The following is a 40,814-nucleotide window of genomic DNA, read 5'->3' as shown; positions in this document are numbered from 1 at the left end:
CGAGGCGATCACCACATCGCCGGAGCTGAGTGTGTAATCTTCGCCTTTGACGGGGATTTCCCTGTCCATAGGGCGTTTGAACGTTTCTTTCATCTCGCGGCGGAAGGCTGTTTTGGCTTCGGTGAGCGCCACGAGATCTTGCGGGCGTTTCGGACCAGAAATGGCGGGGACGACCTCACTCATGTCAAGGTGGAGCGTGTCTGTGTAGACGGGGGCATAATCTGCTCCGCGCCAGAAGCCGTTTTCCTTGGCGTAGCTTTCCACAAGATTGACACGGGTTTCATCGCGCCCTGTGCCACGCAGGTAGCGCAGGGTTTCGTCATCAATGGGGGAAAAGCCGCAGGTGGCGCCGTACTCAGGCGCCATGTTGGCGATTGTGGCGCGGTCCGCGAGCGGCAAGCGATCAAGCCCTTCGCAGTAAAACTCGACGAATTTGCCGACGACCCCTTTTTCACGCAGCATCGCGACGACTTTGAGCACAAGGTCTGTTGCGGTTGTGCCTTTGCTCATTTGGCCTGTGAGTTTGAAGCCGACGACCTCAGGGATGAGCATAGAGATCGGTTGGCCAAGCATAGCGGCCTCGATCCCGCCAACGCCCCAGCCAAGAACGGCGAGGCCGTTGACCATGGTGGTGTGGCTGTCGGTTCCCACGAGCGTATCAGGATAGGCGACTTCTGCGCCGTTTTGGTCTGTGTCGGTCCATACGGCTTGGGAGAGATACTCCAGATTGACCTGATGGCAGATGCCAGTTCCGGGGGGCACAACGCGAAAATTATTGAAGGCACTTTGGCCCCATTTGAGGAATTGGTAGCGCTCCATGTTGCGCTCGTATTCGCGGTCCACGTTCATCTGGAAGGCGCGCGGATTGCCGAATTCGTCAATCATCACGGAGTGATCAATCACGAGATCGACGGGGGCCAGTGGGTTGATCTGCTGAGCGTCACCGCCGAGCGCCTTGATGCCGTCGCGCATGGCCGCAAGATCAACCACTGCGGGGACACCTGTGAAATCTTGCATGAGGACGCGGGCTGGACGATAGGCTATTTCACGCGTGCTTTTGCCGCCATTTTGCACCCAGTCGCCAAAGGCTTTGATATCATCAAGCGTGACGGTCTTGACATCTTCAAAGCGCAACATGTTTTCGAGGACGACTTTCAGAGCGGCGGGCAGGCGGGAGAAAGCGCCCAAGCCCTGTGCCTCAGCCTCGTGTATCGAGTAGTATGCGAGGGATGTGCCCTTGACTGTGAGGGTCTTGCGGGCTCTTGCGCTGTCTTGGCCGACCGTGATGGGCATGGGAACCTCCAAAATTGTGACGCGGTGAACTGATGCTCGTGAAAGGCGCGGCGATGCGCGACGAGGTCTTCATTAAAAATGTAACGCTGATCTGAGAAAAAGGAAGGGGCGGGGCGCCAGAACCGTATCAAAGGGCTGTTATTCGCCTTTAATGGCGCGTGAAAACTCTCTAAATTGCCTTCAAATTATGCAGCAAACTCTTGCTCTTCTGACAGTATTGGTATACCGCCGCATACAAATAGCGCTTGTTGGGTTGGGAACTCTGTTTTCAAGCCTGCGAGTCCGTCCCGCCAAAATTTATCCACGAGGTTTAAGATGAGCTTGTACACTGACTACCTGACCGAGATTGAAGCGCGCAAAGAGCAAGGGCTGCACCCAAAGCCGATTGATGATGCGGCGCTTGTGAGCGAGCTGATTGCGCAGATTAAAGACACAGGCCATGCCGAGCGTGATAGCTCACTGAACTTTCTGATTTATAACACGCTGCCTGGCACAACGAGTGCGGCGGGCGTGAAGGCTGCCTTTCTGAAAGAGGTTATCCTTGGGCAGGTTGTGCTTGCAGAGATTACGCCGACTTTTGCATTTGAGCTGCTCTCCCACATGAAGGGTGGCCCTTCTATCGGAGTTTTGCTGGATATCGCACTTGGCGACGATGCGGCGCTCGCCACGCAGGCGGCAGATGTTTTGAAAACACAGGTCTTTCTCTATGAGGCCGACACCGCCCGTATTGAAGCAGCTTATAAGTCTGGGAATGCTGTCGCTGCGGACCTTCTGGAAAGCTACGCGAAAGCGGAGTTCTTCACCGAGCTGCCCGAAGTGCAAGAAGAGACCAAAGTGGTGACGTTCATCGCGGGCGAGGGTGATATCTCGACGGACCTGCTTTCACCGGGCAATCAGGCGCACTCGCGCGCGGACCGTGAGCTCCATGGCCAGTGCTTTATTTCAAAGGCGGCACAGGACGAGATCGAAGCGCTTAAAGCGGCGCACCCTGACAAGCAGGTCATGATCATTGCTGAAAAAGGTACGATGGGTGTTGGCTCCTCGCGTATGTCGGGCGTGAACAATGTCGCGCTTTGGGCGGGTAAGCCTGCGAGCCCCTATGTGCCTTTCGTGAACTATGCGCCGATTGTCGCGGGCACAAATGGTATCTCACCGATTTTCCTCACAACCGTTGGTGTGACGGGCGGCATTGGCCTTGATCTCAAAAACTGGGTCAAGAAAACGGGCCCTGACGGCAAGCCTATTTTGAACAACGATGGCGAGCCGATCCTTGAGCAAGTCTATTCTGTTGAGACTGGCACGGTCCTGACGATCAACAGCAAGACGAAAAAGCTCTATAATGATGCAGGCGACACAGAGCTTGTCTCACTTGAAAGCTCGTTTACGCCGCAAAAAATGGAATTCATGAGGGCGGGTGGCTCTTATGCGATTGTCTTTGGCAAAAAACTGCAAACCTTTGCTGCCGAAACGTTAGGCGTTGAGATGCCGCTTGTTTATGCGCCGTCAAAAGAGATTCACAACGAGGGCCAAGGCCTTACTGCTGTTGAAAAGATCTTCAACCGCAATGCTGTTGGTGTGAAAACAGACAAGCCGCTTCATGCGGGCTCTGATGTACGGGTGAAGGTGAATATCGTTGGATCTCAAGACACGACGGGCCTGATGACAAGCCAAGAGCTTGAAGCGATGGCGGCGACTGTTTTGTCTCCGTCCGTCGACGGTGCGTATCAGTCTGGTTGTCACACGGCCTCTGTTTGGGACTTGAAGGCGCAGGCGAACACGCCACGCTTGATGAAGTTTATGAACGACTTCGGCCTTGTTACGGCGCGCGATCCGAAAGATCAGTATCACGCGATGACAGACGTTATTCACAAGGTTCTCAATGATATCACTGTGGATGACCGCGCGATCATCATCGGCGGGGACAGCCACACGCGGATGTCCAAGGGCGTTGCCTTTGGAGCGGATTCGGGCACTGTGGCGCTGGCGCTGGCGACGGGTGAGGCGACTATGCCGATCCCTGAGTCTGTGAAAGTGACCTTCAAGGGCAAGATGCAGGACCATATGGACTTCCGCGATGTTGTGCACGCAACGCAGGCGCAGATGCTCCAGCAGCATGGCGACAACGTCTTCCAAGGCCGTATCATCGAGGTTCACATCGGCACGCTTCTGGCGGACCAGGCCTTTACCTTTACCGACTGGACAGCCGAGATGAAGGCGAAGGCTTCTATCTGTATCTCAAATGACGAGACGCTGGTGGAAAGCCTTGAGATTGCCAAGAGCCGCATCAAGATCATGATTGAAAAGGGTATGGAGCATGAAAACGGGATGCTTCAGAACCTTGTCGACATTGCGGACAAGCGTATTGCAGAAATCAAATCTGGTGAAGTCCCTGCGCTGACGCCTGACGACAACGCCAAGTATTTTGCGGAAGTTGTTGTCGATCTGAGTGTGATCGACGAGCCTATGATTGCAGACCCCGATGTAAACAACATCGATGTTTCAAAGCGCTACACGCATGATACGATCCGCCCGATCTCTTACTATAAGGCAGAGAAAAAGGTCGATCTCGGGTTTGTTGGCTCCTGCATGGTGCACAAGGGCGATATCAAGATTGTCGCTCAGATGCTGCGCAATCTGGAAGCGACGAATGGTAAGGTCGAGTTCAAGGCGCCGCTTGTTGTGGCGGCTCCGACTTACAATATCATCGACGAGCTGAAAGAAGAGGGCGACTGGGAAATCCTGCAGCGCTATTCTGACTTTGAGTTTGATGACTTTGCACCGAAGAGCAAAGCGCGCACCGAGTATGAGAACGTGCTCTATCTTGAGCGGCCAGGCTGTAACCTCTGCATGGGCAACCAAGAGAAGGCCGCCAAGGGCGACACCGTTCTGGCAACCTCGACACGCCTTTTCCAAGGCCGCGTTGTGGAAGACAGCAACGAGAAGAAGGGCGAGAGCCTTTTGGCGTCTACCCCTGTTGTGGTGCTTGCTGCCATTCTGGGCCGCACCCCGACGGTGGAAGAGTACAAAGCCGCTGTTGAAGGCATCGACCTTACGAAGTTTGCACCGCCCCAGCAGGTTCCGCTGGGGGCCAACTCGGCTCATTTCTAAAGACAGAACTCATTCAGCAAATAGCCCCTTCCTGCCAAACTGGCGGGGAGGGGTTTTGCTTTGGCGCGCGAATGCTATATGAGAGCCTAAGCCAAGCGGACAGGACCTATGACAAACGACACAACCATCACGCCAGACATGCTCACCGTACCGCGCAAAATACCTGAGTATGATGCGGGGCGGGTCAATATTGTTGGGCTTACGCGTGAGGCGCTCAAAGCCGAGCTTGCGCGTATTGGCACGCCTGAAAAGCAGCTCAAGATGCGCCTCAACCAAGTTTGGCAGTGGGTCTACCAATGGGGCAAGCGCGACTTTAACGTGATGACCAATCTCTCCAAAGCGTTTCGGGCCGAGCTTGAGGCGCATTTTGTGATTGAGGTGCCTGAAGTTGTCACGAAGCAAGTGTCCGATGATGGCACGCGCAAATACCTTGTCAAAATCGCGGGAGGCCATGAAGTCGAGGTGGTTTATATCCCTGAGACGAACCGTGGGACGCTGTGTATCAGCTCGCAAGTGGGCTGTACCCTGACTTGTACCTTCTGCCACACGGGCACACAGAAGCTCGTGCGCAATCTGACGGCGGGTGAAATCATCGGGCAGGTTATGGTTGCGCGGGACGATCTGGATGAATGGCCAGAGCCGGGTGCGAGTACGGCGAGCGCTCCGCCAAGACTGCTCTCCAACATCGTTCTGATGGGAATGGGCGAACCGCTTTATAACTTCAACAATGTGCGCGATGCGATGAAAATCGCTATGGACGGCGAGGGGATTGCTCTGTCGCGCCGTCGCATCACGCTTTCGACCTCCGGGGTTGTGCCTGAGATCGCCAAGACGGCGGAAGAGATAGGTTGTCTCTTGGCGGTGAGTTTTCATGCGACCACGGATGAGGTGCGCGATGTGCTAGTGCCGATCAACAAACGCTGGAACATCGAGACCTTGCTTCAAACGCTGCGCGAGTACCCCAAACTGTCCAATTCCGAGCGGATCACCTTTGAGTATGTGATGCTCAAAGGAGTGAACGACTCTGTGGAGGATGCGCGGCGTCTGGTGAAGTTGATCAAAGGCATTCCTGCGAAGATCAATCTCATTCCGTTTAACGAGTGGCCCGGCTCTGCCTATCAGCGCTCGGATCGCAAGCAGATCGAAGCCTTTGCAGAGATTGTTTACAAGGCGGGATATTCTTCTCCAATTCGTCGCCCGCGCGGTGAGGACATTATGGCGGCCTGTGGACAGCTTAAGTCTGCGACTGAGCGTGAACGCAAGTCTCGCCGCCAAATTGAGGCAGAAGCAGGGCTTGGCGGCTGATCTGCCTTAATATTACCTTCACATTCGTTAAAATTCCTCTTTTTGGCTAAACCTGCGCCACAGGCTCCTACAATGCTGATTTTGTAAACAGTGTGTTTTTACAAAAAAGGTAAAGGAGCAAGACAATGATGAATGATATCGAAACCATCCGTGATGTCGTGATGCGCGAGCGGAAAATGGCTGTGTCTGACCGTGAATGGAAGCACCGCCTGCGCGGATATGGCTATGCGATCCGTGATACTGACAAAGGCGCCTACGTTACATCTCTTTTGCGCGGAAATGATCTTTGCGCTTTGATGGGCTGAACCATGATACAGCGATGTGATCCTGTTGTGCTGAACCAGATCAAAGCGCTCGTGGCGCCGATCTTGTACAGCCCAGAAACGCTACAAACCCGTCAGAGGCGACTTGCGCGCCTCGGATATACTATCGCCGAGACAGGTGAGGGGGTTTACCTCGCCACATTGCCTCATGGCGTGCGCTTGATGGAGCTGCGTTAACGCGGCCAGATACCGCCTTTTGCAAGCAATTTGGCTTGCATCGGAGCCCAGTTGGCGGCGACTTCAAGTTCGGCTGCGAGGCTGACGAGCGCTGCGTCCTGACCTGCAGCCATGGCAAAATGAACGCCTATCGGCAGGTGATCGTCGCTCCAATAGAGAGGCAAAGACATACTTGGCTGTCCTGATGCGTTTGTGGCTGCCGTGAACGGCGAATAGTCAAAGACGCCGCCCTTATCGTTGCGATAGGCAACGAAATTCTCATTGTCAGGTTTCAGCCTGCCGATTTCGCAAGGCGGCTCTGCCAACGTGGTTGTGAGTAACACATCACAGGCGAGAAACTCTGCCGCCATACGCCGCCCGAAGGCGTGTATCTGATTTACGGCATTGAGGTAATCTGGGCCAGTTAGGGTATTGGCATAGGTGAGTGCGCCTCGTGTGACGCCTTCGAGCTGAGTTTGATCTACCTCTTCACCACGGGCCTTTGCTGCATTTTGGATCGCGAGGGCGGTCCCGCAAGCGACTGTAATCGTCCAGGCCGCCATCATCTGGGGCACATCGAGGCTTTTTGGTGGGATGTAAGCTTCAACATCATGCCCTAAACCTCTGAGAAGATGCGCTGTTTCTTGAACGGCTTTTAGGCACTCAGGGTGAATGTCGCGGCCGTCCAGAGTGGCTTCCACATAGCGGATTTTGAGTTTACGGGACGGAGTTTGGCGCGCGTCAGTAAAGCTTTGGGCCATATATGGAGCATGGTAAGGCGCTCCAAGATCGGGGCCTGTCACCGCGTCCATAAGCGTGCAGTTGTCACGCAGAGAGCGGGTGAGAAAGCCGTCGATGGCCATCCCCGCCCAGCCTTCGCCTGAGGCGGGGCCTGACGGAAAGCGTGCGCGCGTTGGTTTTATTCCGACAAGGCCGCAGGAGGCGGCAGGGATGCGGACAGAGCCGCCGCCATCAGAGCCATGCGCTGCGGGAACAATTCCAGCGGCGACTGCCGCGCCCGACCCGCCGGAAGAGCCGCCCGATGTGCGACCCAGATCCCAAGGGTTGCGTGTTGGTCCGCCATAGACTTGTGCTTCGGTGACGGGACCAACGCCCAGTTCGGGGGATGTGGTGCGCGCGAAGGGCACAACACCAGTGGCGGCAATGCGTGTGAACATGGAGGAATCGTAGGTCCACGTGTGGCCTTCGAAATACTTTGAACCATTATTTGTAGGGTAGGCGCGAGCCTCGCATTTGAGGTCTTTGAGCAGAAACGGCACACCTTTGAGGGGGCCGTCAGGCAAACCTTTTTCGATCGCGGCGCGTGCGGCACCCTCGGCGAGCATGGTAATGGCGTTGAGTGCCGGATTGAGCCGTGTGGTTTCGGCAAGGGCCATGTCCAGCAACTCATGGGCGGTGGTCTCGCCTTTTGCAACAAGCTCGGCGAGGCCAGTGGCGTCGTGACTGTGATAATCGGACATGGTGCGCTCCTTTATTTTAGCAAGGTTAGGAGCAAAGCGGAGCAGGGCGCAAAGAAAAACCCGCCTAAGGCGGGCCCATCTTGTCTTTCGTGCGGAGTTTTCGTCTTTAGCGGTGCAGTTTAGCCGCCCCAGGTGCGGACTGGCCCGCAATCCATATGGACAAAATTTGACCCCGAGTAGCGGCCAACGCCGCCAGCAGCGCAGGAGGCGGCCGCGCGGCCAATCTGGCTCACAGAGCGGGAACTGAGACGCAAATCGGCGGCCTGACCTTTGAGGTGCAAGGAGTTTTTGGCGACGCCGCTGGAGCGCGAGCGCAACATAGCGTTTGTTTTGGGGCTGCGGTAGCCAGAGAGCAGCATGTAGGGCTCACTCACATCCAGCAAATTAAGGGAGGCGGCCATGATATCGATGGTGCGCAAGTCCATGTTTTTCACATCACCCGTGCGCCAGTCACGCATGAAGTGGTTCACTTCCTGAACCGCGTCTTTGATGTAATCGCCTTCGACCCAATAAATCATGTCGATCTTTTCGCCTGTTCGCGCGGAGTACATCTTGATGCGGCGAATGTCGCCAGATCCACGCAGAAGACCTGCAGCTTTGGAGTATGTGGGGGCTGAAACGAGGGCTGTTGCGGCGAAAACGCCAAGCAATGCTCGTCTTGAGAAGCTCGTCGAGCTTGGTGTCTGTTTCATAGTCATAGCGCCGTCCCGTCGCTCTTACCTGTTTTCGCGGTGTTTCCCGCGTGTCCTGCCATCATCTCCCCAGATGTTCGCACCTTATGGCATATTTCGAATCATGGGCCAAGTTTAGTTTGCCCAATTTGTTGAATAGCCAGCGTTTTCGGCAGAAATTTGCTGAAAATCTGCGAAACTGCCCAAATTGGCCTTGTTCTGAGGCTTTGATGCAAATGTTCACCTTTCTGATGCGCTGATAATGCCATTGTGAGTGGACAGCGCGTATGACGTATATCAAAAGACTGTTGACGATATGTGTACAGTTATAAGAACGAGTGGGGGCTCTATGCAGATTTCTTTCAACCGAGTTCAGAACCTGATTGTGGTTTTTGTGATTGCCATGTTTGGTGCGGTAGCGCTTGCGGGCGCTGCTGAGGCGCAGGTGACAGCGTTCAAGCAGGCTGTTGCCGAAGCCGCAGCGCGGGACGCCGACATTGCGGCATTTTATAAAGCCAATGATTACAAGCCATTATGGACCGGGACCTTTGGAAAGGATACGCAGCGCCGAAAAGCATTGTTTCAGGCGATTGCCGAGGCGGACGTTCATGGTCTGCCAGGCAAGAGATATGATGCCGAAGGCCTGATGGCCAAGTTGAAGGCTGCCAACACTCCAAGGGCGCGCGGGCTTGTCGAAATCGAGATGAGCAAAACCTTTGTGGAGCTTGCGCAGAACATGCAGACAGGCGCACTTGTGCCCAGCAAAATTGATAGTGGGATTGTGCGCTCGATCCCGTACCGCGAGCGCAGCAGCTATCTGGCGAATTTTGCCAAATCAAACCCCAACAGCTTTTTCCGTGCTTTGCCGCCCAAGACGCCAGAGTATGCGCGATTGGTGAAAGCAAAGCTGCGTTTTGAGAAGTTGATTGCGTCGGGCGGCTTTGGAGAGACGGTGTCTGCGGCTTCGCTCAAACCTGGCCAATCGGGGAATGCAGTCATTGCGCTTCGAAATCGTTTGGGCGCGATGGGCTATCTTGGACGCTCAGTTTCGCCAAGCTATGACGCGGCGATGCAAAAGGCTGTACAAGAGTTTCAGCAAGACAACGGGCTTGTGGCAGATGGTGTTGCGGGTGCGGGCACTTTGAAAGAGATCAATACTTCGGCGGCTGATCGCCTGAAGTCTATTATCGTCGCGATGGAGCGCGAACGCTGGGTTAATCAGGAGCGCGGGCGTCGCCATGTTCTTGTGAACATCACCGATTTTTCAGCGCGGATCATCGACAATGGTAAAGTGACTTTTGAAACCCGTTCCGTTGTCGGGGCGAATGACAGTGAGCGCCGCACGCCCGAGTTTTCGGATGTCATGGAATACTTGGTCATCAACCCGACTTGGAATGTGCCACGCTCGATTGCCACCAAAGAGTATCTCCCGATGATGCAGCGCAATGCCAATGCGGTTGGGCATTTGCAGCTTTATGACAGCCGTGGGCGCAAAGTGGCGCGCAGCCAGATCAACTTTTCAAAGTATACCGAGCGCACTTTCCCTTACGCGATCAAGCAGCCGCCCTCCAAGCGCAATGCTCTCGGGCTGGTGAAGTTTATGTTCCCAAATAAATACAACATCTATTTGCATGATACGCCGGCAAAGAACCTTTTTAGCCGCGAAACACGGGCCTATAGCCACGGCTGTATCCGCCTCGGTGATCCGTTTGAATTTGCCTATGCTTTGCTGGCCAAGCAGAGCAATGATCCCAAAGGCGAGTTCCATCGGCATTTGAAAACAGGCGTTGAAACGGCTGTCCAGCTTGAGCAGCCCGTGCCTGTGCACTTGATTTACCGCACCGCCTTTACGGATGTGAAAGGTGGGACCCATTTCCGCCGCGACGTTTATGGCCGTGATGCGAAGATCTGGAACGCTTTGCAAAATGTAGGGGTGGTGCTTCGCGCGGTTCAGGGCTAATCAAAAGGCCCACAGCTGCGAATTGCTAGGAACGGGCCCATGACCTACACAATTGAAACCATTGCAAGATCGCTTGGAGCTCAGGCTTTTGGCGATCTTTCTCTTGAGATTGATGCTGTGGCTGAGCCGCAAGACGCTAGAACGCGTGACCTTGCTTTGGCGATGAAGCCAGCTTTTGCAGAGCGTTTGCCTGAGGGGCACGCTTTGGCAGCGGTGCTTTGGGAGGGTGCGGACTTTGAGACGCTCGGCCTGAAGGCGGCGATTGTACCTGCGCGGCCCCGCTATGCGCTTTCGGGACTGTCAAAGCAATTTGATCATGGTGAGAGCTTTCCCAAAGGCGTTCATCCTTCTGCCTTTGTGGATCCTGCAGCAGAGCTTGGCGCGGATGTGACTGTGGGGCCATTGGCGGTGGTGTCTGCAGGCGCACGCATTGGCGCTGGAAGTGTCGTTGGGCCACAGAGCTTCATTGGCGCCTGCGCGACCTTGGGAGAAGGTTGTTTTCTGCGCGAAGGTGTGCGGATCGGGGCGCGCACCACGCTTGGAGCGCGGGTTATTGTCCAGCCTGGCGCTGTGATCGGTGGTGATGGCTTTAGTTTTGTGACGCCTGAGCAGAGTGCTGTTGAGCGCACGCGCGCCTCACTTGGAGACCAAGGCGAGGGAGAAAGCCAACATTGGGAGCGGATCAACTCGCTGGGTGCAGTGCATATTGGTGATGATTGCGAGATCGGGGCAAACGCCTGTATTGACCGCGGCACAGTACGAGACACCAAAATCGGTGCGCGCACCAAACTCGATAACCTCGTACATATTGGGCATAATGTGGTGATTGGCACGGATTGTTTGATCTGTGGGCAGGTCGGCATGGCAGGCAGTTCGACCATTGGCAACAACTGCGTATTTGCAGGGCAAGTCGGGCTAAACGACAATATTTTTGTTGGCGACAATGTGATTGCAGGCGGCGCGACCAAGATATTCACCAATGTGCCTAAAGGGCGTGTTTTGCTCGGATATCCTGCTGTAAAAATGGAAACCCATGTCGAGAGTTACAAGGCGATCCGGCGTTTGCCACGGCTGTTTAAACAGGTGGCCGACTTGCAAAAAGCGGTTTTCAAAAACAGTGAGAACGACTAAACGGGCCTCAGGCAACCTTGGGGGGTGACATGAGTGTTCAGGACAAAGTGATCCGGATCATTGCAGAGCAAGCCGTGCTTGAGCCATCGGATGTCAGTGCGGATAGCACGCTGGAGAGCCTTGGTATTGACAGCCTCGGGCTGGTTGAAAGCATTTTTGCCATTGAAGAAGAATTCGATATTTCGATCCCGTTCAATGCCAACGAACCTGAAAAGTCAGAATTTGACATTACCAATGTGGCAAGCATCGTTGCGGGGATTGAAAAACTCGTCGCAGAGCAGCAGGGCTAAGCCGCGATGAAGCGCGTTGTCATCACGGGCGCTGGCACGATCAATGCGTTGGCTCATAATGTGCCTGACACACTCAAGGCGATGGCTGAGGGGCGCTGCGGCATTGGGCAACTTGTTATGCCGGATGTCGAGCGTCTTTCCGTGCAGATCGGCGCGCAGGTGCAGGGGTTTGAGCCCGAGAAACTATTCAACCGTCAGCAACTCTCGCTGTTTGACAGGTTCACGCAGTTTACACTTATTGCCGCGCGGGAGGCGATCGCGCAGTCTGGTCTTTCGTTTTCAGGTGAGCTTGCTGCGCGGTCTGGCGTTATCTTGGGCAATTCGGGCGGTGGAATGACCACACTCGATGAGAATTACCGGTCGGTCTATGAAGAGGGCAAGAACCGTGTGCATCCCTTTGTTGTGCCAAAGTTGATGAACAATGCCGCCGCGAGCCACGTCAGCATGGAGTTCAACCTCAAGGGGCCGAGCTTTACCGTTGCGAGCGCTTGCGCAAGTTCAAACCATGCGATGGCACAGGCGTTTCAGATGGTTCATGGCGGGCTTGCGCCAGTGATGGTGACCGGCGGTTCTGAATCTATGCTGTGCTTTGGTGGTGTGAAAGCCTGGGAAGGGTTGCGTGTGATGTCCAAAGACGCTTGCCGCCCGTTTAGTGCCAACCGCAACGGGATGGTGCAGGGCGAGGGCGCAGGGATATTTGTCTTTGAGGAATACGAGCACGCGCGCGCGCGTGGCGCGGACATCCTTGCCGAAGTGGCCGGGTTTGCGATGAGCTCTGATGCGGCAGATATTGTTATGCCCTCCAAACAGGGAGCCGCTCGAGCTATTTCGGGAGCGTTGCGTGATGCGAAGCTTAACCGTGAGGAGGTGGGCTATATCAACGCGCACGGCACGGGCACGGCCGCCAACGACAAGACCGAATGTGCGGCTGTGGCAGACGCGTTTGGCGCGCATGCGGACAAGCTGATGATATCCTCGACGAAATCCATGCATGGCCACCTGATTGGCGGGACAGGCGCTGTGGAGCTTTTGGCGTGTATCATGGCGCTGCGAGATGGGATCATTGCACCCACGATTGGCTACGAAGAGGCCGATCCTGAATGTGCACTTGATATTGTGCCCAATGAGGCCCGCGAGGCCAAGGTGAGCGCTGCCTTGTCTAACGCATTCGCTTTTGGTGGCTTGAACGCTGTGATTGCGCTGCGCAAAGTTTGATTTCTCTACCGCAACGAAAAAAGCCGCCTGCGGTGCGCAAGCGGCTCTTGACGATTTGATGGTCTATACACGCGTGCTTATTTGGCTGTGAGCGCATCAAAGCCTGCGGTGAACCCTGCAAGCGACATATCGAGCGCAACGACCTCATCTGGCGCAGGCGCAGGACGCAGAAGAACTTTTGCTTTAGCGCCTTTTTTCATGGCCGCGATGTCTTGTGATGTGAAACCAACGCGCGCAAAGCAGCCGATCGGACTACAGAAGCTGTAAGGGTAGCGACGGGCTTTGCCGTTGTCGATTTGGATGGTGAGCTGTGCGGAAAGCAAGGTTTCCAGTGGCACAAGGATATTGGCACCAGCGACGGCCTTGCCACCGTCGGCGAGTGGGAAAATCGTGACTTCGGCAACATTTGTACCATTCACGTCTTGAAGGACCTGGAACAGCTGGCAAGGCTCGTTGGGGTTGTCTTCGCCCGCGGGCAGTGCAGGGTCGCGCAGGCACTGGACCTTCCAGTCGCCTGACTCTGACTTAATGTAGGCTTCTGGTATGGCTTCTTCGCCAAGGCTCAGAGCTTCGGGGGCAGGTTCAACGGGTGTTTCAGTCGCTTCGACGGCATCTGTGGTTGCTTCGGATGTTGCGGCCGGGGTCTCTTCCGTTGCTGTTTGAGCTGAGAGGCTGAGTGGTGCTGCGAGAAGCGCTAGAATGAGCGCAGTGCGCGTTGTGTTGAACATTAGACTTTCCACCTGTTATTATAACGTTAGCAGCCACTTATCACGCAGGTGCGGCGCTGTCAGTGGCAAAACGGTCCGAGGCCAAAGGCTATGAGCACTTTTCTGCGCAAGTGGTTACAGCGCTGAAATGAACTGATTGGGTCTATGGCGTTTGACGGTCAAAAGAAAAAGGAGCCAGTTGGCCCCTTTTCCCAATAGTCTCTCCCCGTCGGACTTGGCCGACTTAATATGGTGCAGATGCTATGTCACTTGGTCGCAGGCGTCAATAGACCATTGTAACTAGACATAAAAAAGGGCCGCACCCAAGAGCGCGGCCGAGTCTGACAGGGAGGAAGCCAACTTCGCACCAAGAGGACATGAGGCGCGAAGCATGCTTGATACTGCGGGCAAAACATTAAAATACTGTATGCAAGGCGTGCGGAATCAAACGCACAGGTGATTTTAAACGGGAGACGGCTTTTGACAGATGGTATTTTTATGGGTGGCGGCGGCGCTGACTATGCGGACGCGCAGGTTCTGGGGCTAAAATATGCCAACCGTCATGGGCTGATCGCAGGGGCGACGGGCACGGGGAAAACGGTCACTCTGCAAATTATGGCTGAGAGTTTTTCCAATGCGGGCGTGCCTGTCTTCATGGCGGATGTGAAAGGCGATCTTTCCGGGCTGGCAAAGGCTGGCAGTGAGAGCGCCAAGTTGCATGGGGCCTTTACGAGCCGTGCCGAGAAAATCGGCTATTAAAATTACATCTATGACAGCTTTCCTGTGACATTCTGGGATTTGTTTGGCGAGCAGGGCCATCCGATACGGACCACTGTTGCTGAGATGGGCCCTTTGCTTTTGTCGCGGCTTTTGGAGCTGACCGAGGCGCAAGAAGGGGTTGTCAACATAGCCTTTCGTGTGGCCGATGAGGAAGGTATGCCACTTCTGGACCTGAAAGACTTTCAAGCGCTTTTGGTCTGGGTCGGCGAGAACAAAGACAGCCTGAGCCTGCGCTATGGCAATGTCTCTGTTTCTTCAATCGGCGCGATCCAGCGTCGCTTGCTCGTTCTTGAAAATCAAGGGGGCGCGAAGCTTTTTGGCGAACCTGTCCTAGCGCTTACGGATATTATGGCTGTGGATAGCGACGGGCGCGGGCGCATCAATGTGTTGGCTGCCGATACGCTGATGTCCTCACCACGCCTTTATTCAACATTCTTGCTCTGGTTGCTGAGCGAGCTGTTTGAGGAGCTTCCAAAAGTTGGAAACCCAGACAAACCCAAGCTCGTGTTTTTCTTTGATAAAGCTCATTTACTGTTTGAGGGGGCTCCCAAAGTTCTGGTCGATAAGGTCGAACAGGTTGCGCGGCTTATTCGCTCTAAAGGGGTAGGGGTCTATTTCATCACTCAAAATCCTGATGATGTCCCGAGGATATTCTGGGACAGCTTGGCAACCGAGTTCAGCATGCTTTGCGTGCCTTTACAGCTCGCGATTAAAAAGCACTCAGGTTGGCCGTGGAAACCTACCGCAAGAACCCTCGCTTTGACATTGAAACAGCCATCCGAGAAGTCGGGGTGGGCGAGGCTGTAACTTCGTTTTTGGAGGAGAAAGGCGTACCGGGCATAGCCGAACGCACGCTGATCCGACCGCCCAGTTCACAGCTCGGGCCCATCACGGCCGCTGAGCGTGCCGAGGTCGTGGCGCTGTCGCATATTGCAGGGAAATATGAGGCTGTTTTAGACCGCTGCTCGGCCTTTGAAATCTTGACGGAGCGTGCAGATAAAGCCGCTGCAGAAGCGGAGGCCGCCGAACGAGCCGAAGCAGCGGCAGAAGAGCAGGAGCGTGAGTTCAAGGCGGCTCGGCGCTATGAAGGCACTGGCGTAAGCCGCTCATCCTCGCGCAGCTCAAAAGGCGACAGTTTTGGCGAAGCTCTCACCAAGCAGGTTGTGCGTGAGCTCAAAGGGACCACAGGGCGCCGCATCATTCGCGGTATATTGGGCGGGCTTTTCAAAGGCCGCTAGCCGTCTGCGCGCAGCAGCAACTGTGAGACACGGAAGGGCGGGAGGACCATTGAGTGTGCCGCCCTTATCAACGCTTTCAAACAAGCTGTAGAGCCTTTGGAGGTCGGCTTTGCGCAAGAGCTTTAGCACCTGTGGCCCGAGCAAGAGGCTCTCGCTCTCAACGCCATTGGCCAGTACCACTATATGGGCAGCGCATGCGAAGTGATGCCATGTTATCTCGCGGCTGCCGCGCATCTCGCGAATGACCTTGAGGGCTGTGAGGGCCTTGGCAGGGGCAAAAGTGCTTCCGTCCAGTACGATGCGGTGTTGGGGGGATACGATAAGATTGGCGAAGGGCCTGTTTGGGCCGAGTGCACCGCGAGAAATCAGCACAGGGTGACCTGTGCCATCCAGCGCTTGTGTGCCGCGCCAGACCCAGAGGATCGGGTGCGCTTCTCCGCTTGCGTCAAGCAGGTAATCACCCTCTTGAAGAGCCTCGACGGCGCGCCAGCCTTGAGGTGTCAGGAGAAGCATGCCTGTAGCATAGCAGGCAGGGATGCTGCCTTGGTTGACGCTTGTTTGTTCATAATATGTCAGCCCGCCACCGTCACTTTGGAGCGAGTTTCCTTCCGTGGCGGTGAAGCCCACCTCGGTGCTTGTGAGCCCGTTTGCTGGGTCTTGGACGGCAGTCACTGTATTGCCCGCCCATGATATGAACTGGATCACCCCGCTGCCATCAAAAAGCGCGATTGCATCATCGGCATAGAACATGCCCATCGGGTCGCCTGTGCTGAAACCCGGGGTGGAGCTGTTGATCAGGTAGATGTCGTGGCCATTCATCGTCGCCACCGATGTGCCAAGCGGGAAGCCGTTGTATATCGTGCCGTCGAATTGGTAGAGAATGATCGAATATGAGGAAACATCTGTTCCAGTTGGAACAGCTACCTCAATGAATTCGGTGGATGATGTTCCGAAATAGCTGAATTCTGAAATATAGGCTGGCATGGCTCACCGCAGTTAAGTGTGGGGCCATCTTCGCAATGTAGGGTAAATATGAGGTTTATGTGTTTACTTCGTCTTCAAGTACGCTCTTGGTGCGGCTTTGGTGCTCCATACTCAGCACCCGGATCGGCACCGACATGAGCGCGACAAAGCCCGCAGCCAATACGGCCGAGCTGGCAAAGCCTATGCCTGCGAAGATCTGCAAGGAGTAGCGTGAAGAGAACGGCTGAAACAGAATATCGAAATAGCTGAGCCCTTCTGCTGTGCCAAAGCTGGCGTAGACCACGCCGGCCTCTGCCAAAACGGCAAGGCATCCAACGCCGAGACAAAAACTGCCTGCAAAGACGATCCGCTCTCGCCCGTCCATCCGCCGCTTAAGCACCGCAAATACTGCGCGGCCGAGCTGAGTGGAAAAGAACAAAGGGCTTACCGCGGCGAGGCGCATCCAGAGCGAGGGGTACCAATTTACCTCACCCTTGGGCATGTACAGCCAAAGCGCAACGAGCGCTGCGCAGACGACGCCAAAGTAAACGATGCCCTTGAGAGCAGGACGGACAAGAGGATGTATTTGGCTCATTTTTCGGGGATCAGGCCACGCGGACTAAAGCGCAGAACACAGAGCAAGATGATGCCCATGGTAAGTAAGCGCATGTGTGCCGCTGAATCCAGAAGATGCGCTTTGAGGGCGCTGCCTTCGGCCATGCCCGAGGTGATCAGTGTGAGGAAGGCCAGCCCCATTGGCTCAACTTGAACCCAGAAGAACCAGATCACAAAGCCACCCAGCACAGCGCCGAGGTTGTTGCCTGAGCCGCCGACGATCACCATAAGCCAGACAAGGAAGGTAAAGCGCAGTGGCTGATAGGACGTTGGCGTGAGTTGGCCATCAAGCGTGGTGATCATTGCGCCAGCGATGCCGCAAATGGCGGAGCCGAGAACAAAGATCTGCAAATGCCGCGCGGTGACGTTTTTGCCCATCGCCTCTGAAGAGACTTCGTTATCGCGGATCGCGCGCATCATTCGGCCCCATGGGCTCTTGAGCGCGGCTTGGGCCATGATGAAGATGACAATCAGCACAACGGCGAAAAGGCCTGCATAGAGCAACTTCACCCAGAGCGTTGAAGCGGTCACAGGATCAAAACCGTAAGCGTTGGCTTTAGCAACGAATTCCGCTGAGTTCTGTAGATCAATTTCATATGGGACAGGACGGGGAAGTCCGATCACGTTTTTGACGCCCCGCGCCATCCAGTCTTCGTTCTTCATGACTGCGATAATGATCTCGGCAATCCCCAGCGTTGCAATGGCGAGGTAATCAGAGCGCAGGCCGAGGGCCGTTTTGCCAATGATCCAAGCCGCACCTGCTGCAAGAACGCCGCCGATAGGCCACGCAAGCAGAACGGGCAGGCCAAGCCCGCCGATGTTTCCTGCATTTGCGGGGTTTATTGCCTCAACGGCCTCGACACCCCCATCAAAGACTGCGCGGAAGGCAAAGAAGCCGATGATCAGCACCGCCAGCATTGCGAGCGTGCGGTTGCGTCCGCTCTGCATGCGTTTGAACACAAGGATAGTCGAGACGATGCTCATGATCCCAAGCGCAAGGCCTGATACGATGCGGATCCCGCCTGCGCTCCATGCGCCTTCGACAGGAGGCATCGAGACAAGCACTGTGGCCAAACCGCCGAGCGCAACAAATCCCATGATCCCGACATTGAAAAGGCCAGCAAAGCCCCACTGAAGATTGACCCCAAGAGCCATGATGGCTGAGATCAGCCCCATGTTGAGAATAAAGAGCGCAGAGTTCCAAGACTGGAGGATGCCTGTGCCAATGATCAAAAGCGCGACAAGCGCAAAATAGATGCTGTTGCGGAGTGCATCGCTCATACCGACTGCCCCTTGAATAGACCTGTGGGTTTGAAGATGAGCACGATCAACAGGATCACGAAGCTCACCGCGAATTTGTAATCTGTGGAGAGAAGTTGAACCAGCCCGTCAGGTTCCAAACGCTCGGGCATCGCGTACACCAGTACTTTTTTCCAAGCATATGTTACCGTGACTTCAGAAAAGGCTATCACAAAACCGCCCGCAATTGCGCCCAGTGGGTTGCCGAGACCACCGACGATGGCCGCGGCAAAGATCGGCAGCAAGAGTTGGAAATAAACGAAAGGTTTGAATGTCTTATCAAGGCCATAGAGCACGCCTGCGATCGTTGCGAGCGTGGCCACGATGATCCATGTCACCATGACGACGCGCTCTGGGTTGATCCCTGACAGGAGTGCGAGATCTTCGTTGTCAGAATAGGCGCGCATAGATTTGCCAGTGCGGGTGCGGTTTAGGAACCAGAACAGTGCAGCGACGACCACGACCGCTGTCACAAGGGTGATACCTTGCGTCGTGCGTATCGCGAGGCCTTCTTGCAGGCCCGTCATTTCCTTGAAGGAGCGTACCGAAACGATAAAGCGCTCGCCATCAGCAAAACGTTGGTCATCGGGACCAATGATGAAGCGGGTGAGGCCATTCATGATGAACATCACGCCCATCGAGACGATCACAAGGATCACCGGTTTTGCTTTTTGTTGGCGGTAAAACTTATAAACCACACGGTCCGTAAAGAGCAGTAGCCCAATACAACCAAGGATGCCGAAGGGCAGGGCGAGGAGGGCTGTTGGCAGTGGCCCAAAACTGATCCCCATCGACTGGAACCACCATGTGAAGAGCACGGTTACCATGGCGCCGAAGGCCATTGTGTCACCATGGGCGAAATTGGAAAACCGAAGGATACCGTAGATTAGCGTGACCCCGAGCGCGCCAAGTGCGAGCTGTGCGCCATAGGCTGTCGCAGGGATCAGAACGAAGTTGGCCAGAGCCACGAATGCGTTCAAAAGGTCCATTTAGAAGGCTCCTTCACAAGTGCCAAGATACTGGATCGCTTGTGGTCCAGCGTTGAGATGTCCGCTAAGGCGCGCAGCCTCGGGCGTGATCGACAGGAGATACTCCGTGCCTTTTGCGGCGGCAAAGAGTGTGATGAGGGCGGGTTCTGATTTCATTGCGACGATGATCCAGTCGCCCGCTTCCGTTGAGACGCTCTGGTTTTCAAGCTGAACTTCCAGCTCGAAAGCAGATGGCGCACAGGCTTGTTCTTCGTAGCATTTGGTCTGAAAAATGCAGACAAAAGCCGCCGAAGGGCTGGGCAAAGTGAGCGCTGCGAGGAAGATGGCGAAGCGCATTATATCAGCCTCCCAAGAAGCTCTGGCGAACTTCCGGATTGGCGAGAAGCTCTTTGCCTGAGCCTGTATGAGCGTTTGCACCTTGAACCAGAACGTACCCTTTGTCAGCGATTTCAAGCGCTTGTCGGGCGTTCTGCTCCACCATCAGGATCGGTATCCCTGTGCGCGCGACATCAATGATCCGGTCAAAGAGTTCGTCCATCACAATGGGTGACACTCCGGCTGTTGGCTCATCAAGCATGAGAAGCTTTGGCTTTGTCATAAGCGCCCGCCCCACAGCAACTTGTTGACGTTGCCCGCCAGAGAGCTCGCCAGCCGCTTGAGAGCGCTTGTCTTTCAGGATTGGAAAAAGATCATAAATTTGCGCCATCGTATCTGAAAAATCATCGGTGCGGATAAAAGCCCCCATCTCAAGATTTTCTTCAACCGTCAGCGAAGGAAAAATATTGGAGGTTTGGGGCACAAAGCCCATGCCTTTGACAACACGATCTTGCGGGGAGAGAGATGTAATGTCCTCTCCGTCAAGCGTGACCGAGCCCTCGCGCAGATCAAGCATACCGAAGACAGCTTTCATTGCGGTTGATTTACCCGCGCCATTGGGCCCAACGATAACGGCGATTTCGCCACGATCGACCGAGATGGTGCAATTGTGAAGAATGTCGGGGCCGCCCTTTGAGTAGCCGCCAGTCATATTCTGACCGATGAGAAAAGGCTCAGACATGTGCGCCCCCCTTTTTCTTTCTAAAAATATCCTGGGGTTTGGGGCAAAGCCCCAAGAGTGACAGGCCCATCATGCGAACACCTTATCTTTGTTCTTCAGGCCCGTGCCGAGATAGGCTTCGACCACCTCCGGGTTGGCTTTGATCTCAGCAAGCGTGCCTTCGGCGAGGACGTGGCCTTCCGCCATACAGATGACTGGATTACAGAGCATATCGATGAAATCCATGTCGTGTTCGATCACCACAAAGGTATAGCCGCGCTCTTCGTTGAGGCGCTTAATAGTGTCGGAGATCGTATACAGCAGCGTTCGGTTTACGCCAGCGCCCACCTCGTCGAGAAAGACGATCTTGGCATCGACCATCATCGTACGGCCAAGCTCTAGAAGTTTTTTCTGTCCGCCAGAAACCTGGCCTGCCTTGTGATCCGCCAAATGTTCGATCGTGAGAAACTCCAAGACTTCGTCAGCCTTGGCGCGCAGTGCGCGTTCCTCATCGGCGATACGCTTGCGGCCGAACCACGTGTTCCACAGTGTTTCGCCTGATTGTCCCGAAGGGACCATCATCAGGTTCTCACGGCAGGACATCGAGCTGAATTCATGTGCAATCTGGAAGGTACGCAAGAGGCCCTTGTGAAACAATTCATGTGGCGGCAGGCCTGTGATGTCTTCGCCATCCATGATGACGCGCCCTGATGTGGGCGGCAAAACGCCTGCAATCACGTTGAACAGTGTGGTCTTTCCTGCACCGTTCGGACCGATCAAGCCCGTGATAGAGCCTTTTTCAATGGTCAGCGTAGCCCCATCGACCGCGTGAAAGCCGCCAAAGTGCTTATGCAGATCATGCACCTCAATCATGCATGTCTCCCCCAAATTATCGCGTTTAGATAAGAAAAACAGCCCGAAGCAAGCCTCGGGCTGTTTTATTGTAACGGTTAGAAATCAGCGGTAGCCGATTGTCGAATAGGCACCATCGGCGAATTCGATCTCTTGGTAGTTACCAGCAGATTCGCCCGCACCAACCAGTTCAACCGCTGTCGCACCGACGTAGTCGATCTCTGTGCCAGCTGCGATCAGATCAAGCGCTTTGGCCAGTTCGCCCGGGAAGATTTGCTCGCCAGGTGCGTTTGCCAGATCCATGATGTGATCTTTGTAGTCGGCTGACGCCGTTGAACCAGCTTTTGCCATCGCCATCATGATGAGGGCTGCAGCGTCATAGCTTTCTGGAGCAAATGCGCTTGTGCCGTCAAAGCCCGCGCCCTCGGCCATGCCTACGAAAGTTGCAGCACCCGTGCTGTCTGTGCCTGGATATGCACCGAACGATCCATTGAGTTCTGCGCCGAAGTTTTCGTTGAGCTTCGCGCCAACCATGCCGTCTGGGAAGTAGAATGTTTCAAACGCGCCAGTGTCGAGAGCAGAGCGGACAACGCCCGAGCCGCCTTGGTCAACATAGCCAGCGACCACGAGAACTTCACCGCCCGCTGACGCAAGCGCGCCAACTTCTGCAGAATAGTCAGCCTTGCCATCTTCGTGCGCTGAAACGATTGTTACAGTGCCACCAGCCGCTTCAAACTCGGTCTGAATCGCGTCGGCCAGGCCTTTGCCGTAGTCGTTGTTGGTGTATGTGATCGCGACTTCTTTAAAGCCGCGGTCCTGAAGGATGTTTGTCACAATCACGCCTTGGCGCGCATCTGAAGGCGCTGTGCGGAAGAAAAGACCATCGTCTTCAGCTGTTGAAAGACCAGGTGATGTGGCTGAAGGCGAAACCATGACGATGCCGTTGGGGCGCGCCACGTTTTGCAGGATCGCGCCTGTTACGCCTGAGCAGTCTGCGCCCATGATGCCAGCAACACCGTCTGATGTTACGAGACGTTCGGCGGCCGATGTGGCGGCTGCGGCGTCGATGCATGTTGAGTCACCGCGTACAGGCACGACGGCAGAACCGCCCATGAACTTGCCGCTGTCTGTGACTTCTTTCATCGCCAGCTCGGCACCGGCCGCCATGGCTGGTGTGATAGATTCAAGTGGGCCTGTGAAGCCGAGGATGATGCCGATTTTGACATCTTCTGCAAAAGCGCCACCTGCCATCAGGGCAGATGCGGCTGTTGCCATAAGGAATTTTTTCATGTGTCTTCTCCCAAGTGGTGTTTTTGTTCTTTAGACTGTCGACCAGAATAGCGCAGAGTTTGGAAAAGAAAAGCTGGATTATGCGTCTCTTGACCAAGCGTTAACTATGTTGTCCGTTGATTAGATCACGCTGACGTCAAGCGGCGGGAAACCGTTGAAGCCAACGCTCGAATAGGTTGTGGTGTAGGCGCCTGTGTTTCGAATGAGAACACGGTCCCCGGCAACAAGGTTGAGTGGCAGCATCACTGGACGTTTTTCATACATAACGTCAGCACTGTCACAGCTTGGGCCAGCAAGAATACAGGGACCAAGCGCGCCTCCGTCTTTGGCTGTCTCTAATTGGTAGCGGATGGCTTCACCTTCGGTTTCTGCGAGGCCTGAGAAGCGGCCAATATCCAAATAAACCCAGCGCGCCCTGTCCTGCGCGGACTTTTTGGAAACAAGCAGAACTTCGGCCACGATCACACCCGCCTCGGCAACAAGACCACGGCCCGGCTCAGCCATGACACGAGGAGGCGTCTCAAAAAGCGTGTCAATCTGTGCCATAATATTGGCAGCGTATGCTGTCGGTGCTTCAATGGCCTCTCCGTAAAACGCCGGAAAACCGCCACCGATGTTCAGCAAACTCAGGGTGTGACCTTGCGCCTTCGCTGCGTGCCACGTTTTTGAGATTGCCTCCAAGGGGGCAGCCCACATTTCGGCACGACGTGTTTGTGAGCCAACATGAAAAGACAGGCCGATAGGCTCAAGACCCAGCACGCGGGCGAAGTTCAAGAGCTCAAGCGCCATTGGACCATCGCAACCGAACTTGCGGCTGAGGGGCCAGTCGGCCTCTGATACATCCACGAGCAGGCGGATGTAGACTTGTGCGTGCGGCGCGTGATCTGCGATCTTTTGAAGCTCAGCTGCGCTGTCGGCTGCAAAAAGCCGTACGCCCACGCTGTGCGCATAAGCAATATCTGAGGCGCGTTTTACTGTATTGCCAAAAGAAATCAGCGAGGGATGCGCGCCTTGCGCGAGGCAAAGTTCGATCTCGCCACGCGACGCGGCATCAAAGCCTGAGCCTTCGGCCACCAGGGCCGCGATGATCTTTGGCTCTGGGTTGGCTTTCACGGCATAGTGGATGTGCGCTCGGCCAAGACCCGCCTTGAGACGGTGATACTGTGCACGCACGCGGCTTGTATCAAGTACAACTGTTGGCCGATCAAAAGTATGGGACGCAATGAAGGCATCCAGAGCAGAGGGCATAGCTGAAGAGAAAGGCGCAAAGGCGCCTTGGTGTTGCATCGTCATGGGTCATCTCCAAATAGACTCGGCCAAGGATATGGCCGCTCAGTTCCAAAGGGAGACGTTACCGTCGCTACGTAAACACGTGTGCGTTGATGCTACAGGCCAGAGGCGCGTGCGTTGGCGTCTATAATTTCGCCATATGGGGCCAAAAGTGAGTCGCGACAATATGGAAAATGCAGGCGGAGGAAAATCTTTTTCAGCCTCGCAAAATATGGCCGAAAAGACGCATTCACGCGCATGTCAGTTGATCGGGTCGCTGGTATCGCTACCTTGGGCACATGAGACCCATTTTCCTCGCCGCTTTGCTCAGTCTGCCCCTGTCTGTTCACGCCCAAGATATCGGCAAAATCACTGAAATCGCTTCTGGCCTCAAGGGGCCGTGGAGCATCGGATTTTTGCCCGACGGTGAGGTTCTCGTTACAGAGAAGCGCGGCAAGCTCTGGCGGATCGGCGCGGACGGCAAGCGCGATGAGATTTCGGGGCTGCCTGCTTCAGAGGACAAAGGGCAGGGTGGTTTGTTTGATGTTCTGCCAGCGCGCGACTTTGCCATCAGCGGACGGATTTATCTGAGTTATGCAAAGGCAGGTGAGGGAACTTCTGTCAGCATGGCGCAGCTCGAGGGGGATAGGCTTATCGGTGTGACAGAGATATTTGAGATGCAGACCGATAGCACAGGCGGGCGGCACTTTGGCGGGCGGCTCGCAGAGGCTGCGGATGGAGCGCTTTTTCTGACCATGGGGGACCGTGGCGACAGAGCCGCGGCACAAGACCCCGCACGCCACAATGGGACGATTGTCAGGATCGATCCAGGCCGCGGAACAGCTCTCTTCACCAAAGGCCACCGCAACCCACAGGGGCTTGCCTTTGATTTAGGCGGTCAGCTGTGGGCACATGAGCATGGCGCCCGTGGTGGCGATGAGATTAATCGCATCGATAAGGGCAAGAACTATGGCTGGCCTATTATCGCCTACGGCACGCATTATTCTGGCGCTAAGATTGGCGAGGGCACGGCGAAAGACGGCTTTGAGCAACCCGTGTTTCACTGGGATCCCTCGATTGCCCCTTCAGGTCTCGCCATTCATTCGGGCAAAAACTGGCCCGCCATGGCGGGACGCTTTCTTGTTGGCTCTCTCAAGTTTGACCATATTGCCGTGATGGCGGCGGGTGGTTCTGAGCAGGTCGGTAAGATCGAAACACGCGAGACGCGTCGTGTACGGGATGTGCGCGAAGGGCCTCTTGGTGGCATCTGGTTTTTAAGTGAAGAGCGTGGGGCGCTCTACCGGATCGCCCCGCCAAATTGAGCGCTGCTGTGAGGGTGAGCCATAGCGTGGTCCCTAAAAGGCATCACGTCTGAAAACATAAGCATTGGTCTAGATGGAAAGACGTGTCGCTTGTGATCCGCGCTCGCGATAGGGCGTCGTATTATAGTGGCCGCGATAACACTTTGAGAAGTGGCTCGGCGAAGCAAAGCCGCACGCCAAAGCGACATTGATGACGCTCATATCTGTCTGCATGAGGAGATTACGCGCTTTTTGCAGGCGCAGTTCCATATAGTAGCGCTTTGGCGAGCGATTGAGATAGCGCCGGAAGAGCCGTTCGAGTTGGCGCGTGGACATGCCCACGTCTTTGGCAAGCACGGCTGGGCTGATCGGCTCTTCGATGTGGCTTTCCATCATCTGGATCACAAGGCTGAGCTTCGGATGGCGCACGCCAATGCGCGTGGGCACCGACAAGCGCTGAGTGTCTTGGTCTGTACGAATAGAACTATAGATCAGCTGGTCTGCCACAGCATTGGCAAGCTCTTCGCCATGATCGTCAGCAATGATCTTGAGCATGAGGTCGATCGAACTTGTTCCGCCCGCCGTAGTAAGGCGGTTCTTGTCGATGACAAACACTGATTTTGTGAGCTCGACGTCATCAAATTCTTCGGTAAAACTGTCTTGATTTTCCCAATGGATCGTTGCGCGCCGTCCATCAAGCAGGCCTGCCTTGGCCAGCGTAAAGGCCGCCGTACACAAGCCGCCAATGATCGGTCCTTTGCGTGCTTCGCGGCGCAACCATGACACCAAACGCTTAGTGGTAGCCACTTGCACATTGATACCGCTGCACACAAGGAGTGTGTCGTCGCGGTTTAGCTCACCCAAATCCATATCAAGCTTGAACTCTGTCCCTGCGGAGCAACTTACAGTTTCGCCGCCTTCGCCAGCAAGCTTCCACTCATAGAGTGGCAATTCCGCCATGCGATTGGCAATCCGCAAAGCTTCGATTGCCGAGGCAAAGCTCAGCAACGTGAAGTTGTCGAGCAACGCAAATATAAAGCGCCGCGGCCTGTCAGGTGCGGCATCCAATTTGATGGTCGGGCGTTGTTGCAGGCTCATAGAGGGCTTTCGTTAGTCTTGAGCGCCAAATATTGTCGCTTTTCATCACTTGTTCAGAGCTTGGCGGATAGGTCAAGACATCTCGTATCGCAAAACGACGTGCGCTCTTGCAGTGCGCTGGCTTCTGCGATTTTTGCGCACAAAGCAAGGGCAATTCATTTCTGATATGGTTTTCGCGCCCAAGCGCCGCTATAAGGCGGCCTCGCAAGACCAAATACTGGAGACAAGACGATGACGGAGTGGAAAAAACCTGGCTGGCGCGCAAAGCCAAGGATCCAGATGCCTGACTATACCGACCAAGCGCAGCTTGAGGCGGTCGAAGGGCAACTTTCAAAATATCCGCCGCTTGTCTTTGCGGGCGAAGCGCGCAAGCTCAAAGCGCATCTGGCTGCGGCTGGGCGTGGTGAGGCGTTTTTGTTGCAGGGTGGCGACTGTGCCGAGAGCTTTGACCAATTTACAGCGGATGGCATTCGCGACACCTTCAAGGTGATGCTGCAGATGGCGATGGTGCTAACTTATGGTGCCAAGGTTCCTGTGATCAAAGTGGGCCGTATGGCGGGCCAGTTTGCCAAGCCACGCTCCGCGGCAACAGAAACTGTGGATGGTGTAGAACTGCCGAGCTATCGCGGCGATATTATCAACGAGCTTGATTTTAACGCTGGCGCGCGCATTCCCAACCCTGACAAAATGCTGCAAGCTTATATGCAATCAGCAGCAACACTGAACCTTTTGCGTGCGTTTTCGACAGGTGGTTTCGCGGATATGCACCGCGTGCACTCTTGGACGCTTGGCTTTGCTGAAGGCGATGGCGCATCTCGCTACGGTGATTTGTCAGCTCGAATTCAGGATAGCATCGACTTCATGGCCGCGGCTGGCATTACGGGCAAAACAACCCACGAGTTTAGCTCTGTTGAGTTTTACACCAGCCACGAAGCGCTTCTGCTTGAATATGAAGAGGCGCTCACACGGCTTGATAGCACATCGGGCAATTGGCTCGCAGGTTCGGGCCATATGGTCTGGATTGGCGACCGGACGCGTCAACCTGATGGGGCACATGTCGAGTTTGCCAGTGGCGTTCTAAACCCGATTGGCTTGAAGTGTGGTCCGTCGATGGAAACAGATGACCTGAAGCGTCTGATGGCAAAGCTGAACCCGACAAACGAAGAAGGCCGCCTGACATTGATTGCGCGCTTTGGGCAAGGCAAAGTGGGCGACAATCTGCCAAAGCTTATCCGCGCGGTTGAGGAAGAAGGGGCCAAAGTTGTTTGGGTCTGTGATCCAATGCATGGCAACACTATCAAGTCGTCTACAGGCTACAAGACACGTCCGTTTGGACAGGTATTGGGAGAAGTGCGCGAGTTTTTTGGTGTTCACAAAGCCGAAGGCACACAGCCGGGCGGCGTGCATTTTGAAATGACTGGTCAGGATGTAACTGAGTGCACGGGTGGTGTGCGCGATGTGACGGATGAAAACCTGTCAGATCGCTATCATACAGCATGTGATCCACGGTTGAATGCCTCGCAATCTCTCGAGCTAGCGTTCCTTGTGGCCGAAGAGTTGACCAATCTTCGTAAAGAAACCCTCGCGCAAGCGGCGGGTTAACGCTCATGACAAGCCGGGCCTATCCTTGCGGGTAGGCCCATTTGAGCAGGGTCTCATAGGGTATGACGCGTTGTGCGCAGTCCTTTGAAAAGGGTTTGCAAAATTTTCATTCGGTTCAAAGCTGGTGCATTTCCATTGGGTAATGAATTCACGCGTTTTCAATCATCAGATTTGATGACGCGCAAGTAGCTGGGTCTTTTGACCGTTTCAGTGCCTGTTGGGCTCACAAAAGGGGTTGCGGCGTCTTTAAATCCTGTTGCTGGCTCAAGCTGCGGGTGGTGCTCAGTCGACGGGACAACCTTTAGAACATCGATGTTGGTTTTCTTGGCCGCCAGAATGTCAAAACGCTGCGGTTTGCTTCGTGTGAGACCTTTGGTTTCAAGACAGCCAAGAACGCGATTTACATGACCTTTTTCGTCAACAAGCGGCAGAAGCACCATGCGGGCTTGATGCTCTGTATCTGTTTGCCCTTCGGCCGTCAGGCTCAGATGCATCAGTGCCGGACCATTCAGGAGCCCGACGAGCACACGGCCAAACGCGTCGCGTGAAGGTGGAGCGATCAGTGTGCTAATAGGGATACCGCGTACTTCGATTCCTGTTAGCTCGTTCAGATGCATCCCGGCAATGTGGATGCGCGCCACACCTGTTCCAATACTTTCCAAGATAAAAGCGTAGTTTAGAGCGTCCTCAATGCCACGCGGGTCAATTGAAGAGCGTTTGGGCAGATTGTTTTTGGGCTTTTGGCTATGCCAATAGGCTTCAACAAGCGCACAGGCAGGAAACTGGTTCTGGCTCAAACGGTCCATCATGCTCACTACTTCACCACTCCGCTTCAACTCTGACATATATCCGCTCCGTGTGTAAACTGGCCGTATAAGCTCCTATATGTGCGTCTATGGAGTGTTTTCCCCCTGCAGATCAAATATGGCCTAAATTGGGCGAAAATTTGAATGAATTTGGTAAGGTTGGTTAACTGCCTTAGCCAGAAGGCTTGCGCCATGCACCTTGAAGCGCGTAAGTCAGGCCGCAAAGCAGGAAAAGGAGTGTGGCGGTGATTTCATCCATGACAGGGTTCGCTTCGGGCAAGGGCCACTTTGGGGCGCATAGCTGGAGCTGGGAGCTACGCGGGGTCAATGGCAAAGGGCAGGATATCCGTATTCGTGTCCCTGACTGGATCACCGGACTTGAAACACATCTGCGCAGTGCGATGGCCAAAGCTACAGAGCGTGGCAATATAACAATTGGCTTGAGGCTCTCTCGCGAAGAGGCGGGCGCCGGTTTGAGCCTGAACGCTTCGCAGCTTGAGGCTGTTTTGGCAGCGATGGCTGAAGTGGAACAGCAGGCGATGGACCAGGGTCTCTCCCTTGCGCCCAGTACTTCAAGCCAGATCTTGGGTTTGCGCGGCATTATGGAGCAAAGTGCGATCGAAGATGATCCAGCGCCTCTGTTGGCGGCTCTGAAAAGCGATTTCGCACCTGTTCTGGCGAGCTTTGCTGAGATGCGCGCAGCAGAAGGGGCGCAGCTACAAGCCTTGATCGGCTCACAGCTTGACGACATTGAACGCTTGACCAATGCGGCAGCTGAAGCTGCCAATGCACGCCGAGAGGAGAGCTCTGCGGCTTTCCGTGCGAGCCTTGCCCGTGTCGCAGAGGCTGTCGATGTGGACCAAACACGCATCGCCCAAGAACTTGCCATATTGGCAGTGAAGGCTGATATCACTGAGGAACTGGATCGTCTGCACGCGCATGTTGCGGCGGCGCGTGATCTAGTGGCCAAAGGCGGCCCTGTTGGGCGTAAACTTGATTTTCTGGCGCAAGAGTTCAATCGAGAAGCCAATACGCTCTGCTCCAAAGCGCAAATGAGTGCGCTGACCAGCATCGGGCTTGATCTCAAGTCGGTGATCGACCAGATGCGCGAACAAATTCAGAATGTGGAGTAAAATATGAAAGACCGTCGTGGCCTCTTGATCATTTTGTCCTCGCCATCTGGCGCAGGCAAATCCACACTTTCCAAACGGCTCATAGCTTGGGATCCGAGCATTTCTTTTTCCGTGTCGGCCACCACGCGGCCGCCCCGTGACGGCGAGACGAATGGGGTCGATTATCATTTCCTCACCGAGGAGGCCTTTAAAAAGACCGTCTCGGACGACGGAATGCTCGAGCACGCACATGTGTTTGGCAATTTTTACGGGTCACCGCGTGCTCCTGTTGAGGCTGCAATCGGGCAGGGCAAGGACGTGCTCTTTGATATTGACTGGCAGGGCGCGCAGCAAATTCGCAACTCTGCCCTCGGGGCGCATACTCTGAGTATCTTTATCCTGCCGCCCTCAATCAAAGAGCTGCACCGCCGTCTCGTCAGCCGGGGTCAGGATAGCGCAGAGGTTATTGAGAAGCGGATGCGCAAGAGTTGGGATGAAATCAGCCGTTGGGACGCCTATGACTATGTTCTGGTCAACGATGACTTGGACGCAACTGAGGAGCGCCTGGAAACCATCATCACGTCGCGCCGTCATCGTCGCATTCAGCAGCCACATCTTGTAGAACATGTTCGCAAGCTTCAGGCCGAATTTGAGGAGATGTCATGACGATTTATACTCTGGGCGACAAAGCCCCACAGATCGATCCGGATACATGGGTTGCACCAGATGCAAATGTGATCGGTGATGTCGTGCTTGAGGCTGGTGCCTCGGTTTGGTTTTCCGCCACATTGCGCGGCGACAACGAACGGATCACCATCGGGGCGGGGAGCAACGTTCAGGAAAACACAGTGATGCATACAGATATCGGTTTTCCACTGAGCATTGGCGCGGGTTGTACCATTGGCCACAAAGTTATGCTTCACGGTTGCACGATCGGCGAGAATTCCTTGATCGGTATGGGCGCTATTGTGCTGAATGGTGCCAAGATCGGAAAAAACTGCCTGATTGGCGCGGGTGCTCTGATCACCGAGGGTAAAGACATCCCTGATGGTAGCCTTGTGATGGGCAGCCCAGGGAAAATCGTGCGTATGCTTGACCCTACAGCAATCGAAGGCCTGCGCTCTTCGGCTTTGCATTACCAAGACAATATGCGCCGCTTTCGGGCGAACCTCGCTACGCTTTAGGCGTCGATCTGGGCCGATGTTCCCTCACGAGAGCGCGGCGCAATAAGCGAGTGACAAAGCGAGGCTGCGAGCGTTGAGGCGTCTGCAGCGTCCCAGAGAGAGAATTCGATCTGATCAAAAGCCGTGGAGAGTTCACGCAGAATCAAGCTTCGGCTCGGAAGCTCAACCGAGCTGATTAGGATGCAGCGTCCCGAAAAATCAGCTTTGGTGAGGGCATGCCCGATATCATAAGCGTCATAATCTGCCGCAATGAGCCAGCCGATATAGGCCGCTGGAGGGGGTGTTGCTCCTGCAAAAATTGTCAGGTCGCACAATGGCACATGTGTACCTATATACTTTTGATCAAGGACAGGGGCCTTAGCTGATGGTGAGGTGACAATCACAAATTTGGGCTTTAGCAGCAGCGAAATAAAGCTCATGGGTCTTTGGTCCTCATAAAAAGATGTATCGTTAAACCAAATGTGGCTCCCGTGACTCCCCCCGAAGCATCAGGCGCACCACAGATGTGCGGAAGTCGAGCATGGCCTGCCAAGAAGACTTCTGCAACTTCCCTATTTTGTGGAATTGCAAAGACGACCAAAACACATAAAATACCCCCGCCTGCCTCTTGCGCATTGTGAGGGCCGTGTTGCCCTACGCTGGAACAAAAACGCGATGTCAGACACCTTCTCAAACCAAAATATCGCCATGCTTTTAGCGGCGCTACCGATTCCCGTACTTTTGGTCGGGGGGGATGGGCGCGTCGCGGCAACCAATGCGATGGGGCAGGCGCTGTTGGGCAGCGGAGCGGCCCTCGGCCAACCCTATGTTTCGGTCTTGCGCCAACCAGCACTGGTTGAGGCTGTCGAAGCCACGATCAAGGACAAGACCCTGCACAAAGCTCGTTTTTTGGTGCACTCCGACGGCAAAGAAGGGGTCTATGAGGTACATTGCAATCCAACAAATGCCCTGACTGACGGGGTCATGGTGAGCTTTCTGGACATTTCGGACCGCGAGCAGGCAAGCCAGATGCGCCGTGATTTCGTTGCCAATGTCAGCCATGAGTTGCGCACGCCGCTCACATCTTTGATGGGATTTATCGAAACGCTTCAGGGCCCTGCCAAAGACGATGCGGGAGCGCGCATGCAGTTTTTGGAAATCATGAGTTCGGAAGCGGCCCGCATGGAACGGCTCGTAAGTGATCTTTTATCCCTGAGCCGCGTGGAGGCCGAGGAGCGGCTGCCTCTGCGTGACAAAGTGGCAATTGGGGCGTTGCTAACGTCGGTCCTCAGTTCATTGGTGCCCAGAGCCAGCGAAACCACTGTGGAAATCATAACAGAACTGCCAGAGCATGATTTGAGCGTGCGGGCAGAGGCTGATCAGCTGCGACAGGTTTTTACGAACCTGATTGAAAACGCGATTAAGTATGGCGGGGCAGGTGGCAAAGTCTTGGTGTCATTGAGCGCAGTGGAAGGCCAGCCTGCTTTGCGGGGGCAGCCGGGTGTTTTGGTTAAGGTTAAAGACTTTGGTGCGGGAATTGATCCGTTGCATATTCCACGTTTGACCGAACGCTTTTACCGCGTTGATTCTCACCGATCACGCCAAGTCGGAGGTACCGGGTTGGGCCTCGCAATCGTCAAACACATCGTTCAGCGCCACCGTGGGCGGCTGAGAATCGATTCGGATTTGGGAAAAGGAGCAGAGTTTAGCGTTTTGCTCCCACGGGGCGATGCTGTTTAACCTTTGTTTACAGGGCTGTGATGGGCTGTCATGAAACTGTTACACAGTTGTCACAAAAGCATAATCACCCGAGCCTAAGAAGCGGGGCAAGGCCGCTGATCGCAGGGGCCAGAAACCTGACCTAGGAGTGACAAATGTCATACGCAAAAACAGCCGTTTCCGCCGTTGCACTTTTCGCAGCTGCTGCCACATCCGCCGCCGCTCGCGACAACGTACAAGTGGCTGGTTCATCCACAGTACTGCCTTACGCTGCAATTGTTGCCGAGGCCTTTGGCGAGAATTTTGAATTCCCGACACCCGTTGTTGAATCAGGTGGGTCAGGCGCTGGCCGTAAGAAACTTTGCGAAGGCGTTGGCGAAAACACCATCGACATTGCGAACTCGTCTTCAAAAATCAAACAATCAGACATCGACCTCTGCGCCTCAAACGGCGTGACAGAGATTATGGAAGTGCGCATCGGGTATGATGGGATCGTATTTGCATCCGAAATCAACGGTCCGTCTTATGCGTTCACTCCTGCCGATTGGCACAGCGCACTTGCTGCAGAAGTTGCTAAGGACGGCGCTTTGGCCGCAAACGGCAATGCAACATGGGCTGACGTTAACGCTGCGTTGTCATCAGAAGAAATTCTCGCATTCATTCCTGGCACAAAACACGGCACACGCGAAGTTTTCGACGAAAAAGTGATCGTTGCAGGCTGTGAAGCCAACGGCACATTTGACGCCCACATGGCGGCAAACGGTGGCGACAAGAAAGCAGCCGAAAAAGCCTGCATGCAGCTTCGCACAGACGGTAAGTCAATCGACATCGACGGCGACTACACAGAAACGCTTGCACGTGTTGATGCCAACAAGAACGGTATCGGTGTCTTTGGTCTTTCATTCTACCAGAACAACACTGACAAGCTTCAGGTTGCGACCATGGGTGGCGTGTCACCTTCGGTCGAGACAATCTCTACAGGTGAATACCCTGTGTCTCGCCCGCTTTACTTCTATGTGAAGAACGCACACCTCGACGTCATTCCTGGCATGCAAGAATATGTTGAGTTCTTCGTGTCTGACGAGATCGCAGGCCCTGATGGACCGCTCGCGGCCTATGGCCTCGTGTCAGATCCCGAGCTTGCGAAGACACAGGAAATGGTGGCAAACCGCGTGCCAATGGGTGCTTTGAACTAAGCCCGAAACCAAAGAGGGGTGGCGCTGACGTGCCGCCCCTTACCAATGCGGTGGAAAGACTATGAGCTCCTTCTCTATCATTATGATCGTCCTTGGCCTTGGTGGGCTGGGGTTCTTTCTTGGGCGCTCTCGTGCCTTGTCCATGTCCGACACCAATCATAAAAAGCTGCACTCCTTGCCTGGCTACTACGGCCAGATTGTTGCGCTTTATACGATTGTGCCTGCGCTGCTTATTCTAATGACGTGGTTGTTCGTGCAACCTGTCCTGATCGAGACACGCGTCTCAGGAATGATACCCGACAGTGTAATCCCGGAGGGGGGTGCTAAAAGCCTAGTATTGGCTGATGTGCGCCGTATTTCTGGCGGCCTAGATGCACTTATGGCGGCGGCGGGTCTGAGCGAAGATGAACTGGCTCAGATGAACGCTGATCAGACTGACATCCGAAAGCAACTGGCCGAAGTGAGCGTGGCAATTGGAACAGATGTGCAGGGGCCTGTTTTTGAGGCTGCAAAGACGTTTCGCGCAACTGAAAACGTTGGCCGCTTCTGGATGTCAGGCGTTACGCTTGCCATGGCTGCACTTCTTTTTGTGGTGACGCTGCTGCGGATCACGCCTGACTTGCGCGCCCGCAACACGAGCGAGACATTTGTTTTGTCCCTGCTCATCGGCGCATCCCTTGTCGCAATCCTGACGACTGTCGGTATCGTGGGGTCGCTGCTGTTTGAGACTTTGAACTTCTTCAAGATGTATCCAGCCAAAGACTTCTTTTTCTCCACGGTTTGGAACCCGCAGTTTCGCGGTGGGTCCGATCTGGGTATTTTACCTCTGCTCTGGGGCACACTATATGTCAGTTTGCTGGCGTTGCTCGTTGCTGTGCCGACAGGTTTGATGATTGCGATCTACCTCGCTGAATATGCGGGGAAAGGCCTGAGGTCTTTTGCCAAGCCCGCTATCGAGGTTTTGGCGGGGATACCCACAATCGTTTATGGCTTGTTTGCCTTGATTACAGTCGGCCCGTTTCTGCGGGACTACATCTCCTCGCCACTGGGCCTCGGTTCCTCGTCTTCTTCGGTTTTGACTGCGGGGCTCGTGATGGGAATTATGCTTATTCCATTCGTCTCCTCACTCTCCGATGACATTATCAATGCCGTCCCACAAGCGATGCGTGACGGCTCCTATGGGCTTGGAGCAACCAAGTCTGAAACCATTAAGCAAGTGATCCTGCCAGCGGCCTTGCCTGGTGTGGTGGGAGCGGTGCTTTTGGCCGCGAGCCGTGCGATTGGCGAGACGATGATCGTTGTGATGGGGGCAGGGGCGGCGGCCAAGCTTGGCCTAAATCCATTTGAAGCCATGACGACAGTCACCGTGAAAATTGTCAGTCAGCTTACGGGCGATACCGAGTTCGCTAGCCCGGAAACACTGGTTGCATTTGCACTTGGTCTCACACTCTTTGTCATAACCTTGGGTCTTAACGTGATCGCCCTTCATGTCGTGCGTAAATATCGGGAGCAATACGAATGAGCGATATCACCTCCTCAAGCGCGAGTGCGCCGCGCCGAAGCTCTTTGCTGGTGCAGGACGAACGCACCAAAAGACGCAATGCCTCTGAAGCGCGTTTCCGTTTTGTTGGCCTGATTGCCGTTGCAATCGGCGTTCTGGCGCTCGTCGGCTTGCTCACGTCTATTCTTGCAAATGGGCTGTCATCCTTCCAGCAAACCTATGCCGAGGTTGAAGTTTATCTCGACCCAGCCAAACTCGACAAATCTGGTGATCGCAATCTTGAAAAGATCGCCAAGGTCTCGACCTTCGGTTATGCGCCCTTGATACAGGCCGCGATGGAAACGACCAGTGCTAAGGCAGGTGTTGATATTAGCGCCTTGAGCTCAAAAGATCTGGTCGCCATGATTTCCAAAGAAGCGCCTGCAACACTTCGCAGCTATGTCTTGGCAAACCCGGAAATGATCGGCGAGACGGTGACCTTCAGCCTGTTGGTAAACGGGCGAATTGATGGGTATTTCAAAGGCCGTGTGACCATGGCGAGTGCGGCACTTGATCGCAATATTTCGCCCGAGCAGCTACAAGCTGCCGATGATTTGCGCGCCGCTGGTGTTTTGGACAAAACGTTCAACTGGGCCTTTTTCACTGCGCCAGATGCTTCTGACACCCGTCCAGAGGCGGCAGGGCTCGGTGTTGCGATCCTTGGATCAATTTATATGATGCTGATTGTGTTGTGTCTGTCCCTGCCACTTGGCGTCGCAGCCTCGATCTATCTTGAGGAATTCGCACCGCAGAACCGCTTCACTGATCTGATCGAAGTGAATATCTCGAATCTTGCAGCCGTACCGTCTATTGTGTTTGGTATTCTCGGCCTTGCGATCTTTATCAATGTCGTCGGTCTACCACAGTCCGCGCCGATCGTTGGGGGGCTTGTACTTACGCTGATGACTTTGCCGACAATCATTATTGCGACACGTGCGGCGCTCAAGTCGGTTCCTCCCTCGATACGCGATGCGGCTCTCGGGGTCGGGGCATCCAAGATGCAGGCTATTTTCCATCATGTTTTGCCACTCGCTATGCCCGGCATTCTAACTGGAGCGATTATCGGTCTTGCGCAGGCCTTGGGCGAAACGGCGCCGCTTCTGCTTATCGGGATGGTTGCTTTTGTGCGCGAGTATCCTGCAGGCCCGCCAGAAGGCCTATTTGACCCGGCCGCCGCATTGCCCGTACAGGTGTATAACTGGACACAGCGCGGCGATCCTGCCTTTGTGGAAAGGGCCTCCGGCGCGATTATTGTGCTGCTTGTTTTCCTTATTTTGATGAACACTGTCGCCATCCTTCTGCGCCGCAAGTTTGAGCGACGCTGGTAAAAAAGGCCAAACCCAATGTATGATGCTTTAGCCCTCAATTCGGAGCAAGACGTGAACCAGAATTCTGCCAAAATCACGGCCCGCAACTGCCAAGTTTATTACGGTGAGACTCACGCCATTAAAGACGTCAATGTCGATATCGCAAGCAACACTGTGACCGCCTTCATCGGCCCGTCAGGGTGTGGCAAGTCCACCTTCTTGCGTTGTCTAAACCGTATGAACGACACGATCGATATCTGCCGTGTAGAAGGCGACATCTTGTTGGATGGCGAGGATATATATGATGCAAAGGTTGACCCTGTGCAGCTGCGCGCCAAAGTTGGAATGGTGTTTCAAAAACCTAACCCATTTCCAAAGTCGATCTATGACAATGTTGCATATGGCCCCAAAATTCACGGTCTTGCGCGCAACAAATCCGAGCTAGACGAGATCGTCGAAACAGCGCTTAAGCGTGCTGCGCTCTGGGGCGAGGTAAAGGATCGTTTGCTTGCACCCGGAACGGGCCTGTCGGGCGGCCAACAACAGCGCCTCTGTATCGCGCGCGCTATCGCCACGGCGCCTGAGGTTCTGCTGATGGATGAGCCATGTTCTGCTTTGGACCCAATTGCGACGGCACAAGTCGAAGAGCTGATCGACGAACTGCGCCGCGACTATTCCGTTGTGATCGTGACCCACTCGATGCAGCAGGCCGCTCGCGTGAGCCAGAAGACAGCCTTCTTTCACTTGGGCAACCTTGTGGAATTTGGCGACACCTCGCAAATTTTCACCAAGCCGTCTGATCCGCGTACAGAAAGCTATATCACGGGCCGTATTGGCTAAGGAGCACTGAAATGAACGATCAACACATCGCTTCGGCGTTTGACCGCGATCTGCAAGACATCCAGGCCCAGATTATGAAAATGGGTGGGCTTGTCGAAATGGCGATCCTCGACGCGGCTGATGCACTTGCATCTCGCGATCAGGAGAAGGCAGAAGAGGTCCGCGCCAAAGACAAAGCCGTCGATCTGCTTGAAGAGCAAATCAACGATGATGCCGCCCAGCTGATTGCGTTGCGCGCGCCCACCGCCATTGACTTGCGGTTGGTACTTTCTGTGCTGAAAATCTCGGCCAATCTTGAGCGTATTGGAGACTATGCCAAGAACATGGCCAAGCGGACCAGTGTCTTGGCGCAGCTTCCTGCGATTGAAGAAGCGCATGTTTCGCTGCGCCGCATGGCGCGTGAAGTGCAGTTGATGCTCAAAGACGCGCTCGATGCCTATATCCAGCGCGACGCCACACTTGCAATGGATGTTATAGACCGCGACCGCGATATTGATCAGCTCTACAATGCGCTGTTTCGTGAGTTTCTCACCTTTATGCTTGAAGACCCCCGCAACATTAGCGCCTGCATGCATTTGCACTTCATCGCCAAGAATACCGAGCGCATGGGCGACCATGTGACAGCTATTGCTGAGCAAGTGGTTTATCTTGTGACGGGCGAAAAACCTGAAGACGCCAGAGACAAGGGCGATGTTACATCAACAGACGCTAACGTTAGTGATTTGTCGTGAGCGCAAGCAAGCCGACAATATTGTTGGTCGAGGACGAACCAGCGCAGCGCGCCGTCCTGGCTTACAATTTGAAGTCAGAAGGCTTTGATGTGATTGAGGCTGAGGACGGTGAGGAAGCTCTTGTTATGGCGCAAGACTCATTACCTGATCTTGTCCTCTTGGACTGGATGCTACCGCATGTTTCTGGTCTTGAAGTTTGCCGCCGTCTAAAATCGGGAAAGACGACACGTGCGCTACCAGTGATCATGTTGTCTGCACGCTCTGAAGAGCTTGATAAGGTGCGCGGACTAGAGACTGGTGCGGATGACTACATGGTCAAGCCTTACTCTGTCGCGGAGCTGATGGCGCGCGTGCGCAAAGAACTGCGCCGTACACGGCCTGCATCTGTGGGAGAGGAACTCGTGTTTGACGATATTGTGCTAGATGCGGCAAGTCACCGCGTCAGCCGAGCGCAGAACGAGATAAAACTGGGCCCAACCGAGTTCAGGCTACTGGCGGCTTTTTTGGAAAATCGGGGTCGAGTGTTGAGCCGTGAACAGCTCCTTGACCGGGTCTGGGGACGCGATATCTACGTGGATACCCGCACGGTGGACGTCCACATTGGCAGATTGCGCAAAGCCCTGATGCAGCACGGAGGCGATGATCCTTTACGCACAGTGCGCGGCGCGGGCTATGCTTTGGGCTAATAAACAGATCAAGCTGTCCCCTTAGCGGGGCAGTAGGTCTTCTGCTTCGACCTCTTCTTTAAGCCAAGCGCAGAAGGCCTGCAGGGCAGGGGTGTTGTGCTTCTCTTCGGGCCAAACCAGATAATACGAGCCACGGCTCGGGCTTGGAGCATCAAGAACGACTTCCAAGCGCCCTTCCGCTTCCTCTTCGCGCGCCAGGTATTCTGGCAAAAGTGCGACACCAAGGCCATGTCGTGCGGCCTGTAAAATTGTTGAAAACTGGTCATATCGTGTGCCTGCTAAACCCTGTGTTGCGACCCCATGCTCAGCGAACCAGTCTTTCCAAGCGTTCGGACGGGTCTGAATGTGTAGCAAGGGCAGGGACACGAGATCGGCTGGCTCGGTGACAGGTGTTTCGCGCAAGAAGGCAGGTGCAGCCATTGGCAAAACCGCCTCATCTTCCAGCCAGAGCGAGTGACATTGAGGCCAGTCGCCTTTGCCAAAGCTGAGGGCCGCGTCCATGTCTGTGCCTGTGAAGTCAAATTGCCCGAGGCGGGTGTTCATATTGACGGTCACATCAGGGTGCGCGCGGCCAAACCGGGGTAGGCGAGGCAGCAGCCAACGCATGCCGAAGGTTGGCAGGATCGCCAAATTGAGTGTGCCGCCCTCAGGGTTGGTCTGAAGGCGCAGGGCGGCATTAGAAAGCAAATCAAGGGCACGACGAACTTCCTCAGCATAGCGTTGCCCAGCGGTTGTTAGGCTAACGCGCTTTGCACGCCGCACAAAAAGCTCAACGCCAAGCTGGGTTTCTATCGCTTGAAGTTGACGAGACACAGCGCTCTGCGTCAAGTTAAGCTCCTGAGCCGCGGCTGTGACACTTTGCAACCGCGCCAAAGCCTCGAGTGCAGCAAGTCCTTGTGTTGACGGTAGGTATCGGCGGGCCACGTGTATTCCAAACTGTCATGCATATTGTCGAATTATGCGTTATTATATGCTAAAGCCGCATGATAGACAAAGCTTGAATGACACTCGGATGTGGGACACAAAGATGAGCAACCAAACACCTGAACTTAAAGCAAAAGATGCGCCTGAACTTGGTCAATTTAACTGGGAAGACCCGCTTTATCTTGAGGATCAACTCAGCGAAGATGAACGTATGATCGCACAGAGCGCACGTACCTACGCCCAAACAAGTCTGATGCCAAAGATCACAGAGGCCTACGCCAATGAAACGGTCGCGCCAGAAATCTTCAAAGAGATGGGCGATATGGGCCTGCTCGGAATCACCGTTCCGGAAGAATACGGCGGTCTGGGTAGCTCTTATGTGGCCTATGGTCTCGTCGCGCGCGAGATCGAGCGCGTTGACAGTGGTTATCGCTCAATGATGAGCGTTCAAAGCTCGCTCGTGATGTATCCGATCTATGCCTACGGAACAGAAGAGCAGCGCAAAAAATACCTCCCAGGGCTTGCGGCCGGGGATTTGATAGGTTGTTTTGGGCTTACAGAGCCTGACGCAGGATCAGATCCAGCCGGCATGAAAACCCGCGCGGAAAAGACGGCCAACGGTTACAAAATCACTGGCGCGAAGATGTGGATCTCGAATGCGCCAATCGCAGATGTCTTTGTGGTTTGGGCCAAATCCGAAGCCCACGGTGGCAAGATCCGCGGCTTCGTTCTGGACAAAGGCATGAAGGGACTGTCAGCGCCCAAAATTGGCGGCAAACTGTCATTGCGTGCTTCCATCACTGGCGAAATCGTCATGG

At 54.7% G+C, this 40,814-nt stretch carries 38 protein-coding genes and 1 pseudogene; 22 read left to right on the top strand and 17 right to left on the bottom strand.

What is annotated here, in order from left to right; genetic code table 11:
• Nucleotides 1-1,293 (bottom strand): aconitase family protein (locus P8O11_RS13295; RefSeq protein ID WP_300294898.1); only part of this gene is annotated, 1,293 nt, incomplete at its 3' end.
• A gap of 315 nt (nt 1,294-1,608) precedes the next feature.
• Between P8O11_RS13295 and P8O11_RS13290 the strand changes: the two genes are divergently transcribed.
• The 4 genes from P8O11_RS13290 (at nt 1,609) to P8O11_RS13275 (ending at nt 6,206) form a co-directional block, all read left to right on the top strand.
• On the top strand, nt 1,609-4,401 hold the full coding sequence (locus P8O11_RS13290; protein WP_300294897.1) for a bifunctional aconitate hydratase 2/2-methylisocitrate dehydratase: 2,793 nt from the start codon (nt 1,609-1,611) through the stop codon (nt 4,399-4,401).
• Between the two features lie 108 nt (nt 4,402-4,509).
• The gene (gene rlmN / locus P8O11_RS13285; RefSeq protein WP_300294896.1) at nt 4,510-5,706 is read left to right on the top strand and encodes a 23S rRNA (adenine(2503)-C(2))-methyltransferase RlmN; all 1,197 of its coding nucleotides are present in this window, start codon (nt 4,510-4,512) and stop codon (nt 5,704-5,706) included.
• 125 nt (nt 5,707-5,831) lie between these two features.
• Nucleotides 5,832-6,011: a hypothetical protein gene (locus tag P8O11_RS13280; protein WP_089891014.1), complete on the top strand. Its 180-nt coding sequence runs from the start codon at nt 5,832-5,834 to the stop codon at nt 6,009-6,011.
• A gap of 3 nt (nt 6,012-6,014) precedes the next feature.
• Nucleotides 6,015-6,206: a hypothetical protein gene (locus P8O11_RS13275; protein WP_273499281.1), complete on the top strand. Its 192-nt coding sequence runs from the start codon at nt 6,015-6,017 to the stop codon at nt 6,204-6,206.
• Here the strand turns inward: P8O11_RS13275 and P8O11_RS13270 are convergent.
• Nucleotides 6,203-7,666 (bottom strand): amidase, encoded by a 1,464-nt coding sequence (locus tag P8O11_RS13270; RefSeq protein ID WP_300294895.1) that lies wholly within the window; start codon nt 7,664-7,666, stop codon nt 6,203-6,205. The genes P8O11_RS13275 and P8O11_RS13270 overlap by 4 nt on opposite strands.
• A 119-nt stretch (nt 7,667-7,785) precedes the next feature.
• Nucleotides 7,786-8,358, bottom strand: a complete 573-nt coding sequence (locus P8O11_RS13265; RefSeq protein ID WP_300294894.1) for a DUF882 domain-containing protein — start codon at nt 8,356-8,358, stop codon at nt 7,786-7,788.
• Between the two features lie 382 nt (nt 8,359-8,740).
• On the opposite strand from P8O11_RS13265, the gene P8O11_RS13260 reads away from it, so the two are divergent.
• The 4 genes from P8O11_RS13260 to P8O11_RS13245 are packed head-to-tail and all read left to right on the top strand — an operon-like array spanning nt 8,741 to nt 12,933.
• A complete protein-coding gene (locus P8O11_RS13260; RefSeq protein WP_300294901.1) occupies nt 8,741-10,297 on the top strand; it encodes a L,D-transpeptidase family protein in 1,557 nt (518 codons plus the stop codon).
• 39 nt (nt 10,298-10,336) lie between these two features.
• Nucleotides 10,337-11,428, top strand: a complete 1,092-nt coding sequence (locus P8O11_RS13255; RefSeq protein WP_300294893.1) for a UDP-3-O-(3-hydroxymyristoyl)glucosamine N-acyltransferase — start codon at nt 10,337-10,339, stop codon at nt 11,426-11,428.
• A gap of 29 nt (nt 11,429-11,457) precedes the next feature.
• Nucleotides 11,458-11,718, top strand: coding sequence for an acyl carrier protein (locus P8O11_RS13250; protein ID WP_089891036.1), 261 nt, complete (start codon nt 11,458-11,460; stop codon nt 11,716-11,718).
• 6 nt (nt 11,719-11,724) lie between these two features.
• Nucleotides 11,725-12,933: a beta-ketoacyl synthase gene (locus P8O11_RS13245; protein ID WP_300294892.1), complete on the top strand. Its 1,209-nt coding sequence runs from the start codon at nt 11,725-11,727 to the stop codon at nt 12,931-12,933.
• A 77-nt stretch (nt 12,934-13,010) separates the two neighbouring features.
• Here the strand turns inward: P8O11_RS13245 and P8O11_RS13240 are convergent, their stop codons facing one another.
• Nucleotides 13,011-13,661 carry an invasion associated locus B family protein gene (locus tag P8O11_RS13240; RefSeq protein WP_300294891.1) on the bottom strand — a complete coding sequence of 217 codons (651 nt, stop codon included), beginning with the start codon at nt 13,659-13,661 and terminating at the stop codon, nt 13,011-13,013.
• 459 nt (nt 13,662-14,120) lie between these two features.
• Here P8O11_RS13240 and P8O11_RS13235 point away from each other — a divergent pair.
• Nucleotides 14,121-15,658 (top strand): annotated as a pseudogene (locus P8O11_RS13235) (helicase HerA-like domain-containing protein).
• Here P8O11_RS13235 and P8O11_RS13230 read toward each other — a convergent pair.
• From P8O11_RS13230 to P8O11_RS13190, 9 genes are all read right to left on the bottom strand, one after another.
• Nucleotides 15,542-16,642, bottom strand: a complete 1,101-nt coding sequence (locus tag P8O11_RS13230) for a Hint domain-containing protein (protein ID WP_300294890.1) — start codon at nt 16,640-16,642, stop codon at nt 15,542-15,544. The pseudogene P8O11_RS13235 and the gene P8O11_RS13230 sit on opposite strands and share 117 nt — an antisense overlap.
• Nucleotides 16,643-16,697: 55 nt before the next feature.
• Nucleotides 16,698-17,216 carry a hypothetical protein gene (locus P8O11_RS13225; protein ID WP_300294889.1) on the bottom strand — a complete coding sequence of 173 codons (519 nt, stop codon included), beginning with the start codon at nt 17,214-17,216 and terminating at the stop codon, nt 16,698-16,700.
• Nucleotides 17,213-18,517: a branched-chain amino acid ABC transporter permease gene (locus tag P8O11_RS13220; RefSeq protein ID WP_300294888.1), complete on the bottom strand. Its 1,305-nt coding sequence runs from the start codon at nt 18,515-18,517 to the stop codon at nt 17,213-17,215. The genes P8O11_RS13225 and P8O11_RS13220 overlap by 4 nt, the downstream gene beginning before the upstream one ends.
• The gene (locus tag P8O11_RS13215) at nt 18,514-19,524 is read right to left on the bottom strand and encodes a branched-chain amino acid ABC transporter permease (RefSeq protein WP_089891057.1); all 1,011 of its coding nucleotides are present in this window, start codon (nt 19,522-19,524) and stop codon (nt 18,514-18,516) included. Before P8O11_RS13215 ends, P8O11_RS13220 begins: the two co-directional genes overlap by 4 nt.
• The gene (locus tag P8O11_RS13210) at nt 19,525-19,860 is read right to left on the bottom strand and encodes a hypothetical protein (RefSeq protein ID WP_300294887.1); all 336 of its coding nucleotides are present in this window, start codon (nt 19,858-19,860) and stop codon (nt 19,525-19,527) included.
• A 4-nt stretch (nt 19,861-19,864) separates the two neighbouring features.
• On the bottom strand, nt 19,865-20,581 hold the full coding sequence (locus tag P8O11_RS13205; protein ID WP_089891063.1) for an ABC transporter ATP-binding protein: 717 nt from the start codon (nt 20,579-20,581) through the stop codon (nt 19,865-19,867).
• Between the two features lie 69 nt (nt 20,582-20,650).
• Nucleotides 20,651-21,433, bottom strand: coding sequence for an ABC transporter ATP-binding protein (locus tag P8O11_RS13200; RefSeq protein WP_300294886.1), 783 nt, complete (start codon nt 21,431-21,433; stop codon nt 20,651-20,653).
• A gap of 84 nt (nt 21,434-21,517) precedes the next feature.
• Nucleotides 21,518-22,702, bottom strand: a complete 1,185-nt coding sequence (locus tag P8O11_RS13195) for an ABC transporter substrate-binding protein (protein WP_300294885.1) — start codon at nt 22,700-22,702, stop codon at nt 21,518-21,520.
• 120 nt (nt 22,703-22,822) lie between these two features.
• Nucleotides 22,823-23,995, bottom strand: a complete 1,173-nt coding sequence (locus P8O11_RS13190; protein ID WP_300294884.1) for a type III PLP-dependent enzyme — start codon at nt 23,993-23,995, stop codon at nt 22,823-22,825.
• 275 nt (nt 23,996-24,270) lie between these two features.
• Between P8O11_RS13190 and P8O11_RS13185 the strand changes: the two genes are divergently transcribed.
• On the top strand, nt 24,271-25,293 hold the full coding sequence (locus P8O11_RS13185) for a PQQ-dependent sugar dehydrogenase (protein WP_300294883.1): 1,023 nt from the start codon (nt 24,271-24,273) through the stop codon (nt 25,291-25,293).
• A gap of 69 nt (nt 25,294-25,362) precedes the next feature.
• On the opposite strand, the gene P8O11_RS13180 is transcribed toward P8O11_RS13185, so the two are convergent.
• Nucleotides 25,363-26,370 carry a GlxA family transcriptional regulator gene (locus tag P8O11_RS13180; RefSeq protein ID WP_300294882.1) on the bottom strand — a complete coding sequence of 336 codons (1,008 nt, stop codon included), beginning with the start codon at nt 26,368-26,370 and terminating at the stop codon, nt 25,363-25,365.
• Between the two features lie 231 nt (nt 26,371-26,601).
• On the opposite strand from P8O11_RS13180, the gene P8O11_RS13175 reads away from it, so the two are divergent.
• The gene (locus P8O11_RS13175) at nt 26,602-27,972 is read left to right on the top strand and encodes a class II 3-deoxy-7-phosphoheptulonate synthase (protein WP_300294881.1); all 1,371 of its coding nucleotides are present in this window, start codon (nt 26,602-26,604) and stop codon (nt 27,970-27,972) included.
• A 158-nt stretch (nt 27,973-28,130) separates the two neighbouring features.
• Here P8O11_RS13175 and P8O11_RS13170 read toward each other — a convergent pair whose 3' ends face one another.
• Nucleotides 28,131-28,817, bottom strand: coding sequence for a PAS domain-containing protein (locus P8O11_RS13170; protein WP_300294880.1), 687 nt, complete (start codon nt 28,815-28,817; stop codon nt 28,131-28,133).
• A gap of 206 nt (nt 28,818-29,023) precedes the next feature.
• Here P8O11_RS13170 and P8O11_RS13165 point away from each other — a divergent pair, with 206 nt between their 5' ends.
• The 3 genes from P8O11_RS13165 to P8O11_RS13155 are packed head-to-tail and all read left to right on the top strand — an operon-like array spanning nt 29,024 to nt 31,074.
• A complete protein-coding gene (locus P8O11_RS13165; protein WP_300294900.1) occupies nt 29,024-29,911 on the top strand; it encodes a YicC/YloC family endoribonuclease in 888 nt (295 codons plus the stop codon).
• A gap of 3 nt (nt 29,912-29,914) precedes the next feature.
• Nucleotides 29,915-30,556, top strand: coding sequence for a guanylate kinase (gene gmk, locus P8O11_RS13160; protein WP_300294879.1), 642 nt, complete (start codon nt 29,915-29,917; stop codon nt 30,554-30,556).
• Nucleotides 30,553-31,074 carry a gamma carbonic anhydrase family protein gene (locus tag P8O11_RS13155; protein WP_300294878.1) on the top strand — a complete coding sequence of 174 codons (522 nt, stop codon included), beginning with the start codon at nt 30,553-30,555 and terminating at the stop codon, nt 31,072-31,074. The genes gmk and P8O11_RS13155 overlap by 4 nt, the downstream gene beginning before the upstream one ends.
• Here the strand turns inward: P8O11_RS13155 and P8O11_RS13150 are convergent.
• Nucleotides 31,071-31,493 carry a hypothetical protein gene (locus P8O11_RS13150; RefSeq protein WP_300294877.1) on the bottom strand — a complete coding sequence of 141 codons (423 nt, stop codon included), beginning with the start codon at nt 31,491-31,493 and terminating at the stop codon, nt 31,071-31,073. The two genes, P8O11_RS13155 and P8O11_RS13150, sit on opposite strands and share 4 nt — an antisense overlap.
• A 235-nt stretch (nt 31,494-31,728) precedes the next feature.
• On the opposite strand from P8O11_RS13150, the gene P8O11_RS13145 reads away from it, so the two are divergent.
• The 7 genes from P8O11_RS13145 (at nt 31,729) to phoB (ending at nt 39,072) form a co-directional block, all read left to right on the top strand.
• Nucleotides 31,729-32,793 (top strand): ATP-binding protein, encoded by a 1,065-nt coding sequence (locus P8O11_RS13145; RefSeq protein ID WP_300294876.1) that lies wholly within the window; start codon nt 31,729-31,731, stop codon nt 32,791-32,793.
• A 134-nt stretch (nt 32,794-32,927) separates the two neighbouring features.
• The gene (locus tag P8O11_RS13140) at nt 32,928-33,968 is read left to right on the top strand and encodes a substrate-binding domain-containing protein (RefSeq protein WP_300294875.1); all 1,041 of its coding nucleotides are present in this window, start codon (nt 32,928-32,930) and stop codon (nt 33,966-33,968) included.
• A 61-nt stretch (nt 33,969-34,029) separates the two neighbouring features.
• The gene (gene pstC, locus P8O11_RS13135; protein ID WP_300294874.1) at nt 34,030-35,490 is read left to right on the top strand and encodes a phosphate ABC transporter permease subunit PstC; all 1,461 of its coding nucleotides are present in this window, start codon (nt 34,030-34,032) and stop codon (nt 35,488-35,490) included.
• Entirely contained in the window at nt 35,487-36,836 is a 1,350-nt protein-coding gene (gene pstA / locus P8O11_RS13130) for a phosphate ABC transporter permease PstA (protein ID WP_300294873.1), read from the top strand. The genes pstC and pstA overlap by 4 nt, the downstream gene beginning before the upstream one ends.
• Nucleotides 36,837-36,851: 15 nt before the next feature.
• On the top strand, nt 36,852-37,655 hold the full coding sequence (gene pstB / locus P8O11_RS13125; RefSeq protein WP_300294872.1) for a phosphate ABC transporter ATP-binding protein PstB: 804 nt from the start codon (nt 36,852-36,854) through the stop codon (nt 37,653-37,655).
• Between the two features lie 11 nt (nt 37,656-37,666).
• Nucleotides 37,667-38,386, top strand: coding sequence for a phosphate signaling complex protein PhoU (gene phoU, locus P8O11_RS13120; protein WP_089891119.1), 720 nt, complete (start codon nt 37,667-37,669; stop codon nt 38,384-38,386).
• Nucleotides 38,383-39,072, top strand: a complete 690-nt coding sequence (gene phoB, locus P8O11_RS13115) for a phosphate regulon transcriptional regulator PhoB (protein ID WP_300294871.1) — start codon at nt 38,383-38,385, stop codon at nt 39,070-39,072. Before phoU ends, phoB begins: the two co-directional genes overlap by 4 nt.
• Before the next feature lie 21 nt (nt 39,073-39,093).
• Here phoB and P8O11_RS13110 read toward each other — a convergent pair whose 3' ends face one another.
• Nucleotides 39,094-39,996, bottom strand: a complete 903-nt coding sequence (locus P8O11_RS13110; protein ID WP_367186893.1) for a LysR family transcriptional regulator — start codon at nt 39,994-39,996, stop codon at nt 39,094-39,096.
• Between the two features lie 103 nt (nt 39,997-40,099).
• On the opposite strand from P8O11_RS13110, the gene P8O11_RS13105 reads away from it, so the two are divergent.
• Nucleotides 40,100-40,814, top strand: a 715-nt coding sequence (locus P8O11_RS13105) for an acyl-CoA dehydrogenase family protein (RefSeq protein ID WP_300294870.1), incomplete at its 3' end; no start/stop codon positions are given.

The organism is Lentibacter sp., from assembly GCF_029254145.1.
Lineage (GTDB): Bacteria > Pseudomonadota > Alphaproteobacteria > Rhodobacterales > Rhodobacteraceae > Lentibacter.
This window is presented reverse-complemented; position numbering and strand designations above follow the sequence as displayed.

Coding starts and splice junctions, on each gene's coding strand:
- P8O11_RS13280 (WP_089891014.1), top strand. CDS start 5,832: ATGATGAATGATATCGAAACCATCCGTGATGTCGTGATGCGCGAGCGG.
- P8O11_RS13170 (WP_300294880.1), bottom strand. CDS start 28,817: ATGTCAGAGTTGAAGCGGAGTGGTGAAGTAGTGAGCATGATGGACCGT.
- gmk (WP_300294879.1), top strand. CDS start 29,915: ATGAAAGACCGTCGTGGCCTCTTGATCATTTTGTCCTCGCCATCTGGC.
- P8O11_RS13155 (WP_300294878.1), top strand. CDS start 30,553: ATGACGATTTATACTCTGGGCGACAAAGCCCCACAGATCGATCCGGAT.
- pstB (WP_300294872.1), top strand. CDS start 36,852: ATGTATGATGCTTTAGCCCTCAATTCGGAGCAAGACGTGAACCAGAAT.
- P8O11_RS13200 (WP_300294886.1), bottom strand. CDS start 21,433: ATGATTGAGGTGCATGATCTGCATAAGCACTTTGGCGGCTTTCACGCG.
- P8O11_RS13145 (WP_300294876.1), top strand. CDS start 31,729: ATGTCAGACACCTTCTCAAACCAAAATATCGCCATGCTTTTAGCGGCG.
- P8O11_RS13245 (WP_300294892.1), top strand. CDS start 11,725: ATGAAGCGCGTTGTCATCACGGGCGCTGGCACGATCAATGCGTTGGCT.
- P8O11_RS13265 (WP_300294894.1), bottom strand. CDS start 8,358: ATGAAACAGACACCAAGCTCGACGAGCTTCTCAAGACGAGCATTGCTT.
- P8O11_RS13260 (WP_300294901.1), top strand. CDS start 8,741: ATGTTTGGTGCGGTAGCGCTTGCGGGCGCTGCTGAGGCGCAGGTGACA.
- P8O11_RS13225 (WP_300294889.1), bottom strand. CDS start 17,216: ATGAGCCAAATACATCCTCTTGTCCGTCCTGCTCTCAAGGGCATCGTT.
- P8O11_RS13255 (WP_300294893.1), top strand. CDS start 10,337: ATGACCTACACAATTGAAACCATTGCAAGATCGCTTGGAGCTCAGGCT.
- P8O11_RS13205 (WP_089891063.1), bottom strand. CDS start 20,581: ATGTCTGAGCCTTTTCTCATCGGTCAGAATATGACTGGCGGCTACTCA.
- P8O11_RS13210 (WP_300294887.1), bottom strand. CDS start 19,860: ATGCGCTTCGCCATCTTCCTCGCAGCGCTCACTTTGCCCAGCCCTTCG.
- P8O11_RS13195 (WP_300294885.1), bottom strand. CDS start 22,702: ATGAAAAAATTCCTTATGGCAACAGCCGCATCTGCCCTGATGGCAGGT.
- pstA (WP_300294873.1), top strand. CDS start 35,487: ATGAGCGATATCACCTCCTCAAGCGCGAGTGCGCCGCGCCGAAGCTCT.
- P8O11_RS13180 (WP_300294882.1), bottom strand. CDS start 26,370: ATGAGCCTGCAACAACGCCCGACCATCAAATTGGATGCCGCACCTGAC.
- P8O11_RS13220 (WP_300294888.1), bottom strand. CDS start 18,517: ATGAGCGATGCACTCCGCAACAGCATCTATTTTGCGCTTGTCGCGCTT.
- P8O11_RS13290 (WP_300294897.1), top strand. CDS start 1,609: ATGAGCTTGTACACTGACTACCTGACCGAGATTGAAGCGCGCAAAGAG.
- rlmN (WP_300294896.1), top strand. CDS start 4,510: ATGACAAACGACACAACCATCACGCCAGACATGCTCACCGTACCGCGC.
- pstC (WP_300294874.1), top strand. CDS start 34,030: ATGAGCTCCTTCTCTATCATTATGATCGTCCTTGGCCTTGGTGGGCTG.
- P8O11_RS13215 (WP_089891057.1), bottom strand. CDS start 19,524: ATGGACCTTTTGAACGCATTCGTGGCTCTGGCCAACTTCGTTCTGATC.
- P8O11_RS13230 (WP_300294890.1), bottom strand. CDS start 16,642: ATGCCAGCCTATATTTCAGAATTCAGCTATTTCGGAACATCATCCACC.
- P8O11_RS13270 (WP_300294895.1), bottom strand. CDS start 7,666: ATGTCCGATTATCACAGTCACGACGCCACTGGCCTCGCCGAGCTTGTT.
- phoU (WP_089891119.1), top strand. CDS start 37,667: ATGAACGATCAACACATCGCTTCGGCGTTTGACCGCGATCTGCAAGAC.
- P8O11_RS13275 (WP_273499281.1), top strand. CDS start 6,015: ATGATACAGCGATGTGATCCTGTTGTGCTGAACCAGATCAAAGCGCTC.
- P8O11_RS13175 (WP_300294881.1), top strand. CDS start 26,602: ATGACGGAGTGGAAAAAACCTGGCTGGCGCGCAAAGCCAAGGATCCAG.
- P8O11_RS13250 (WP_089891036.1), top strand. CDS start 11,458: ATGAGTGTTCAGGACAAAGTGATCCGGATCATTGCAGAGCAAGCCGTG.
- P8O11_RS13240 (WP_300294891.1), bottom strand. CDS start 13,661: ATGTTCAACACAACGCGCACTGCGCTCATTCTAGCGCTTCTCGCAGCA.
- P8O11_RS13140 (WP_300294875.1), top strand. CDS start 32,928: ATGTCATACGCAAAAACAGCCGTTTCCGCCGTTGCACTTTTCGCAGCT.
- P8O11_RS13150 (WP_300294877.1), bottom strand. CDS start 31,493: ATGAGCTTTATTTCGCTGCTGCTAAAGCCCAAATTTGTGATTGTCACC.
- P8O11_RS13190 (WP_300294884.1), bottom strand. CDS start 23,995: ATGACGATGCAACACCAAGGCGCCTTTGCGCCTTTCTCTTCAGCTATG.
- P8O11_RS13185 (WP_300294883.1), top strand. CDS start 24,271: ATGAGACCCATTTTCCTCGCCGCTTTGCTCAGTCTGCCCCTGTCTGTT.